The following is a 57,671-nucleotide window of genomic DNA, read 5'->3' as shown; positions in this document are numbered from 1 at the left end:
TACACCGTTCAGTTCTAAACCTTATTGATATGACATACTTCTAAAACAGTGCAACAAACTTAGTGATGATTATGAGTGTTCTAAACCTTATTGATATGACATACTTCTAAAACTAACTTTGGGAAAACTTTGTTGTAAAGATTGTTCTAAACCTTATTGATATGACATACTTCTAAAACTGATCCACAAGGAAAAGCAGGAGGAGGTGAGTTCTAAACCTTATTGATATGACATACTTCTAAAACTTTTAATGCAGCTTTTTGAGACTTTTTATAGTTCTAAACCTTATTGATATGACATACTTCTAAAACGTTTATTGATGGCATAGGAATTCACGCTAAGTTCTAAACCTTATTGATATGACATACTTCTAAAACCGTTGTTTTCTCATCAAATTCTAATAAAATATGCTATATACAAGATTTAAATGTAAAACAAAAGCTCAGAATAACTAAGCTATTCTGAGCTTTTTATGTAAATGCCACATATAAATGGCCTTTAGGGATAAACTTGGCTAATGCCTTGTTTGATTTTAACTCAGTATGTCATATCAATAAGGTTTATCCGTCGGGAGCTACCCAACAAAATTAATTCTATTATAAAAAATTACCTATTGCAAGTTTTTTTATTATTTATTAATATATAATTAAAAAATAATAAAAATTTGGAGGCTTATATGAAAAACTACCATTTAGGTTTAGACATTGGAACATCATCAGTTGGTTTTGTTGCAATAGACGACAATAACAATATCATTCATAAACATGGCAAAAATATTATTGGTGCTCGTCTATTCAATGAAGGACAAACTGCAGAGGAAAGAAGAACCAAACGTGGCGCCCGTCGTCGATATAGTCGTCGTCGTTGGAGAATGCATTTATTAGATAATATTTTTGAACCATACTTAAACGCAGTTGATGAAAATTTTCTGCAAAGAATGCATGAATCAGATATGTCACCTAAAGATGAAAATAAAAAATACTATGGATCTTTATTATTTCCTGATATTACAGATAGTACATATTATGCTAGCAATCAAACAATTTACCACTTACGCAATCGTTTAATGAATAGCAACGAAAAGGCTGACATTCGTGAAATTTATTTAGCTTTAAAACATATCGTTAAATATCGTGGTAACTTCTTAGACAGTACTCCGGTTAGCTCTTTTGAAATATCTGACTTACATCTAGAAGATATTGTATACAAAGTAAACGAATTATACGAAAAATTATCTATTAATTTCAAAATCAATGTAGATAACGTCAATAAAATTAGTGCAATTTTGTTAGATAATAAGATTACAAATATTAATAAACAAAAGCAAATCATTAAATTGCTACAAGTTCATTCTGACATGCAAGATAAAACACTGCAAAAAGCAGTCGATAAGCTTAATAAAGATATCGCTACTGAAATCACCAAGCTAGTATTAGGATATAAAACTGACATTAAAAAATTATTGCATTTTGAAAATGACGACCAATTTAAACTTTGTCTGTCAGATGAAAATAGTGAAGATCAATTAGCTAGCGTTATGGAAGTTTTAAACGAAACTCAAGGCACTATTTTAACTGAACTTAAAACTTTATATTCGCGAGTTCGTTTGAACCAAATCATCCCTAACGGTAAATCACTATCACAATCTATGATTGATAAATACAATCAACATAAAGAACAACTACGCATTTTAAAAGATAGCGTGTTAAACGTTTTGCCTAGTAATAGTGATTTAAAAAGAAATATAAAAATCTTATACGCCATGTATGTTGGTAACTTCGATTCAGAAGAATTTAAAAATAATTTAAAAGCAGTTGAAGATTGTCTATCAAATAGTATTAATGATAGTAATGCCAAAACAGAGATTAAAAGATTATTTAAAAATGAACGTCATGTCATTTCTAAAACTGCTTTTTATAATGCTTTGTTAAGCTTGATTGGTAACCCGGTTTTATACGATAGCCTAAAAAAAATTGTCAATAATAATTTAGATGGCATGGATATAAAATACTTTAAAGATGCTATAAAACAATATCTGAATGATGATAAAAGCTCTAAATTAAGTAAACTAATCTTCAACATGGAATCGAAAGTAACTAAAAATAGTAAGTATGTTAATTCATCAGACATGCAGGCTATTCTTGATAATCCCATTAGTCATCCTTGGGGTAATAATGAAGCAATGAAAGCAACAATTGAAAATATTCGTCAAGACATCAACAATAATGATTATTTACCTAAACAACGTACTAATGAAAATGGTAACTTGCCTCATCAAGTCCATCAACTTGAAATGGATAAAATTATTGATAAGCAAAAGCAATATTATCCATTTTTAGCTGAATTGAATCCTAATCAAAAACGTCAGCATATTGCTAAATATAAGCTGGACGAGCTTGTAACTTTTAGAGTTCCATACTATGTTGGTCCAATGATTACACCTGAAGATCAAACTAAAACTTCTGGTGCTAACTTCGCATGGATGAAACGTAAGGCAGCCGGTGAAATAACGCCTTGGAATTTTGATGAAAAAGTTGACCGTACTAAAACCGCTAACGCTTTCATTAAGCGTATGACGGTCAAAGACAGTTATTTACTAAGTGAAGATGTGCTACCAGACAACAGTTTAATCTACCAAGAATTCAAGGTATTAAATGAACTGAACATGGTTAAAGTAAATAGTCATCGCTTAACCACGGCACAAAAACAAGCTATTTTTAATGACTTATTTAAGCAACATAAAAACATCACAATTAAAAGATTACAAACCTATTTAATGAGTGCATTTCACTATCCATCGACTCCAAACATTACTGGTTTAGCCGATGAAAAGCATTTTAACAATAGCCTTAGCACATATGTTGACTTTAAAAACATTTTAAATCCAGATGTTTTCGAAAATGAAAAAATTAAAAACGATTTAGAAAAAATCGTGGAATGGTCGACTGTTTTTGAAGATCGCAACATTTTCGCAGACAAATTGAAAGAATTAGATTGGCTTACCGATGAACAACGCAAACAATTCGTCAATAAACGTTATAGTGGTTGGGGGCGCCTATCTAAACGACTTTTAACAGAAATTGTGAATGAAAATGGAGAACGTATTATTGATACACTTTGGAATAGCCAAGTTAATTTTATGCAAGCAGTTTCCAATCCATCAATAAAAAAACAAATTGATAAAATCAATGGTAAACAATTGAAATCTTTGGGAATGGAAAGCATTTTAGATAATGCCTTTACTTCACCACAAAATAAAAAAGCTATCCGTCAAACCATCAAGGTGGTTGAAGATATCGAACGTGCCATGGACGGTCAAAAGCCTAGTTCGGTATCTATTGAATTCACACGTTCACCAAAAGATAGTAGCGAAATATCTAAAACTAGATTTAAGAACATTGATAATTTATTCAAGAGTCTAGCAAGTGAAGTTAGCAAGCAATTAAAAGACGAGTTAAAAGATACTAAAAAACGTATGGGTAAATTGACCGATCAATACTACTTATACTTTACACAATTAGGTAAAGATATCTATACTGGTGAGCCTATTAATATTGACGATGTGCCTAATTATCATATTGATCACATTATCCCACGCGCTTTCGTTAAAGATAATTCATTAAGTAACCGAGTGTTAACTAATCATAAAACTAACGAAGACAAGGGTAACAACACGCCCTTACAAGGTTTAAATATCAGCGAAAATGTAAAACAAAGCTGGCATAAGTTAGCTAAAATGGAATTAATCCCTAAACGTAAATTAACCAATCTTTGTACCACATTAGACAACGTTAATAAATATGCTCGACGTGGATTTATTCAACGTCAGCTAGTTGAAACTAGTCAAGTTATTAAGCTGGTAGCTAACATTTTAGGTGATAGATATAACGGTGATACTAAGATAATTGAAGTTAAAGCCAAAATGAATTCAGAAATACGTAAAACCTTTAACCTATATAAAGTGCGTGCGGTAAATGACTATCATCATGCTTTAGATGCTTATCTCACCGCAGCCATAGGTCGTTATCTATATCAACGTTATCCAAAATTACGTAACTATTTCGTTTATGATGAACATAAACAAATGGACATTGACGACTTAAAGGATTTAAAAACTTTTGATTTTCTACATGAGATTACTAATGGAAAGAAATCAGAAATTCGTGACAATGTTAAAGAAGAAGTGATTTTAAACCGTGATAGTTTAATTGAAAAGCTAAATGATATTTACAAATATAAATTCATGTTAGTAAACCATGAAGTCACTACTCGCAAGGGAGCTTTATTTGATGCATCATTATACTCACCTAAGGCTGGTAAAAAACACTTAATCCCATTAAAGAACAGTAGAAACCCTAGTGTATATGGTGGCCATAGCGGTGAAAAGTCCGCTTATATGGCATTAATTGAAATGACTGATAAGCAGCAAAATAAAACTTATAAGTTCATTGGAATTCCAATGCGATACGCTAACAAGTTAAAGCGTTTAAGCAATACAGATGAGCAAGCTTACAATGAGATTTTGAATAATATTGCTAAACAAAACATCAGTAAGCAAACCATAGCTTTCAGAGTTCTGTTGAATAAAGTTATGTACCGTCAATTAATTGTTGATGGCGACGTAAAATATACTTTGGGCAGTGCCGCCTATAAGTACAATGCTAAGCAACTAGTTTTATCTGTTGATTCCATGAAAACTTTAGGTGATAAAGATTTCATCAGTAGTCTTAGTGAAGATGAGCTAAGTCAGAGATACATTAATGTTTATAAAGATATTTTAGAAAAACTAAATAAGTATATGCCAATTTATGACACTAACAATTTCAGAAATAAGCTCAATGAAGGATTAGAAAAGTTTGTTAAACTACCTAATTATGATAAAAAGACAAACAGCAAAGTTGCAAAGGGTAAATATATGATATTAATCAATATATTAGAATCATTGCATAATAATCCAACGAATATAAAGTTAAATGAACTAGGGATGAGTACTCCGCTAGGTAAAATGCAAATTAAGACAGGAATCCCAGTATCACCAAATGCACGTATATACTATCAATCTCCTACTGGTATCTTTTCACACTATGTAGTAGTTAAAGATTTATAAATATTAAAGGATTGATTCTTAAGAATCAATCTTTTTTACTAAGGAGGAATGTTTATGGGGTGGCGAAGTGTCATTATCTCGCAACACGCTAAACTATCATACTCAGCACATTCAATGATTGTACAAACTATTGAAGGAATTAATACCATTCCAATTGAAGATATTTACCTATTAGTAGTACAAACTACACAAGCGGTCATCACTACTGAATTAATTAATAGCCTAAACAAAAACCACGTTAAAATAATTTTTACTGACGAAAGCCATAGTCCTGCTTGTGAAACCGTAGAATATTATCCTAATAATCGGAGCTTAGACACCCTCGAATGTCAATATAATTGGCCCCAAGCACGAATGGAATTGCTGTGGACCAAAATTGTTAACCGCAAAATTATGAACCAAATTAAAGTTTTAAAAATGTACAACCATGATACTCAAAAACTATCAGACGAGTTAGACCAATTAGAATTAAATGATGTGACAAATCGTGAAGCGGTGGTCGCAAGAAAATATTTTGAACAATTATTTGGTAAAGAATTTAAACGTCGTGATTTTTCACCCATGAATAACGCCTTAAACTATGGATATTCCATTTTACTGTCCAATTTTAATCGTGAAATTGTAATGAAAGGTTACTTAACGTATCTAGGCATTCATCATCATAGTGAAGAAAATGCTTTTAATTTAAGCTCAGACCTAATGGAACCGTTTAGACCAATTGTGGACTTATGGTTGAACAGCAAACAGTTTAATGACTTTACTCCAGATATTAAGTTTGGGCTAGTTGAACTGTTGAATATTGAAATTATATATAACGGTGAAGTTACTATATTAAAGAATGCAATTGAAAAATATACTGATGACTGCTTAAATTTCCTTACTAATGGCAAGCCTACAAAAATAGAGGTGGATTTTATAAATGAGGTACCGAATAATGCGCTTAATGATAATGTTTGATTTACCAGTCGATACAAGTAAGCATCGCCGCGATTACCGTAACTTTCATAAAAAACTAATTAATGAAGGTTTTATCATGGTTCAATATTCTGTTTATTCTAGGGTTTGTGTCACTAAAAAATCGGCTAACTTTTTAGAAAAAAGAGTTGCAGATTTTGCTCCAACTCAAGGCACTGTTCAAAGCTTTATGCTGACTGAAAAGCAATATAACGACATGCATTTTATAACCGGCAAACCAGTTAAAGATGTTCGAAACTCGTCAGAAAGGACAATTATACTGTGAAAATATCTTATTTAACACATGATGCTGTTGATGTTCATAATGGGGAAGTAACGGTTTTAGGCACTAATAATCAAACTACTTATTTAGACATCATTAATAGTATGAATGACTATCAAGAAAATTTAATTATATGCAATGACAACTATGATAAATTGTCTGTTAATGATGCTATTGATTGGGTTGGGGATGTCATGAGTAATAAAGTCAATTTTACAGCCTATATCAATCAATTTATAAAAAAATTTGTTAAAGGTTTAACTGAAGATGAAATTAATCAGCTGCATGCAGTTAACGATAAAATATACTGTACAGTCCAAGAACAATTATTCATGGCAGATTTGCCCTTAAAAGTAACGTTTAGCAATGATTTGATCAACATTTTTAAGTACGCAAAAATTCATATAGATGGCTCAAACTTTAGCAATCCTTATGATATAATAAGGGTATTGATTAAACTACATCTAGAATGTAACGATAAAAAAGTTTTAGGACTAACTAATGTAGCTCATTATCTTAATCCTAAACAAATCCAAGATTTAGTTAACTTATGTAATAATGCAGGTGTTGCTGTATTTATTGTTGAGTTTATGAGTCTTAATCAACGTCATTTATTTGAAAAATGTAATTTTCATTACATTGACGAAGATTTTATTGATTGGCATTATTAAAATCAAATGAGAAAACAACGGTTTTAGAAGTATGTCATATCAATAAGGTTTATAACTTTTGTTAAAAACATTGCCAGAAGATGCTAGTTTTAGAAGTATGTCATATCAATAAGGTTTATAACGAATGGCCATTATTTTGATGTTGCTAAAGAGTTTTAGAAGTATGTCATATCAATAAGGTTTATAACTAGAAATGCTTGATAATTGCGCAAAAAGAAGTTTTAGAAGTATGTCATATCAATAAGGTTTATAACCTGTACAAAGTCTTAGAGCCTAACCTTTGGGTTTTAGAAGTATGTCATATCAATAAGGTTTATAACAACAACCGCCAATCTATAATCCAAACAAGTGTTTTAGAAGTATGTCATATCAATAAGGTTTATAACAGCTAAACTAAAGAGTGCTACTGATAATGGGTTTTAGAAGTATGTCATATCAATAAGGTTTATAACCTTGTGCCAACTGAATTAGTGGCAGTCGCTGTTTTAGAAGTATGTCATATCAATAAGGTTTATAACCAACAAAGTTCAGCTTTATAGCAACATGCTGTTTTAGAAGTATGTCATATCAATAAGGTTTATAACATATCTACATTCTAAAGCAATACTTAATGCGTTTTAGAAGTATGTCATATCAATAAGGTTTATAACACCCAGATACTGCCGAAGGTGGTGCCGAACGTTTTAGAAGTATGTCATATCAATAAGGTTTATAACAGTTTCAAAGAATGCATGATGACTATGGCTGTTTTAGAAGTATGTCATATCAATAAGGTTTAGAACCCGAAAATGAGAGAAAATGGAGTGATTTTTGTTTTAGAAGTATGTCATATCAATAAGGTTTAGAACCACAATATTCAAAACAATCATACTTAATTGGTTTTAGAAGTATGTCATATCAATAAGGTTTAGAACTGGTATGCTAAATGACTTAGGCTTAATTTAGTTTTAAAGTATGTCATATCAATAAGGTAGCTATCCTGCAATATTTTCAGATCATCACCGGAGGTGCGAGCATGCTAAAAAGTATTGACAAAAATTTATGCATACGGATAATTGCGCTGTTTGTTAATTTTTTATCCGTTACTTTATTTATGTTTAAAATGATCCCTATTTTCAGTAGAATAATGTATGGCATAATCAGCTTATTGTTAATCGCTTTATATATTTTCTATTTGATATATCTTGCTCGTTGCATCTACACAAAAATGCATATAAATTCTAAACAGATGATATTTTTAGGAGCCTGTATAATTTTTATGATGCAGTTGTTCTAAAGCTAAAAAAGTGACACCTAACATTTATTAGGTGCCACTTTTTTAATTATTAAGTTAATCCATACCCATTTAAAGTCATAGATAGTAAAATATAGACACAAAGCAAATATTTAAGCGAGGCGATTATTTGATTGAGCGTACTCAAATTAATGAATACATCGAAAAAACATTTCATGTGAAAGCTGAAAAACGTTTCACTAAATTTCCTGACTATGATGTATTTAGACGTTTAGATAATCATAAGTGGTTTGGTATCGTGATGGATATTAAAGAAAGTAAAATGGGGTTAGCTGGATCAAAGCAGATTAACTTAATTAATTTAAAACTAGAACCCGAGTTAATTGGCATTTTACTGGGAAAAGATGCATACTTTCCCGCTTATCATATGAATAAAGAGCATTGGATTAGCATTAATCTAAATGCTGATGAAATGACCATGGGGGAACTAAAGCCCTTGATTGATGCTAGTTATCAATTAGCTGAATAATAAAAAGACATTCAAGAATACAGAATGTCTTTTCTTATACCTAAAGTTGAATTATAAGTATTTTTATATTTGATTAATAATATTTTATTTAAAAAAATCACATAAAAGCATTGACATTGAGCGATTATTTCTATAAAGTGTTTATATACGCAAAAAGTTAACATACTGCTTGCGTAACTAAAAATCACATAGAAAAAGAGCGTTGATAAATAATTACTACCAATAATTATTTATCAGCTAACAAGTAAGACAACTACTTGCTCACCGTTTAACGCCCTAAATGCACAACAGATAATTCTGCTAATGCTTGATTATTATATGACATTTACGGTGTTATTTCAATATATTACATAATATAAGGTGTACAAGTCCATTCTTGTGCACCTTTTTCTATCTAAATAGGGGATAGAATAATGACTAATACACAATTTTATAAACAGTATCACGTTTTTGAAGAAGCCGGCTTAAGACCAAATGAAGTTTCTATTTTGACACACTTGTATGATCGTATGAATTTAAGTATTCAAAATAACAACTTTTATGACAAAAAATATAATAGTTATTACGTAATTTATACTCGTGAGGAAATGGCGCAACGAATTCATTTGAGTTTATCTACAATCACTCGTGTGTGTAAACGCCTGGTTAAGTTAGGGTGGCTAGTTTTGAAGTCTCAATTTAACGCCCCCAATCGAGTGTTCCTACCACATTTTATTTTACCCAAATCGCATGAGCGTCATAATGAGCAGCCTAAAACGTCAAAATGCACTTCTAATCAGACTGAACTTAATCATACTAATCAATTTACAAATGATACAGATGACACTGGCGAGCTGACTAACAAAATATCAACCGACAAGTTCAATGCTTTAGGCGATAGTTTAATCACTCAAGGTGGTCTATCTAAACACGTGGTCGAAGTTTTAAAAGTCTACGCATTTGGTGATTGTAAGACTTTATACGACTATGCTGGATTGATTTTTAAGGCCAAAAGCTTTGTTTATAACGAAGCTAAAGAATGTCCCAATGGTTATCGAGCGTTACGTTTTGAATTGAACGAGACACTCAATCAGCAACTACCCAACAAACTCAAAAGTATTATCATTAGTGCTAATCAAAAAGCGCACAATGTAAAAGGTTACATCATGCGCGCTTTAACCAACTTTTTTGAAGAAAACTCTAACGAATATTTAGTGCACTGTTATGGTAAAAATAACATTATGTTTAAGGACATTTAAGATGCTAGAATTAAAATAAATTATTGATATTTTTCCCAGGAATTAAATCAACATCTTCAACGTCAACAATTTTATTCATATCAAAACCTTGCATATCATATTTAAAAGCATCACTTTGCATATATTTAGTATTAAGTTCGTGCAAGTTGTTTTGGTTAGATGAAACTAAGGCAAATACTCGACACTTTCCACTGGATTTATTTTCACCAAACACTTTTTCAACGTGAATACCAAACTCAGGAAGACTAACTAAGTGCTTATCCCAATGATTTTCTAAATATTCGTTTGCGGCAGCTTGATTTATCAATGTATATATTCTTAATTGTTTCATATATGGTTTCTCCGTTAATTTTATTTTTTACTCCATTTTAAATATACAAACATTTAAAATGAAATTCAATATTGAAGTAATTGAACATTTGTGACTCTTCGGTTAATATAAAATTCTTTAACTGAATTAAAGGCCGAACAAGCTTTTGGCCACACTGCGTAAAATGCTAAGTGAGTAATCATACTGCAATCACGAGATGATAGTTCGTTCGTATGTGAACATACTTGTCCAAACAACACATCATCATTTAATTCGGCAAATTTAGGAGCTAAATCGCCTAACATTTTGCAACCAGCATCTTGTTTTTTATTTTAACTACTCCTTTATTTGTGAATTAGCTTTAGCATATTTCTCATCTGAAACTGGTGATAGCCACTCTGGTTTTCCAGCAGTTATTGCAATATGAGTAAACCAACTATCTTTAGTTGCGCCATGCCAATGTTTCACTCCATCGTGAGTTACAACTACATCACCTGGTTTTAGTAGCTGAGCCGCTTTTCCTAGTTCTTGATAAATACCTTTGCCTGCTGTAACTAACAAAATTTGACAACCATCATGATGTATATGCCAATTATTACGACATTTTGGTTCAAAAGTTACGTTGCCAACGCCTACATTGATATCATCTGCCGGAGCAACTAACCCTTTAAGATAACTTTGACCAGTAAAAAATTGATCATAAGCTACGTTTTTATCACCAATGGGGAAAACATTATTTTTAACTACACTGTCTTTTTGCATATTAATCGTCTCCTTGATTAAATCTGTTAAGGTATGATTCGAAGTCTTCATTAATTTGGAAATTAATTCTGCCATCATACCAATCAATTTTATGTTTAACTACTTTCAAATTATCCTGTATTTCTTTAATCTGTTGTTCACTACGCTCTTTAACTTGGGATAATAACTTTTTACGTTCATGCATGGTAGAATCACCTTGACTACGTAATTCTACGTATCTACTCATTTCACACATCGTCATGCCAGTATTTTTAAGACACAGTAAAAAGCCTAACCATTTAATATCTTCATCAGTATAGTAACGCCTTTGATGTCTATCTCTTTTGGGCATAATTAATTTCTGATTTTCATAATAGCGTAGGGTATATGAAGTTAATCCTACTTTTTTTGCGAATTCGCCAATAGTATACTTTTCCATGGAAACCTTTCCTCTATCAATTGATATTTCATATCATAATACTTAGAGTCAACTCTAAGTCAATATATTTATAGAAATAAAAAATGAGGCTTACAAAGCCTCACTAACAATTATTAATCGTTTTATTTAAATGCTTTGAAAATTATTTTGGCGAGTCTAACCACCCAAATACCACAGATAATCAGATTGAAAAAGGCAAACATTACCGATAAAAATAATAAATAGGGGGATTGGAAGTATTTGTACATAACTCCCAATACTAGACTAATTATTAGGAAAACGAAAAATAAGATGTTTAAATTTCTTTCTGACATAAGAATGCGCCTCCATCAGTAAGCAAGCTTTGAATTGATTCGATTATACAACTTATAGAGTAAAAAACAATCCACTACTTAGTATTTTCTTTAATTTAAAATTAACTACTAAAAAATCCTTACAAATTAGTAATTGTAAGGAAATTGTTTAAGCTTTTACTGGTAGTGTAACGGCTGATTTTTCTAACAGCTGACCTTGCATAGTGTGTATTAATTCGTTGTACCAAAATCCATCATGTAGTGGTAATTTAGCATCAAGTGCATACACTGTAAGGGTGTAATAATGCGTTTTATCTGGAGGAGTTGGACCAACATATCCAGCACTGATGGGATTATCACGCTTATTTAGCATACCACCAGCTAAACTATTATAACCACGTGTCCATTTAAATGGATTATTACGTCCAGCATCTTCAGGAATATTGGTACAATCCGCTGGAATATTAGCGGCTACCCAATGAATCCACTCAAAGCCACATACTGGAATTGAATCTAAATCAGTCAACGTAAATGCCAAGTATTTGGCGTTTTCTGGAACATCTGTAATATTAATTGGAAATGAAATAAATGGTGATCCATCAGTTTGATTAACCGCTGATGTATGTTTAGTATATTTATCATCTAAATATCCATTAGTCATAGTTGGCACATTAATTTTCATATGAAGACATCCTTTGCATTTCTTGTATTCTTGATGTTAACACTAAACTTTTGAATGAGCGAATAATTGCCTTATTAACGGAACGTAATCGCTACTTCGGATAATATATGTTATGTAAAGTAGAATAATAATTATAATCCCCTACCAAAAAAGCCACTTAGTTATAAACTAAGTGGCTTTTATTTAACTTTCATATTTATTAACAATGTCTTTTATACCTAAACCAATTCTTTTAACTACATCAGTAACTAAAGCATTCCCCATGAAGAACATTCTCATTCTGTCAGAAACTTCTTTAATTTCACCATCGACTAGCTTATATTTAGTCCAATCATCAGGAAATGATTGCATTCTTTCAGCTTCAATCGGTGTAAGTAATCTATATCTATCATTAATTTTTAACCAATGTGTAGATCTGTTTACTGTACCTTCAGAAGTTAACATTGTTCTACCAGGAAGATTTAAATCTTCATACGGAGACATTCCACCTTCACTATAGGTATATTTATGCCCATTAGCACTAATTCTTTCAATTTTTTTAGAACCTCTTAAGTATTTAAACTTATTAATTTTATTTTCATCAGTAACATAATACTTATCGTCTACTTCATCTTCAGGTTGGACAATATCCTTTAATGGCGTTGGACGTTCCTCTCCTAAAGCTTGAGTATCAATAGTATAGTATTTTCCATGTCGCATTACACCAGTATTAAAAACTTTACCAGAAAATTCATCAGAAACTTCAACTATATCATCTGGTAGTTCATAAAATGCTTTTCTATCCTTATAGGATTCACGTTTAATTGGAAATTGTTTAGCGAATAAACCGGTCTTAAAGATATATTCATCATAAGTATCATCATTATCCATAAAGGTATTTTCATAATGCTCATCTAATTGTTTAGCATATGGTAAATCATTTCTAAAAACAAATAAATAAACTCTTCTTCTACGCTGTGCTCCACCATAGTCTGCAGCATTAATAACTCGCCATTCAAGTGAATAGTTAAGTTTATTAAGAGCAGACAACATAATAGAGAAATCTCTTCCCCTTTGCTTAGATGGTGCTTTCAAAAGTCTATCAACGTTTTCAAATAACATATATTTAGGATTAATATTTTGAGCAGCTCTAATTATTTGCCAAAACAATACCCCTTTTTTACCTTGGATTCCTAATTCTTTCTTTTTAGATCTAGCAACTGAATAGTCTTGACAAGGAAATCCTCCAACAATCATATCAGCATCCATAGATTTAAACTTTTCATCTGAAATGTCGTTAATATCGATTCCTATGTTTTCTGAATCTTTATAGTGATAATTATAAACTTCAAAAGCATCTTGGCTTTTTCGTGAAGGTTCAAATTGATTTGCCCATTTAGTCTTAAAAAAGTCTGAATCTGCATGATCAAATCCGACTCTAAAACCACCTACACCAGCAAAAAGCTCTAACACTTTTAGTGATTTTGTCATTTTTGCACCTTCCATTCCTAGTTAAATATTAATTACTATTATATAATAATTACGAAAAAAGATCAAATTTATTTATATACTGCTGGGGTGATTAGATTGAAGTTCAAGAGTAAAGAAGATGTACATAATAGAGCTATAAAGATACTCAATAAACCCCAAAAAGAGCTTATTGAAGAACTTAATATGCACATAAAAGGCAATAAAAATGCCATGGGCGATGTATTTGAAAAATGGTTTGGCAAGGAAAAGGACTCTGCTAGTAAACCAGATCTAGGAGTAGTTGAGTTAAAAGCAACCCCTTTTAAAAAGTTAAAAAAGACTAAAAATGGCAAAGTTCAATATAGTGCTAAAGAAAGACTGGTGCTTAATATTATTAATTACTTTGATTTAGTAAAAGAAGATTTTGAGCATAGTCATTTTATGTCTAAAAACAATACGTTAGAAATTGCCTTTTACGAATATCTTAGCAACATTCCAAAAAGCGAATGGTTCTTTAAATATGTAATTATATATCAAATGCAAAAGTCTCCTGTAGATTATGAAATAATCAAAAAAGACTGGGAGACAATTCAAGCATACGTCAGAAACGGTAAGGCTGAAGATTTAAATGAAGGTCTAACTAATTACTTAGCTGCATGTACTAAAGGAAAAAACCACAAATCATTACGAGAACAACCATACTCTACCAACATGGCAAAACAAAGAGCTTTTTCATTTAAAGCCAGTTTTATGACACGATTATTGAGAGACTATGTTATCGGAAATAAGAAAAATCAAGCAATAATTAAAAGCTCATCCGATATACAAGGTAAAACTTTAGATCAACTGATATATGAAAGATTAAGTCCATTTATTGGTAAGAGTACAAACCAACTCAAAGATCATTTTGGAATAACTAACAAAGCTAAGAACATTAATAACGTACTAGCAAGAAGAATGCTAGGTTTAAAAGATTCTAAAAATAATATCAATGGAATCGATGAATTTGAAAAAGCATCAATTATACCTAAGACAATCCAAGTAAATCCAAATAAGAAGAACAGAGAGAGTATGTCTCTACCACCATTTAAGTTTAAAGAACTAGTAAATCAAACTTGGGGCAATGACAGTTGTGACTTATACAACTATCTTAACGAAAGTAAATTTTTATTTATAGTTTTTCAACAAATGAGTAATGGTGACAACATATTCAAAGGTGCCCTTTTGCATCACATTTCTGAAAATATTTTAAACAATGATATTATGAAAGTTTGGATAGATACAAAAAATAAAATAAAACAAGGTGTAGAATTAAACTATAAAAAGAACGGTACAGTATCTAATAATTTTATTAAATTAAACAATCAATCAGTAATTCATGTAAGACCACACGCTGCAAAATCTAGTTATATAGAAAGTACAAATAGCAATCAATTACCCACTCCAGCTAAATGGAAAAACAAGCCAAGCAACTATTCCGATGACTATATGACAAATCAGTCTTTTTGGATTAACAATTCATATATTTTAAATGTAATCAAAAAGCTAATAGATTAAATTTTTAGAAGGTATAATTTGAGAAAAGATTTAAAGCTAAGATATAGTTTGAAAACTGATCAAAAAACTAGTAAAAGAATGTCTAGTGTAAAGCTAAAACGAGGCCCTTTAGAAAATATTTTAGCGAAAGCTTTATGGAATCAAAATATTAGATATCGTAGAAATTATAAAGAACTGCCCGGTTCACCAGATATCGCTATCACTAAATACAAAATCGCTGTATTCGTTGACGGCGAATTTTGGCATGGATTTAATTGGGAACAAAAGAAAAAACGTTTAAAGCATAATCGTGATTATTGGATAAATAAGATTGAGACCAACATTGAGCGAGATAAAAAGAAAGACACGGAGTTAAGAAAACTAGGATGGCTACCTATACATTTTTGGGGTAATACAGTCAAAAATGACACTGAATACTGTGTAGAACTAATTAATTTTTATATTAGGGGCCGAAAAAATGAATAACCATAAGCTAAAATATGGTATAATATAGTCCGACATTGCTATGTTATCACATATAAAAAGACATTAACTTTCATTAGTTGATGTCTTTTTTAGTATCTAAAATTTTTATATTTGACTTTATACAATTGTTTAGCTAAAGCTTTGGTCTTGTAATAGTGTGCGCAACCACCAATTTGGGAACCTTGCATTGTAGTAAGTACTGGTCGCCCACTAAAAGTATGCACATTAAACCAGTTGCCTTCACCATTGCTCTGCCAGCTAATAAGCATCATCCATGGATGAACTTTATACATACTGTGACGGCTAATACTCATAGTAGCATGCGGTTTACTTAAATGTTTTGTTATAAGTTTGTCATTCCATCTATGCAAGAATTGCCATGACCATTTTTGATTATTTATTTTATAGGCAAATGCATGTTTAGTAAATTTAAGTGATAAATAACGGTAATAACTGTTATGACAATAGCTATACCACGTCCCGCGAAAAGCATTGGGAATTGTATTACTAGCGTAAGCATTAGAATAGTTTGTAAATAACATTGATAAACATATTCCAGTACATATCAAGGTAACTCGAATTAATTTTTTCAACATATATCATCTACCTATTACGAAATAAAAAAGCCCTATATAGTGATATAGGGCTTCTTTCAATCAAACCGTTGTGTAGATTAAGGGCATCAACGGATTTTACTTATTTTGATTGATTTTAACTAGCCCGATTATGAGCGCAATTGCTGCAACAACGAAAATAATTATTTGTAGCAGTAATTCTAAGATGCTTAAAAACTTAATAAGTAGAGGACTCCCTTCTTTGATAACTGACGCAAAATAAATATGCACCACTTTTCACTAAAAGTAGTCTCGACTCTTAATAGCCCTTATTCGTGAGTATACACGCATTATTTTATAAATAAAAACATTCCGCTTAAACAAAATTTAAGATAAACGCTTGAATTTCTTTATAATTAAGATAAAATTACATTTAAATTAAAAAAACATTATAAAGATGCTAATTCTAAGGCAGGTGTTCATTATGATTAAAACCCAAGCACTAACATTTACATATGAATCATTTATTAAATCCCCTGGTATCAAAGGGGCTTGGCACGACTTTTTCCATCGTCAAACTAATACCATTGAAGCGCTAAAAAGTAATCAAATTACTATCAATGATGGCGAAATGGTTGGTTTAGTGGGACCCAATGGTGCTGGAAAAACCACGTTTATTAAGTTGCTAACCGGAATTTTAACTCCTACCACTGGTAGTGTAATCGTCGATGATCGTCACCCAGCTTACCGTGAAGCTAAATACCTACAAAAGGTTGGCATTTTATTTGGCCAAAAATCACAACTTAGCTGGGATTTACCCGCTATTGATACATTAAACATGTTGGCATATATCTACAAATTGCCACGTTCTCGATATCTTAAACGTTTAAATACCCTAGTCGATATGCTGGACGCTAATCAATTTATTAATCAACCAGTTCGGAAATTATCATTAGGTCAACGTGTTCGTTGCGAATTGATTTGTGCATTAATTCATGAACCTAAATATTTATTCTTAGACGAACCAACGTTAGGCCTTGATTTACTAACTCAACAACACATCTATAAGTTCCTCCGTGCTGAAAACAGACAACGGCATACCACCATCTTAATCACTTCACACTATTTAAAAGACATTGAAATGCTATCTGATAAACTTTTAATTTTAGTTGATGGTAAATTTGTTTATCAAGGCAATACTAATCAATTACCAGTTCACCCTAGTGATAGTGATACTTTTGAATGTACCTATTTAACGGAAAATGGGCAAACAAAACAAGTCCAATTAGATGCTGGAGAATTAAATGAATTTATGCAAAAAACTGCCACTCACAATATTGTAAATATCAAACGAAATGGCAGTTCTCTTGAAGACTTTATTAAAAAACTATATTTGGAGAAAACTAATTTATGAAGTATTTAGTTATGGGGGTGAATGGTTTAGTCACTAAGTTCACCTACCGCAGTAATGAAATTACCAACCTAATTACGCAAATGCTGCAGATGACCATTAGCATTTGCATGTGGCTTAGTATCTACTACAGTAGTGGTAAATACACCATTAACCAGATGAATGCTCATCAAATGATACAATACTTGGTTATCACTAATTTAACTGCCATTTTATTTTCTACTAGTCCCATTTTTAGATTTGCTAATCAAGTCCAATCTGGACAATTAACGACCACCCTATTACGCCCTATTTCAATATATGGCGAACACATGGCATTTTATATTGGTACTCAATTTCCATATTTATGTATTAATTTCACTTTATTTATATTGCTAAGTAATCATGCCACTAACGCTTTAACATTTATTCTACTAGGCTATTTAATTTTAGCCTTTGTTATGTTCTTTTCCCTAATGCTAGTCATTGGTACACTTAGTTTTTGGCTAATTAACATGTGGCCATTGCGTTCAGCCATTAACGCCTGTTCTTTAATTTTAGGTGGATTGTATTTTCCACTATCTTTTCTAGGTCAAAAAACATTCCGATGGTTACAATTTAACCCTTTTTCGCTAGTGTCAGATGTTCCAGCTCGAGTCATAACGCATAAAATTAATGATTTATCACCGTATATCATTGCCGTTGTAATTTGGTTATTGTTAACAATGATCGTATATCAACGACTAATTAAAATCGGAATTAAAAAATATGAAGGGATTGGGATTTAAGTGAAACTCTTACGTTTAGCATGGCAATTGAGCCTACAAGAATTTTTAGCCTATAAAACAACCAGTATCCTGACCTTTATATTGGCCACCGCTTTCTTCTCGGTAGAAGTCATTACCGGATTCGTCTACTTTACAATGGGTAATCAACTAAATGGTTGGCATCAAACTGATTATTTATTATTAGTCACCACCATTAGCAATATTGTTTATCTTTACAATATATTCTTTATTATCGGTCATGAAAATTTAAGTAACAAGATTTTAACTGGTGCCTTAGATTATGATCTAATTCGACCAGTGAATTCTTATTGGTATCTAGTAATGAATCGAATTGACATTCCTAGCATAATTAATTTGGCAATTTCTGGAGGCTTTTCCGTTATCCTAATTAGACATGAAACACTGAACATTTATTCAATCGGCCTATATCTAATCGCAATTGGTTTAGGGGTTGGTTTTATATTCTTAATGAATCAAATCGCGATTTCTTTGAACTTCTGGATTGATGGTTTTTCAGCCCTCGGTGGCATTATTGAGAATGCCACTAATCTATTTAGTCGTCCAATGCCCATCTTTCCACAAGTTATTCAGATAATTTTCACATTTGTCTTCCCCATTTTATTAGTAACTAATTTACCAGTCATGGTCTTTAAAAATTCAAACGTAATCTTTTATTTAGGCTATTTAGCTATTTTAGAAATACTATTATTTATTGTTTCTAAATTGATGTGGAAGTATGGTAGCCAACATTATTTATCAGCAAATTGACAATTAGGTAGTTTGGATTAGACTAAAGCATCAAAGGGATGTGATATCATCACAGTAATTATCAGTGGCTTCGTTATTATATTAATAATGTTCGTTATTTTAATTAAAACTCAACATAAGCTGTTTTTCTTAACTATTTTTGCTTTCATTATCAGCTATGTAATCTTCATAAATGTATTTTGGCCATCAATGACCATTAATGCTCAACTGCATAATATTTTATATTCCAACTCCACAACTATTAACAAATATTGCAATGCCCACACAGCAAAGTATCTTTTAAAAAATAGACATCAGCGATTACAAAAAATGACTGATAATCAAGGGAGCGGCGATATTTGTTACTATTGCGGTCAATTTGGTCATCAATCAGTTGGTATCTATGGAATTATTAATGATAAAGGTTTAAATGCTTTATTACCGCAATATAAAATAACTAACATAAAAATATACTAAATCTACATTGTATACATTGTAAATTTTATATACTAAAAAAAGAGCTTCTTATTAAGAAGCTCTTTTTTTGATTAAATATTGTAATAATGCCCCTAACACCACTATTAATTCTAAAAATAGCATTGCGCTTCTAACATAATTTTGATGCATAACATCTTCACATATCATAAACATTAATAACGAAGTAAACAACAATAAGACCATTAAGGTAGATAACAAAATCGCCTTTTTATGATAAATCTTAATATTATTTTCATGAATAATATTTTTAAAATTGCTTACTCGATTTAAACTCAATGCAGTTAATACATATGTAATAGTAATTAAGGAAGCTTTAGCATACCAACTGAGGAAGATGAATAAAGTAATCAATAAAAAGAAAAATACCCACAAACGAATTGCTTTATTTACTTTGGTATTAAGTTCATCATGTTCTATAATATCGCTTAGGTTAATTTGATAGTAACGACATAATTTATACAATAAGTTCAGATTAGTATTAGTTGCATAATTATTTTCTAACCGTGTGATTGTTTGAGATGAACATTGCACAGCTTTAGCAGCTTCTGTAATTTTAATATTTTTAGACATTCGGATAAGCCGTAATTTATCATTCATTAATTTGATCAAATAAACCCACTCCGCTATATGAATTTGTTAAATTAAAGATAACACATTAACGATAATTTATAAATAAAAATAGGATAACTAAATTATAATGCTTTAGCTATCCTATCTATTTATTTATGAATGTAAAATAAAACTATTCTTCCATACAGCGCACTTGATGGTGGGTAAGCATAAATGCCAACCTTGTTGTTAGCAATATTTAAGAACTTAGCTTGATTATGAACTAGTCTTTTAAAATAATTCAAATAATTTAATGAATGAAGATTTAATAATTTAAATTGATAATTACAATAAGCGTTACTATTAGAATCAATTATTCTATAAGAATAGTTATCGGAACCAACATTAGTACAAATAGCATTTTGATAATTTTCAGATAATGTATCATTTCCTGTATCACCATCTACAAAATGTCTAGCTATTATATATGCTCCATTCTGCAAGTTAGAATCATATTTATAATTGTTTGAATTTAGCATTTTTTTGTACATATTAGACATACTATTTTGAAATATAGTTCCATAGTTTAAAACCCATGCGCTACATACCATATTAATATTTTTATTTAATCTATAGAAAACATAATATCTCTTATCAATTTTATTATAAACTTTTTCCATTTCGTTAGTATTATATGGAATTCCAAACAAATATTTAGAATTGTTACCATAATAAAATCTAGTTTTAAAATCTTGTGAATAAAAAGAATCAGTATCAGTTAAATATAAATTTGTAAGTGGTATTTTTTTTCTCCAAACAAGTTTATATTTATTTTTTCTAAGATTAGAGTTATCAATACTTATCCCATACCTGTACATTGTTTCATTTTTAAAACTATTCAAATGATTTTTATTAGCAATCGATGCATAAACATTTAAATCTAAAAACAATAAAGCAATAATAAAAACGAACAAAGTTCTTATAATTTTCAAATAATCACTTCTTAGAAACTATATTTTCTTAATTAATAATCGATTTGCTGGAATGTATTCACCATTACTCAATTGAACACAATAAGATGAGTTAATTTCTAGTATAGATAAAACATCTAATACTGTATCTGAAGCATAAAATGACATTTTATTTTCTAATCTAGGATTACTGTAGCTATAAATACCATCCTTAGCTATAACTTGAATCTTTCTCACATAATCAGTAGGCAAATAGTACAATGGAGAAAGTAAGCCAGATTCACCAGAAACATATCCTTGACTGCCAGTCATTATGTCTCCATTATAATCAATTCTAGTAACTTTATAACGCTTATTACCAAAGCTATCGTAAGCAACATCATTAACTTTGAAAAGAGGGTAACCTGTTATTTCATAGTTACTAAAACTTGTTAATGTATTAGCTGGAGAAAAATCAGTAGAATTATACATTTTAAGAGATTTAGAAGCAAAAACTTTCATGTTAATAAGAGAGTCTTTATTTATAAAGTTATTCAATCCACTATTTAATTCTACAGAATTATTATTAACTACTGATCTATGTTGACCGTATATATTTTTCTTTTCGTTATTCAACAAAGTTCTTATATCTTCAGCATTCTTACATTTCTCAACAATATCATGAAATCCATTAGCTAAACGGTTAAGAACACTAGATTGATTTTGTTTGTCCAAATCAGATATCATAGTATCTTCGTTAATTTCATTTCTAACAGTCTGTACATACTCATTCAACTTACTTATGGCATCAGATTTTTGCTCATTAAGTGGTTTTCCCATAGTATGACCGTCACCAATGGAAAGTTGACCGTTAGCAGATATACCATGAATTTCCTCTGGCGTTTTGGAACTACTGATATTTTCAAAAATAGATTCCGACATTTTTTTAACTTTTATACATTGTTTCTTCTTTTCATCATTAGTAAGAGTAATATCTTCATTAATGATTTTGCTAACATTACTTAATGCTTGCTCTATACCGTATCTAGCTTCTTTTTGTTGTTCAACAAAACTCTTTCCTGATTTATGCTGATTTCTTATCAAAACCTGAAAGTCAGAAACAACTTTATTTATATCTTCTGGAGTTTCTGACTCATTTAATAGGTTATTAAATGATTTTAGAACTTTGTTAACCTGATCAAATTGCATTTGTTTTTCAATATTAGTTAAAGTCATATCACTATTAATTTCATAGCTAACACTTTTTACTGCTCTATTTATAAAACTTTCTGCATTTGATTTTTGATCACTTATACTTTCACCAGGTTCATGTTGATTATTTATAGTAACTTTACCTAGTTCACAAAGTTTATTTATTTCATCAGTTGTAAAAACATTATAAATTTTACTTATATATGAATTTAAAGTTATATCTACAGACTCATATTGTTGCTGCTTTTCTATACTAGTTAATGTTGTATCTTCTTTTATTATTTCCTTAACTTTAGCAGACTCTTTGTTTAAAATTTGTATAGAATCATTCTGTTTTTCTTTTGTAGATGGAACTACGTTGAATATTACTGTCTTTTTGAATATTTGTTCAAGATTACCATCATCACCTGCACCATTAGAGTAATCAGAGAAAGAATAAGTAACATTATATTTACCAACGTTGCTAGTATCTACAGAACCTGATATATTCATTTCTCTAGTACTAACCGAAGAACCATCACTTCTGTAAGCATTGATAATTCCGTAGTCTAAACTCCATGAGCTTCCCTTTTCCAAAGTAACTTCTGGATAAACATTAAAAATTGTCCTATTAATTGGAAATTTAATATAAGTATCAGACATTGTATTGCCATCATATCCATAAGCAAGAGATTTACCAGTATAAATTCTCTCTCCCTTAGGATTTTCTCTAGTTCCACCATTAATGGCTATCCAAAAATGATTAGAAGAGTTTTCAAATCCAGCCGTTAGAAGACCATTCTGTTCTGAACTGACAATAAATTTAAAATCACTTCCTAAAGTTATTTGATTTATACTTCTGAGACCATTCAACATATTTAGCATATTGGCATCTGAACCATTTATTCTAAACCCGGATAAATCAAGAGACTCAAGTGAAGAGGCATCTGCAAACATATTTTCTACATTACAATTTTTTACGGACCAACCCTTTAAATTTAAATTTCTTAGCCCAGTACCATAAAACATAGAATAAGCATTTCTTAAATTACTTACGTTCCATTGAGATAAGTCCATTGAATCTAAGTTTTTAGTAAAACTAAACATTTCAGACATATCTACGACATTCATTGTATTAAATGAAGAAACTCCTGGATCATTGTAAATAGATTTAGATTTATTAAACATCTTAGACATGTTAGTTACTCTGGATGTATCAAAACCTGACACATCTAAGCTAAGTAAGTTATTTGTTTCATTAAACATACCAGACATATCGCTAACTAGAGAGGTTGAAAAATTGGATACATTAATACTTTTAAGCTTTGTATCACCATCGAACATTGACTTCATATTTAATACACTAGAAGTATTAAAATTAGATAAATCCAAGCTCATAAGTTGATCATTATCACTAAACATATATGACATATTAGTTACATTAGAAGTATCAAAATTCGAAATATCAATTTCGCTAAAATTAGTACCATGAAACATACCAGACATGTTTTTTACGTTGTATGTGTTAAAATTAGATAAATCGATTTTGTCCAATTTTTTTGCATTCTTAAACATATCAGACATATTTTCTACAAATGATGTATCCCAATTCAAAATATCTATATTCGATAAATTAAAACAGTCTTTAAAAATTCCGCTTAAGTTTTTAACGTTTGAAGTACTCCAATCAGAAGTACCTTTAACACTGGATAACTTATGATCACCAGAAAACATGTAACTTAAATCTTCGACATCAGATATATCTAATAATTCTAAATTTTCTATTTCAGTCAAATTAGGCAAATTAGAAAAAATTCCAACAGATATGCTAGAAAATTTAATAGGACCATCGAAAACAATCCTCTTTATGTAGTTTCTACCACTCCAAGGTGTAATGTTTTTAAGATTGTTTAAATTATCAGTTTTTAACTGTACGTTTTTAAAATTACCTTCTGAAAAATGAAGAGTTCCTTCTTCATCAACGTGCCATGAACTAGTTCCAAAAAAACCACTAGTTGCACCCAATTCAACAACATCGGCAGAAGCAAAGCCTTTTTTGTTTAGGTTTTTTTCAGGTTCTTCTTGTGAAACTTTTTTTAAATCCAAATCTGAAAAATCGTTATTTTTCATAAATTCTCCTCCTCAATTATAAAAATGTTATTTTATAATAATCAATAAGGGCATATTCCTCGTATACTCATAGTTACATTTTAACAATAAAACTTCATTATTACTACTGTTACGGATATTAATTTATAAACTATAAAAAAATTTAAAAACATGCTTTATTGATAGTTAATTATATTATTATAAAAACATTAAAAATTAATTAACTACGCTACAAAAACAATAAATGTAGATGAAAAACTAAATTAAAAATATAATTTCCCAACAAATAAATCTACATTCAATAAATATATTTATTGAATGTAGATTTATTTTTATTAAAAGTCAAAAGTATCAGAAAAGTAAATATTTAAATAATAACTATTCTTTATTAATTTATGATTTTTAAAATTTAATTTTCATTTTTTTATAACTAAAATTCCATAAAAATAACATTAAAACTAATAAAATTAAAAATATAATCGTGAAATAAGGTCTAATTACAAATGCTTGATATAAACGAAATACAGATAAGCTTAAAAATATAATCAGAAGTATACCAATGATAATTCTACTAAAAACTTTACCTAGTTTACGTTGAATTGGGTTATCAATCTTATATTTTTTACTAATTTCCAAGAAAAACATTACATAGTTAAAGCAACCAATAGCATAAAAGAATTCTAACCAGTTATATAATGGATCATCCATAATCAGAATTATTGTCATAAGTATTAGCCCTAAGAAATTCACCCAAAATAAATTATCCGTTTTTTTAACTAAAGTATCATGTTGATAAAAATCACCTAACGAAACTTTATAATAACTAGTTAGTTTCAAAACATCTACAAATTGTGGATCAATATATCCTTTTTCAATTTTTTCAATTCTTTTACTAGAAATCTTCAATGCCTTAGCCACATCTGCGATTTCAATGCCTTTTTCTGAACGAATTTTATTAAGTTTTCGACCTAACGAGTTCAAAACATTTCCCTCACATTATACTGATTTATTTTTACTAAAAATATCATTAGTATATAACACTGCTGCAATGACTCTAATCAACCAAGCACATACCGTAATCAAAAGCATCAGTGATCCAACAAGTTGATTATTTGGATATACCGTATCGATTGTAGATCCGTTGTTGTTCAGATCTTTCCAAAAAATATAAGCAAACATTACCGCTGTCGTAACTGAGATAATAAAATGAATGGCGCTACCGATAATAGCTAAATAAGTGGCCGTTTTAGATTGAACAACTCGACGTGCCAAAATTAATGCGCTTAGAATAAGCACAATCAAGTCTATAATACCTATCAAGTTTAATAAAGTCCCAATCCCTGGAATACAACTCAATATTAAAAAGACATAATTAACAATAACTAGTTTGGGTGTCTTTCTGTAATCATCTGTTTGCATAATGCATAACCGCTTCCCCTTTAATTTATTGCCTCGATTATAACATTAAAAAAAGAAGCAGTGATATCACTGCTTCTTTTTTAATGAACTAAAGCTTTGTATTTAGCATTAGCAACACTTAAATTGTACTTGGCTTTATCTAGTTTTGATTTGTTGCTTTGAGAATGATGAGCTGAGTATTTCTTCTTTGCATTCATATATACTGAACGAGCATGATTTAAAGATTGTTTAGATGCATGAACGTGACTTTTGGCTGGAGCAATACCAGCATACTTATTACTCCAATCTACAATAGCAGCAGCCAAATCTTTTGATAATGATTCAAAATCTTGAACATTAGAATTATTGTAATCATTTTTCAACACTTTTTGAGTGCTACTATCAAATCTACTATAAAAATGATGATACAAGTATTTAACGGCATCGTAACTATGTGAACCACCATTATAAATTTCATAATCTTGTAAAAATTCTGAGAATGATGTATATCCCCTGTAAGCATTTAATCCGCTAGTTTTCATATAATTTATATCAGATATTCCATAGGCAACACTGTTGGATTTTTCAACAGCAATCATGCCGGCGTTAATATCATTATAAAATTGTTTAGCACTTATTTTCTTATTTACAGCGGCTTTAGCAATTACGCTCTCATTTAAGGATGGCAATACTTGGCTAAATCCCATTCCTAACATTAATCCACAAGAAACAATGGTTAAGCTTTTTTTGATTCTCATTAAAAGTCCTCCTATAAAATCATATGTAATTACTTAATAAGTATACACCTAATTTATATAATTATTTATTTATTTTTAATTAATCGTAGTCATCATAACTATTTTGATACCCCTGTGTATAAGAGTATGGAATAGTTTCGAAATGAATTTGCTTTAAGTCATCAATTGCAACACTAAAATGTTCAAATTGCTCGTTTAATTCGTCACTAGAAAGAAGATTTTCAGCATGTCCCCAATTAGAATCAGCATCATCAAATAACATAGCACAAATAGCTTCGTAAATATTTTGCTTAATGTTAGCCATTGTTGTGTTAGTAGTTAATTCAGAAGTGGCTGCATCTTCATAATATTGTTGATCATCAACGGTACTGTAGTTATCTGAATATAATAGCCCGTAGTTCTTGGCAACTTCATTAATGGCTTTGACATCATGACCGTTTTTAGACATAATGCTCCATTTGTCTGCATTGTATTTTTGTATAATATCATTAGCCATGTTCATGGCTTGGTCATCAACACTCAAATCAGCTGTATAACTAACGTTGTTGGATAATTTATGCCTTACCGAATTAATTAAATCAGCTGCATATTTAGACATTTCATATTGTTGAGCTTTAGTAACGTTGTTTAGATTAACTTTTTCTTTTAAATCATTAGTATTAGGACTGAACTTATTGATTTTATAACTCATTTGAGTAAATGCATTGTTAAAATTATTCTGCATAACTATTTTGCCATCTTGAAAGTAAAATGGAAATCCAGTTGGAATATTAATAGTATCCGATGCATTTTCAGTTGCTATAGGTTTTGAACCATAACCAAAACTAGAATTATCATTATATCTCATTGATCCAGCAGGCAAACTATTGTGTTGATTTTTGGTATGTATCACTACATGTTGTTTTTTATGCTTGGCATGATGACGTTTAGTAATTGTGACATGCTTAGTTAAATGTTTATGCGTATGAGCTTGTGCGTTCAAAGGTAACAATGAAACTGAAAACAATGAACTAATTAAGGCTCCATAAATAATATGTTTCTTCAAAAAATCACTCCTTAAAGTTATGCACATATAATAACACTTTTATGTAAATTAGAAAATTACGATATGGATTTACTTATAATCATAAAACAAAAATTATGTTGTGGTGATTATTATTTTATGTTAAAACAATTAACAAGGAGGAGTTCTTATAATGAAAAAAATTAAACAAAGCTTAGTTGTTATTTTTATGGCAATTACCATGATTTTTATTGGTGGTAGTGTTGTTAGTGCCAATAGTAGTTGGCATCATGGCGTACCAAACGTATTGAGAAATAAAACTTATTACTCTAGCAAGAATCCACAAAAATGTAATAAAACATTCCATTTTATCGAATTTACAGATAATAAATGTACGATAGACAGTATGTTCCATAACGGTGGAAACCATCCACTATTTTACAAAGTACAATATCAAAAAATAGGTAATAAATACTTATTACGAACTAAAACTTCAGTTGATAAAGTCGCTGATATTAAGATTAGTCTTAAGGGCAACAGCATCATCAAAACTCAAAAAATGAATAAAAAAGCATATTTTAGAATTGGTGATAAAAAAGGGTTAATGTATCAAAATGGTATTAAAGTAAGAAAACTACAAAAATCATTTGGTTGGTAATACCAATAATATAAAGGAGCACTTATGATAAAAAAATATATATTATCAGTGGCCGTCATTTTAGGATTGTTTTGTTTATTCAATCAAAATGCTAATGCTGCTAGTAAATGTACCGATGGTACCCCAAAAGTAATTAGAGGTTGTTGGATTACTAATAACTGGTCTAAGGATCATAAAAATAAAGCATACTACTCAGTAACTATTACCAAAAGTAGAATTACTGGCGAAGAACATGGTATTGGTATCATTAACGGCCGCAAAGTTTGTATGTCAGACCAAGCAGTTACTCAAGTTTCCAGAGCTAAATATAAAACTATTAAGAAGAATTATTTTGAAGTTATCAGTCGACAAAATTTAACCATTGCAAGTATGACTGCCTTTGTAAAATTAATTCATAAAAATGGTAAAGAATATATTTCGATTAGAAATAAGGGTGATAACCAAAAAGTGGCGTTAATGCATCGAACTAGTAAAAAATATATAGATAAATTAAATCATTATTATTTATAAAGTAAGTAAAAAAGGAACTGCATTAAATGCAGTTCTTTTTTTACTATTTAAACCAATGGGCTTTATCAGTATTGACAATATAGAAATGCGAACCGGATGCTCTATACTTTGAACTCTTAACTATCCAACCACCAGTAGACATAAAATATTGTGATACCTTGATATGCGAACCAATTTTGATGTGACCAATGTATTTAAACTTATTATTAGCTTCACAGTTAACAGCCGTTCCACGAAAAACTTTTACTGATTTAGTAGTAACTGCGGATTTATTGGCTAATTTTCGATATTCATAACCCGAAGCATTAGCATTGATATTAATTAGCATCATCGCTAATAAACACGTCAGCAAAGTTAAAACTATTTTATGATTTTTCATTATGCTTCCCCCCCTTTTTAAACAAATTATATTTATTATAACAATCATAGTTTATAAAAAAATGATTGTGTTAATATAACTTTTAATTTAACATTAAATATTAAGGAGGGAACAATATGTCAAAAATAAACTATAAGAAACTAGCTTTAGGTATTATTGCTATAATTATGTTTTTTACATATAGTGGCTCAGTAAGTCCAATACATGCTAAGAAGGCATCAAAGGTAACATTGCAAAACGGTCAGGGAAACAATTTTTCGATAGCATATAACTATAAAAAATATAAATCATATAATCGAGAAATTGCTGATAAATCAGATACTAGCAACTTATCCAATCATGAAATCTTTTTAAAGGGAATTACTTATTATAAAATGAGTGGAAAATATGGTATTAAAACTGCTGTAAATCTTAAACTACTTATGCGTAATAATGCTCAATCTGATTTTAATCAAAATATTTATTTCTTCGACACATCGCATGAAAACTATCTACTAGATTCTAAGGGGAACAAGTTACGTTTCGAATGGAAACGTAATAGTGCTTACAATAATATCGGCATTAGTGCTGAACAAGATGGTAATGTAACCTTTGTTTCTAATAAACGTTTGCCATTGAGCAATTTCAAAAACATGACTTTAAATTATTGGGTTAATGTAAACCAAATCAATGGACATAATTACTCAGCTAGAATTAAATACTAATTTAATATAAAATGATTTTAGCATTCTAAAAAAGTTGATAAAAAGCTGTATATATTAAGCATAATTATTGTTTAATATGTACAGCTTTTTTAGTCATTTATATCATTTCATTAATGCAAAAACTTAATAAAACACTTTATTTATACCAAACATAATTATGTAAAGTCCATACGAATACATTGGAAAAGAATATATAGTCGTCATGCTTGGATCATTATTCAAGGATAACGTAAGTATCAAAAATAGTATCGTTGCAATCGCAAAAATAGTCTTTACTTTCATGTTTTTAAAAACAACCATTAGTATTATGGAAAAAGCTATTAGACTAGCTGAGCTATTGATTGTAGCAATACTGATCAGCTTACTATGAGTATAATAAAAATTTTCGTCTAGCATAATAAATATAGGAAAAATACAAGTAAACATATAAAATACATTTATCATAATGATTAATGCATTTATTATTTTTGTTCTAATTTAAAAAACCTCCTACTAATTAATAAATACATGTAATAAAAAAGAGTCCTAAAAGGACTCTTTTCTATATTAATAATATTTTAAAATACTGCCATACCAGTATAACTATTAATTTGATCAACATCATAATGAGTTAAGTGAACTAAAGGTTTTTCACTTGTAAAAATACTGTATGCTTTATCATTTTCTTGTATGAATTGACCCACCAGCAAACGCATAGCAAATGATACTAAATATTTTTTACTTAATTTGTCACAATATTTTCTATTAAGTAATAATTTAGAAGGTGGAGTTAATCCCCATTTATTATCTTTAGCACGGTATGTACCCACTTTACTTTTTGACTTTTTAGAACTAACTAAATTAAAATCAACTAATTTGTTTTCACTATTTACATTCTTCATAGCTTGTTTAAAAGCACTAGCATATCTTTTATTACAATTTTTAGTCAGACTAAAGTCGAAACTTAACGGTTTCTTAGAACTGGCATTAGCTGAAGTAGATGTAAATAAGCTAAAAACTGTAACGACACTTAACGATAAAAGGACTGCAGAAAATATTTTTTTAATTTTTCCCATGAGTTCATTCTCCTCCAAAATATTATATAAGTTCGAACGTTTAATATAATAAACCTAATAATTAAATAAGTAAATGTAAAATTATTAATTATAGATATTTTTGGAAAATAAAACCTCATTAGAATTGCGTGTAAAAATAATATATAATAAACACTAAAATATTTGGAGGTGTAATATGTTTCACAAACTCAGTATTATAAAATTAGTAGTTGTTTCAATGTTTACTGCATGCTTTTTTGTATTTGTTCAAACTGGCTCGGCATCTGCCAACAATAACTATTTATCTAATAAAGAAATTGTTCATTTATTAGATAAGGCTGGCTACAGTAATGAAATTTCATATAAAGGAGCTGACAGATATAAATTAGGGATTACTGTCACGAAAAGAACAAATCAAAAAACTTTTCTTTATTCATCTCCTGGGGCAAGGGGAAGAGATAAATTCACACTAACTCCTAAAGGAAAATATGTACATATTCATGCTGTTTTGGGTTCAATGGAAGGTAATCATTTCAAGAGACATAGCCATGAATTTAGTAAATCGTTTGGTCCAGAGCATAAAGTTGTAAAAAGATTTTAATTATGTAAAAAAGCCTAAGCCACTTTGAGTGGTTTAGGTTTTTTAGATTTTTCAAATGTTAGTAAACATTTATCTATAATATTTTTCCAAATAAATTTATTTATTTGGAAATCATCAGAATAAATAAAAAATATACACAATAAGGACAAAAATATGAACTCAAAAATTTCAAGAATAACCGGCTATAAATTAAAGCATCACAAATTAATGTTAGAAGCAGACCCTTAGCTTAAGAGTATCTCAACATATTTAAAAAATTACGATGCTTATTCTTTAAAGATTAACAATCAAGACATTGGTATTATCGTGGTAATGAAGACAAATCCATTAACGATGGAAATAATGAATTTATCTATAGATGAACATTTTCGTAATAAGCACTATGGAACAAAATTGTTAAAGTTTGTAATTGATGAATTTCAGAATAAATGCAAATTTCTAGAAATATGCACTGGTTCTACAAGTTTTGAACAACTTTATTTATATCAAAAAATGGGATTTAGATGTACTACAGTTGAACGTGATTTCTTTAATAAAAAGTGCTTATATCCAAATGAAATTTTAGAAAATGGATTAATTTTAAAAGATAAAATACGATTGCAAATCATAAATTATTAAATATGCGTGTCATCATCAAATAAATATTTAACCCAATATTTTATATTTTTTCAATAAATTATACCCAAAAGAAATAATACTTATCGCACCTATATGCATAAAAGAAAAAAACAACTCCGTATTAAATACCAGCAGGTAAAGTACACTTATCAAAGTAATAAAATTAACTATTTCCTTTACTGTAAATAAAATTAGATTATCGTTCTTTAAAAATATGCAAAAGCACTGTAATAACATGAATAAAAGTATTAAAAATAGCGAGTTTACAATTCTATGTTGAATATTATTCGTGGGCATAAAATTAGCCAACGAAAAGAAAAGATAATAGGAAGTTATTAAGTTTATGTAGACAACAATTATTTTTAATATAAAATTCATTGGTTCCCTTCTAACTATAATTATTTTGTAAAATCATCACAAGTCATATAATTTACGTATGTGTGAATTGTATCATCCATTGAAACTTTTTCCAAAGAAACATATTTAATATACTATAATCCCATTTGACAGTATATTCTCTTTATTCCGAATAGTTAGAATATCAAGATTGTTTAGATTATTTAAACTTTTAAGAATCTTCAGATTTATAGGTGTCCTGGGCAAGTTCCAAAAGAATGTTAAAAAGTTTTTGAATACAAATGGATTGATTTGGACGTTATTGGCAAGCATAATTTTAATAGTAGTAGCATCTATGTTTTATTCGTTAGCGGAAAACGTCAATTTTGGTGAAGCAATCTGGTGGTCAATAACTACTACCACTACCGTAGGATATGGAGATATATCGCCTCAAACACCTTGGGGGAAATTTGCAGCCATTATATTAATGTTTACAGGTATAGGGATTATTGGAATGCTAACTAGCGCTATAACCTCATACTTTGAAAATGAAGATGATGAAAGAGAATATGATAGCATTAACAAACGGCTTGATAAAATAGATAAAGATAATCAAAAAATATTAGCAGAAATAAACTCATTAAAGCATAACGTAAACGAATAGGTACGCATTCATATCAACATATCTGAAAAATTATTATATGCTGAAACATAAGAAAAAGGACCAGTCACTCATTTGAGTTACTAGTCTTTTTTGTTTCGATTTAAACATAAACCTAATACTACACCTAATGGCAGTCCCAGAGAAACTCCAGTAGCCGGGTCTTTGAAAAGCAACCCCATTGCAGGACCAAATGTAATACCTATGCCGATTCCAATAGCTAAACCATCATTGTTTTCTCTTTTTTTATTTCCCATCAATTTTTTCTCCTAAATTATTTATAATAATATAATTGATTGATAACAAAAAGTAAAGGACTTCAATTGCAGTTAAAAGGTTTGGACTTATAAAAATTGTTTTTTTATATTAAGTATCATACAATCAGATTAAATAAGTAATGTCTTACAAATCAATAAAATAATTTTATCAAAAAATCAAGGAGTTAATTTAATATGAAAGGTTCAAAACTATTTATATACTTATTAATAATGCTTTTTGCAACAGGCTTGTTATCGGAATTTATATCATCGTATTTTTACAATTATCATTTCTATATTCATTTAGCATTTACACTTATTCAATGTATGTTGTCGATAATAATCGTAGCTAAATTTAGAAAATAGTAAAAGCACTCAAGGTGAGTGCTTTTTTGTATATATAATTTTTCATTGCATTTATCTATCTAACTAATTTTTACAAAAGCTTTTCTTCCAGTGCTTTAGTTAGTACATCAGAGAAATTAATACCCTGTTTTTTCCCTATCTCTACTAGATATTCAGGTAAAGACACATTTTTTCTAACAGTCTTAGCAGTAGATCTGCGATATTTATTTATATCAATATCTACGACCGTTATAATATCATTTTTGGCTACTTTAATATCTTTAATTGGTGTAAATTTAGGATATTCGATACAATCAATTAAGTTAATGCCAATTAAATCACGAGCCATGTATAAACTTTCCTCTACTGTTTCACCTTGAGTCCATGATCCACCGTTAATATCTGGAACTTCAACCGAATATCCGCCTTCTAATTCTGGATGCAGAATAACTGGATAAACTAAGAAGTTATCACTTTTATTAATCATTAGCTTCTCTCTCCTTAATTATTTTTAATATATATTCATCAATTGCAAATTTACAAATGAATTTTTTAACTGTAGAACGTCTAATAATGTATATTTTTTAATCCTTATTTTTCTCGTCCCAATTTTTGTTATCATTTTTGCATTATTATGACAACTCCATTCAAATCACCCTTTTAAAAACAATTATTAATGAAATAATAGATATTATGAAAGCTATAACAGAAATAATCAGTGCTAACATTTGTTTTTTCATCTAATATATTGAAGAAGTAAGATTAAGATATTTTATATACCTTAGTTTTATTGTCTAAAGCCATTTTTATTTAAAATTCTTCAAATTTTCACCTCTCTTTTATAATACTAACTCTTTTCTATAAATTTATACTTTTTTAGTTAAATAAGTTGTCTGTTTTGATATGTATATAAGATGATGTTAAAATTAAGCTAGCTTAGATAAATAATATACGCAAGAAAAGTGATGATTAAATTGATAAGTAAGAGTAAAAGACAAATTATTGATTTTTTTACAAAATATGAATGGTTTATATATCCTATATGGTGCTTATTAGCATTCTTTCTAAGTCCAATTTCAAGTATTATTTTTATATGTATAACATAGTATATAATATTATGGATTGTATATTTAAGTTCAATAAATAAAAATGATAAATTATTTTTCTTCAATTATTAAAACATTTAAATATTATTGTCACAGCGCTGAATATATTGGATGGTGATAAAATGAACAACCAATTAATAAAAAATATCCTATCACTAGTAATTACGTTCTTAGTTGTTTTCTTCTCTGTATTATTAGGTATTCAACATAATATTTCATCGATTATAATTGCTATTGCCGACATAATTATATTGTTTATTGTGGAAAATTTACTAAATATCATATTTAAAAAATAAAAAGTACCTACTAGCTATGTTAACAGCTAGATAGGTACTTTTTATTTTGATATTCAATAAGCATAAATTAATTATTATTAATAACTTGGCTTAAATACAATTATTCAGAAAATGTCAATTTGTAAATTGTGTTTTTTAAATATATTAACTTATTTTTTAACAAAGTTATGTTACCATAATGATTAATAAATGAAAGAAGGTTTGTACAACTTGAAAAAAAAACTCTATTTTTAGTATTTTGTCTTTTTACTTTTTGCAAATTATAATATCATTGTTCTTTGCTATTACATTTTCAATAGTATTCAGAGATAATGAAGCGTTATCTGTTGCATCTAGATACATCTTTTCTTTAGGTTTATTAATCTTAATTAACAAACTTTGGTTAAAACAAAAGGTAATTTTCGGAATAAACAATATTTCAATCAAAGATAAATCTTCATCATACATCTTAACCTTCATTTGCAAATACTATTACACAAATAATAGATGCAACTGCATTTGGCTGTATAGTTTCCGCAATATACATTAGAACTAAAAATATATTTTTAGTTATGTTTATACACTTTTTTACAGATTTTTCTGTGTTTATTTTAAACACTATTTTTGATAATAACTATGCATTATATACTCTAGATGTTTTATTTGTATTATTTACATTTTTACTCCTTAGATCTAAGAATAAAGTTAATGCCCTAGTTAACAATCATATAAATTAATTTAGAAAGACGGTTGCATTTTGATTGCAATTGTCTTTTTATATAAAAATAAATAGTGTAGTAGCAAAAAAATTATTTGGTTTATTAAGTTATTTTTTAATTTTTTAGTACTATAAGTATAATCTATGATAAATAGAATTTTGATTTAATAATAATTGAACATAAAAAGGATCGGATATATATGAAAAAGAAGATTGTGATTATAATAATTGTGTTAATAACAACAGCAATACTATTTCTTATTATTAAAAATCCCGATACAGAAAACGTATTTATAGATACAAAATTTAATCAGATAAAAAATAAAGACCAACAGTTAAAGAAAGTATGTAAGAACAATAATTTATTTAATTATATTAGAAAAAATAGTAAAGACAGTCTAAGCAACATAACTGATAATCAAGGTGGAGGAAATGTTTTGTATTATGTTGCTTCTTTGAATAAGAGAGAAATTGGCATTTATGGAATAAGAGAAAAAAATAATAATATTAGAATAACTAGGATAACTGACTATAGTAAAGACCAATCTAAGTAAATATTATTTAGCATAAATTCCCATTTAGCTTTTTTTATTTTGATCTAATGACACTCCCATAGAAATTTCCAGAGCTAAGCCTGTAGATAAAAAAATCATTTCATTTGTACAAATATAAATAATGTAACCCACTATCAGACCTAGAATCAATCCAATACTTAAGCCACTATGTCCAGTATCGCCCTTCTTTCCCAACATTCTTTCGCTCCTCAATTAATTTAGATAGTTCTTCAATATCTTCATTAGTTACCAACTTACGAATGAAGATATTGACAAGTGATCGTTTGTTTAAATATTGCCTGCTTAAACGCTCCACTAGCCGTAATTTTGTTAAAAAGCAGGCTACAAAAGACGATTTTGAAGAGCTAAAAGAAATAATCAAGATTATAGAAAAAGAAATATAAAAATAAAATTTAAAAACTATAATACTATTTATTCAACTTATCAGTATATATTCAGAAATAATATTTAAAGCGCGTTATAATATTTTAAATTGATAAAAATACAGTCTGGAGATGTATACTATTTTATTGATGATTACTTATGCTTTAATATTAACTTTTATTCTAGCTTTATTCAAAAGTATACTTAGACCCATATATATAACTTTATTTATAGTTATATTGGTTATACTAACTGCTTTAGTAACTGCTTTAATATACTCGTGAATAAAAACCTTCCTCTTATTTTTAATTAAGAGGAAGATTTTTATTATTCCCTCCACCATAGTCTAATAGACAAATTAGTATGAGAACATATGCTGTCAAATGAAGAACAATTAACAGGATGACTACTTCTTAATCCGTGGCACTTCTTGTTTCAATTCATTTAGCATCCATACTCAATCTGATGGTATTCAAAATCACTATTAATAAAGTTTCTTGCAGCTTTAAATGGGTGTGACCAGTAATAATGAGATGTATTGTTTGGTCCGTTGAAATCGTTACATTGAACATGAACTCCAGCATTATAGTGATGTCCGTTCTCCTGTCCTGGATAATATGTGAAAATATTAAAAGGGCTAGTATTCCCATTAGAAATTTCTATGTCTCTCTTAGTTTGTTATTTAAGTTTCCATGTATTGAAGCGTCAGCTTTTACGTTTTGAATTTTATTTGAAGTAAGATTTATTTCTCCTATATAAGCTCCTAATTTGCTTTTATACACAATAGTTGTATTATTGCTGTCCACCTTTACACTATATGAATCATTTTGTGTTTTCGTATTATATACAGATGATGAAACCGTAGCAACACTAATATCTAGATTTTCGTTAAATAGTAGATATTATTATCAATATGATAACTACACCTATCTTCATCTATTGAGACGTTTTTTAACCATTTCCAGTCAGTAGAATCTAATGAGTCCTTTAATTTTTTATCTAATTTTACATATCCGCAAGCATAGATTCTAACTTAGCTTTCTTACTCATATCAACACTTTCATCCTCTTTAAACTCATATCCATCTTGTGCCCATTCTGGCAATTCTTCATGGATGTGTTTTTTACCATCATTGAACTTAGTAGCTTTAACAGTTGGTTTAACTACTACTGGTTTAGTTTCCAATCCAAAAGCAACCGTAAAGTAAGCCTTCAAAGCATTGGTTACATACCCTGCATAGTTACTTTGTGGTAGTTTAACCGCATAGGAAAAGATATGATCTAGCTGTTGTGCTAGTCCATTGATGATATTTTGATTACTTTCAAATTGAGCGACTGGTTGTTTCACTAAACGGTTAGCTTTGGCAACGCTATTTCTAGCGTTTAAAATTAGACGGACTACCTGCTTACATTTTTCCACGTTGTTCTTACAGAACTTTTGAATAGCTTGAATGCTGGTGAAAGTTAAGCCAACTTTTTGTTTGGTAGCTTTAGCCCACTGTTGTACACGATCCACGACAGGTGTTGTTTGTACATCATTGCCTGTATTAACTGTATTACTATGTAGATTTTGATTTATTTTTTGATTAAAGTTTACTTTTTGGGATTCTGCAGGTTTATTATCTAAACTTGCAGAAGTATCAACTATTTCTGTTTCCATCAATGCTGGAGCAATGAAAATACGCGTAGCTCGATTAAAGCTTCTTTTTTTAACAATCAAACTTAAATACTCTAATTTTTTAAGAATTTTAACGACTGTATTTTTACCTACATTCAAGATGTCCATAAGTTCCTTAACCGGATATACTACATAGTATGCCTGTTTTTGACTATCATAAAAACTTCGACGTTGCATTGATGATTTCATGCGATCCAAGATTAAAGATAATGTTATTTTTTCGTCTGAGTTAAGATCTTTATTCTTTAAGATGTTAACGTTTAGCTGTACAAATTGATTCATATTTCTATCTCCCCTATTTATAGATAGAAAAAAGGCAACAAGATTTCGACTTGCTGCCTTCAAAATATTATGTAATATATTGAAAAATCTCTTATTATCTACTATAATGGTAGTTGAATAGTTAGTAACAGATGTCACTAACATTAACTAAATAGTAAATGATAAGAGCGTAAGGCGAGCAAGTAGTATGGTACTTGTAAGCTGATTAATAATTATTACCAGTAATTATTAATCAACGCTCTTTTTTCTTTGCTATGTATTTTATTTTTTAAGCGTTGGGCCAAATTGGTTCAGCGCTTTTTGTTTATGCATTAATCCTATTACTTAATTTCGGCAAAGTCAATACGTTTTGGCAAGCGGCACTACAGCACTACAGCACTACATAGTGCCAGCACTACAGCACTACAGCACTACATAGTGCCAGCACTACAGCACTACTTTTTTTGATTTTTAATCCTTTTAAATCAACGTTTCTAGCACCACCTAAGTTTATTTTATTAGCACTACAGCACTACAGCACTACATAGTGCCAGCACTACAGCACTATGGCACTACAGCACTATGGCACTACAGCACTATGGCACTACAGCACTACAAAAAATAATTTTTTATTGTTATAATATTAACTAAAGATATTAGTGATTTTATTAAAAAAGGGGTTAATTTTATGACTCAAGTTATTACTTTTGGAAATTTTAAGGGTGGCGTAGGAAAAACATCCAATGCTACATTAGTTGGTTATGAATTAAGTAAAATGAATAAAAAAGTTTTAATTGCTGATTTGGATCCGCAAGGAAATGCTACGAATATTTTATTAAATACTAAAGCCAACATTGACGGCAAAGTTAGTCACGTTGATAATTCTTTAATGGTGTCAATTGAAAATGAAGATTTATCTCAATCGTTAGTAAATATTAAAGATAATTTAGATTTATTAGCATCAGCACCGGATTTTTCATTATTTCCTCGATACATGGAAAAATACACAGATTATAATGAACGAGTACGTGCTTTTAATGAACTGTTAGTAAAAATAAAGAGTAACTACGATTATGTAATTATTGATACCCCCCCTACTATTTCATTAATTACTGATTCAGCTTTATATGCGAGTGATTATTGTTTAGTAATCATGCAAACACATGAGCATTCATTTGAAGGTGCTAAAGCCTACATTGAATATATTCAAACGCAAGTTATCGATACATATAAAGCTCCACGTCTAGATGTAATTGGAATTTTAGCAGTATTGATGCAAGCGTCAGCTCCAGTGGATGAAGTAGCGATGCAAGCTGCTTTTGATGAATTTGGCGATAGCAATATTTTCTCTACCAAAATTCATTACATGCAACGTATCAAACGTTTTGGATTAACTGGAATTACTAGTGATACGATGTTTGATCGTCGAGTATTTGCTATCTATGATAAGGTAGTGAAAGAATTAATCGAAAGAATTGGAGTGATGGAAAATGAGTAGTTTAGTAAGGTCTAATCGCGACATTAAACCTAAAAATCAAGCTAGTATCAATGATTTTAATAAAAAAGCTGATGCTAAAAAAGATAAGAATAATCCTAAAAATAAGAATGTTACTTCAGTTACTTTTAATACGAACTTGAAGATTAACAACCATATTCGCAATAAGTTACAAGCCATTGCTTTAACTGGTTTAGCAGAAAATCAAAAAGATGCAATTGAAATTGCACTGGCAGCGTATTTAGAAAGTTTAACTAAAAATGAACGTGAAGCAATCAACCTACAAGCTAATACCTTAGAAGCACGTGATGTAAGTAAAAAGAATAAATAAAAAGCTTAGAAATTTATTTCTAAGCTTTTTTCTTCTATAATATAGCTACTTAAATTGTGGAGGGATTAATCATGGACTTTACTTACGAACCAGGAACCTTTTATAAGAAAATAGATAATCAACTAGTGGCCGAAGTTACTTTTACAGTAGATGATGGAATTGTTTCAATTAATCATACTTTAGTAAATGATGCTTATCGTGGTCAAGGGATTGCCAAACAATTAATGTTAAAGGTTGTGCAGTACGCACAGGATAATCATTTTAAAATATTACCAGTGTGTTCATACGCAATTAAATTTTTTGAACATACTGATAAATACAATGACTTACTTAAATAATTATGAAGGGCATTTTAATTAATGTCCTTTTATTATGCTAATTTGAATACTAAATATGCATAATCTACAAATAAACAAAGTATAGAAAAGGTACTAAATATACAATGTATACATTGTATATTTAACCATCGTTATTTTAAGGCATTTTATAAGTTTGTATACAAAATAAACATTTTATATCGTATACACTTGATAGAGTTTACAAATAAGCATATCATATAGGTATAAATACAAATGGAGTGTGATCGCATTGGGAAAAACATATGTAGTCGGAAATTTTAAAGGTGGCGTAGGTAAGACTAAAACGGTTACCATGCTATCTTATATTTCAGCGGTTAGAAAAAATCGTAAAACTTTAGTAATTGATTTAGATCCCCAAGGAAATGCTACCAGTGTGTTAGCTAAAACTGGAAATCTAACTAGCATTGATAAAACGATTACTAACGGATTTATCGAAGGTAACTTAGAGAATCAAATTACCCCTATTTTGCCCAATCTGGATTTAATTGCCGCTAATACTCAATTTAAAGATTTACCAAAAATATTAATGAAGAAATTCCCTGATGATAACACAAAACAAATTAGTTATTTAAGAACTTTAATTGAACCCCTTAAAGCTAAATATGATGCCATTTATTTGGATGTTCCACCTACCATTAGTGACTTTTCTGATAATGCCATGGTGTCAGCTGATTACTGTATCATTATTTTGCAAACGCAAGAACTTAGTTTAGATGGTGCCAAAACATACATTAACTACATGCAATATTTAATTGACAATTATGATATTAATATTGATATTCTGGGTATTTTACCTTGTATGTTACGTCCTGGTGGCCGTGTTGATGAAAAAATATTAGATGATGCTCGTGATATGTATGGCGATAATGTGTTACATACGATTGTAAAGCATCAAGAACGTTTGAAAGCATATGATTCTGAAGGTATTACGCTCAATACGACTTATACCGGTCAACCTGATCAATGGGATAAACGTGCCCATGACTTGTTTGACGATGTTTTAACTGAGCTAGATGCCCATGAACAACAATTAAATTAAGAGGTAGTTTGTATGACTGAAGAAAATAATAAATTGCAACCGATTTTAAAACATAAATCTAAGTTAAAAGAAAAACAAGTTAACATTTCTGGAAATAATGACTTTGGGAGTATTAGTGATGTGTTGGCTGATGATAGCAATAATAATGCAAATGCTAAGTCTAAAAAAACACCTATCAATACTACTCAACGAGTTAGTAACGAAACTGTTGAAAAATTAAAACTATTATATTTCTTTTTCCCCAAAGAAACTGGTCATGTCCACACTTCATTTAATGATATTTTAAATGATCTAATGGATGACTATATTAATAATAAATTAACCGATCGTCAGCGTGATATGTTTAATCAAATGTTGAATAATATTCAATAATTGTATATAAAGTGTTGGAAAATGTTTTGCAAAAAAGGAATCAAAATTTTTAATTTTGATTCCTTTTTTTTAATGAATAAAATGACTAATCAACCCAGTATCAATCATTACGAAAATACCAATAGCGATGTAGATTAAGCGAGTTAATGTTTCACCGCAAGTGTTAAATACTTTCTTTATGATGGGCAGTTTACCGAAAAAGTATGCGATTGAAATACTAATAAAGGTAAGGATAACGAAGTAAATTGCTGTTATAAATACAGCATGAGTTTGCATAGTAGCTAACACTGGTAAATATGCTGCAATGTTGTCCGCTCCACAACTTACTACATACATTAACATGACCGATAAAATACCAATTTTAGATTTAGCATGCATTTCTTCATCGGCATCACCTTCTCCTTTAATACCAAAAAAGATGGGAACTAATCCTAAAAAACCAATCGACCAGTCTGGCACAATGGATTGAATAAATTGACCGGCCAAAGCACTAACCATTAAGATTATTAACATGCCAAGTTCATAACCAAGCAAAGTATCTTTAAATTTATATTTTTGTAGTAAAACGAGTAATACTATAAAAAAGTCTAAATTTACACCGACAAAAAGGGTAGTAACTAGCGCAAAGTTAGGCATAGTGATTTAACCTCCTTAAGTTGTTATGTAAATTATAACATATGTGTTTAAGCTCATATATAAAAAGCACCTTATTAATTTAAATATTAATAAAGTGTTTTTGAGTTTTAATATAAAGTATACTTGGTAAATTATGTATACATTAATATACTTATAAGTTTAGAAAATGCTATTAAATCAACAATTATACTTTGTATACATGTATACAAAGTATAAAATGTGTATTAAATATACTATTTCATCACTCTCAATAAGCTAACAAAATCAAAGGCAGCGTAATTAGAAACGTCCATAAATTCTAATAGTTTGCTGTTATCAAAAAATTTAACGTTGATCAATTCAGACTGAATAGTTTTTTTACTTTTTACAGAACTAGCTTTACTAATTAACCACTTAAATAGTAAACGTGGATTTTCAATAATATTTTTATTAAAACTATCAACGCTATTAAAATCTAAATAGGCTTGTGTAATTGCTAGTTTTAAATTTTGATAAATGTCATTGGTTTCGTGATAGTTACCATTATCTATACAAATTTCAGTTGGTTGACCATTTTCATTTTCGGTAAAAAACTCAGCCGTCATCATATGATTATCTAATTTGAAAACCGGCACATATTTATATTTGGTATCTAAGGTTGCACTAACGTAATTTAACGCTTTTTGAATATATTGCATTTGAGCTAAATTCATTATCATGTTGATTCCTCCTGTAATAGCTATTCACATTATAACGATAATTGTAAAAAGAATTACAATAATTTGTTTGTACATATAAATTAAATTTATTTTTAATTTAAAAAGCTGATGTATCAATGTTTTGAAGATTTTAAAAAGATATAATTAAAATAAAATTAGAAAAAGTGTTGATTTTTAATATTATTCATGTTTTAATGATTACAACTTAAACGAAAGGGAGCACGTAATTATGAATAATCAATTTATTAAATTAAATCAATATTATGGCTATTATTACTTATAAGGTACGATCGTATTAATGATGCGAGCGTACACATGCGTTCGCATCTAAGTAATAAAGTCATTTTTGATTTAATTAACTAGATGTGAAATTCATCTAGTTAATTGATTATTAATAAGCGGGTTCTTTTTGACGGAACTTAAATATTATTAACGACCAGCTAGGTGATTTATCATCTAGCTGGTTTTTTGTTTAGAAAGGAATTTTTATATGAATAATTTTATCGATGGACACACAATTTTAATTGGTTTAATGGCTTACCCAATTCGCCACTCAATGTCACCTACTATGCACAATGCTGCTTTTCAAAAACTTAACTTAAACTTTGTTTATCTAGCATTTGATGTTGATGCTCCGCAATTGGCAGATGGTGTAAAGGCAATTCGAACCTTAGAAATGCGTGGCTCAAACGTTTCAATGCCTAATAAACAAAAGATTATTCAATACTTAGATAAATTAGACATTACATCTGAATTAAACCAAGCGGTTAACACCGTAGTAAATGATAACGGAGTATTAACTGGTTACACTACCGATGGCGTTGGCTTTATCAACGACTTAAAGAAAAAAGGACATTCCGTTAAAGATCAAACCGTTTTAGTCACTGGTGCTGGTGGCGCTGGAACACCAATTGCCATTCAATCAGCTTTGGAAGGTGCTAAAGAAATCCTCATCTTTAATCAACACGATGAACACTGGAATAATGCACAACGCAACGCCGAAGTTATTAATCAAAAAACAGCCAGCCAAGCTAAAGTTTTTGATTTATCAGATACTGACGCTTTCAAAACAGCCTTACAAACTTGTGACATTTATTGTGATGCGACTGGCGTTGGTATGGGTAAGCTAGCGGATATGAGTTTAGTCGAAGATCCTAGCTGGTTTAAACCAGACATGGTAGTTTTTGATACCGTATATGCTCCTAGAACTACTAAATTAATGCAAGTTGCTCAACAAGCAGGCGTTAAATTTGTTTATAACGGTTTAGGTATGATGGTTGAACAAGGTGCCGCTGCTTTTAAACTTTGGACTGGCCAAGACATGCCAATTGAATTCGTTAAACAACAACTTTTAGCAAAGGATGCACAAGATGACTAACCCAATTAAAATCAAACAAATTTCGATAGGAACTGATTTACCTAAAATAGCAGTGCCCATTACCGGCGCTGATGCAGAAACCGTTTTGTTACAAGCTAACTAAATTAAATGTTTAAAGCCAGATTTAATAGAGTGGCGAATTGACTGTCTTACAACAATGCCATCATTATCTGATTTACTGCAAATATTAAATGAGCTAACTACACTAGTTGATCCAATTCCGATTATATGTACTTTTCGCACGATGCAAGAAGGTGGTCAGCAACCGTTATCAGAAACACAGTATTTAGAACTATTAAATGGTTTAGCTGCAGATGATAATGTTGCCATTTTAGATGTAGAAATTAATCACAACATTGTAGCTTTACAACAAGTTGTGCATAAACTACACGACCATCAAGCTATTGCATTGAGTAGTTTTCATAGCTTTGAAACTACCCCAGAACAGGTATTTATGCAAAACACTTTAAAACGAATGCAACGAATTGATGCTGATATTTTTAAATTAGCTGTAATGCCAAACACCAAAATGGACGTTATAAAATTAATGGAATTTACGCAAGTTGCATCTATTAGATATTCTAATCCAATCGTTACTATGTCGATGGGTAAATTAGGACAGTTAAGTCGAATAGCTGGTATAGTTACCAACTCGGCAATTACATTTGCTAGCATGGATAAACAAAGTGCTTCAGCACCCGGACAAATGCATATTGAACAGTTAAAAAACATTTTTAAAGTAATTAAATAAGTTAAAAGGATGTGATATTTATGGATAAAATGCAAAATCGTTTAAAAATAGGGTTGTTTATGAATTACCTAGTGCATGGCTTTGCCTTGATTATTTTAACGCAAAACCTATTAGCTTTATCGGCTAATTGGCACAGCAGTTTAGCAACCGCATCATTTGTTTTATCAGGAATTGGAATTGGGCGATTGATTGCCTACCTAATTATGGGCATGATTTCAGATAAATTTGGTCGAAAAACAACTTTGCTGATTGGAATGCTTAGCTACTTAATCTTCTTTATAGCCACACCGTTTAATCATCAAATCGGTTTAGCCTACTTACTATCAATCGTAGCAGGAATTTCGAATTCAGCCTTAGATTCAGCAACTTACCCATTATTCACTGAATTTAATGCTAAAAGTAGTTCTAACAATATTTTACTAAAGGCTTTCATATCTATTGGTGAATTTATCTTACCGTTAATGGTTATTTTCTTAAAAGATAATCAAATGTGGTTTGGATTTTCATTCATGTTACCAGCAATTATTTTAGGCTTGAACATTTTAAACCTAATGACCGTTAAGTTTCCTAAAGCTAATAAACAACAAAACACCAATGAAACATCTAAATTAAAACTTAGTGGCATAGGCAAGGTTATGGCTACTGGAGCGTTATTAACTTACGGATACACTTCCATGGCGGTAATGATTTGGTTCACCCAATGGATTACTATTTTTGCTAATAGTGTTGGCTTTAATGATTGGACCGCACACTTTTTATTATCACTTTACAGCATTGGATCTATAACTGGAGTAATTAGTAGTTTTATCATTATGAAAAAGTTCAATGTACGTAATCATTGGTTCCTAGGTATGAACATGTTAGCAACTTTAGCAATTGCGACGATTGCATTTAGCCATATTTCAACTGTTTCATTAATTGCCGTATTCCTATTTGGTTTTAGTGCCTCAGGTGGTGCAATGCAAATTGCTTTGACTATTTTACTCAGTATCTTTCCTAAACATAAGGGCTTATTTACTGGAGTTTACTTCATTTTTGGTAGTTTAGCCTCATTTACAGTTCCAATTATTAGTGGATTTTTAACTAAATTCGGTTCAGCTCATATTTTAAATGCTGATATTTTAGTGGCTATCGTAGGTTTAATTTCCGCAATTATTATTTTTGAAACTGTTCCACAAACAACTTCATTAGATCAACCACGCCAACAAATTAATCAAATTGATGCACAAATTGCTAAATTATTAGAAAAACGTTTTCAAGTGGTAGAAGAAGTATACCAAATTAAACAAACGCAACAGTTAGCTACTAAAGATGAAAATCGTGAACATTTGGTTTTACAGCGCATTAAGGATTTAACTCGTAGTCCACATTTGAAACAGTACAATCAAAACATTTTCCAAAATATTATGGATAATTCTAAACAATACCAAGAACTATTAAAAACGAATGGTAAGGAGTAGATAAAATGAATTTTTTAACTGCAGGAGAATCACACGGACCAGAACTGAGCGGAATTTTGACGGATGTTCCGGCTGGAATGAAGTTAGATATTGATGAAATTAATGATGCTTTAGCACAACGTCAAGGTGGTTACGGTCGTGGTAATCGCCAAAAAATTGAACATGATGAAGTCATTATTACAGGTGGCGTGAGACATCAAAAAACGTTAGGTTCACCAATTGCCTTAACGATTAAAAATCGCGACCATGTACACTGGGCTGCTATTATGAGTCCCACCGAACCAGAAAACGCGCAAAATACATTACGCCAAGTCACACGCCCACGTCCGGGACACGCCGATTTAGTAGGTGGTATGAAATATGGTCACCGTGATTTAAGAAATGTTTTAGAACGTTCTTCAGCACGTGAGACAGCCATGCGAGTAGCTATCGGAAATATTTGTAAGCAACTATTAGAACAGCTAGATATTTCATTAGTTGGATATGTAGAGGCAATTGGTGGGGTACAGGCAGATTTAAATAAGCCTACTGATGTTAAAACCATTAGTACTGCAATCGTCAAAAACGATTTGCGAATCGTTGATAATGATCAAGTTGAAAAAATTCATGAACTAATTGATACCACTAAGCGTAATGGAGACACTTTAGGTGGTGTGATTCGTGTCGTTGCCAATAATGTACCTGCCGGTTTAGGTAGTTACGTGAGTTGGGATACTAAGCTAGATGCTAAATTAGCAGCAGCGGTAATGGGAGTAAATGCCATGAAAGGAGTAGAAATTGGCGATGGCTTTAAAGATGCACAAAACCCTGGTAGTAAAGTCATGGATGAAATTAACTGGCAACAATCCGCTGGCTTTAGTAGAGATTCAGATCATTTAGGTGGTTTTGAAGGAGGCATGACGAATGGTATGCCTGTAATTGTAAAAGCGGCTATGAAGCCAATTCCAACTTTGTACAAAGCCCTACAAAGTGCTGACATCAATACTAAAGAAGTTAAAAAAGCCAATGTAGAACGTTCAGATACTACGGCCATTGTACCTGCTGCCATTGTGATTGAAAGTGTGGTGGCTATCGAGTTAGCTAAGGTTATTACCGATACTTTTGATGGCAGTAACATGGCACGTTTAAAACAACAATTAGCAAATTACCGTGATGAATTAAAAACATTTTAGTGGAGGGAGCCATTTATGATGACAGGAGTTAACGGCACATTGTTAGTGCCAGGTGATAAAAGCATTTCACATCGTAGCATTATTTTAGGTGCAATGTGTCAAGGGCAAACTACTATAGATAATTTTTTAGATTCAGCGGACTGTAATACGACCATTGAAGCCTTTAAAGCGATGGGCGTAGCTATTCAAAAAAATGCTCAGCAGGTCATAATTAATAGTACTGGTAAATTAAAAGCACCTGCTAAGCCCTTGAACATGGGTAATTCTGGAACGACGACCCGTTTAATGATGGGATTATTATCGGAACAGCCCTTTGATACGCAGCTAGTGGGAGATGCGTCACTATCGAAAAGACCAATGCTTAGAGTGGCACAACCTTTACAACAAATGGGCGCAAAAATTAATACCAGTGTAAACGGGACTTTACCAGTTAAAATTACTGGACAACAATTACATGGCATGGAATACACCATGCCAGTAGCAAGTGCACAAGTTAAAAGTGCCATTATGTTAGCGGCTTTAAACTCCACCGGTGACACTGCAATTACGGAACCCACTCCATCGCGTGATCATACTGAACGTATGCTTAAAATGTTCAGTCCGGATAGCATTGAAAAACATGCACAAGTAATTCAAATTAAGCCTAATTGTAAAATGATTCCCCAACATTTAACTATTCCGGGAGATATTTCTTCCGCAGCTTTTTGGATCGTAGCAGCTACCATCTTACCTAATTCGCACATTACCCTTAAAAAGGTGGGAATTAATCCTACTCGAATGGGTTTAGTTAACGTTATGAAACGCATGGGAGCTGATATTTCAATTATTAATCAATCTAATACAGCTGAACCCATTGCTGACATAGTAGTTAAGTCGGCATCATTACAACCGGTAGCATTAGATGCAAAAGAAGTGCCAGCTTTAATTGATGAAGCACCATTGTTAGCATTGCTAGCAGCTCGAGCTAATGGAGTTAGCAAGTTACAACATTTATCAGAATTACGTTTTAAAGAATCAGATCGTATTAGAGTAATCGTACAAGAATTTCAAAAAATGGGCATTTCAATTAAAGAATTATCAGATGGATTTGAAATAGATGGTAGTAAAGCATGGCGGTTACAAAGTAATCAACTTGATAGTCATCAAGACCATCGAATCGCCATGACGCTTAAAATTGCTAGTCAATTTTTTGATACCGAAATTGGCATTAAAGATGCGGATTGTGTCAATATTTCATACCCAACATTCTTTAATGATTTAAAACAGTTAAGGAGTTGATGGGATGCAAGTATTTATAAATGGATTAGGTTTGATTGGTGGTTCCATAGCTAAAATTATGCAGCAGAGTACGGTTAATACAACCATTACTGGTTTTGATGTTAATGCTCAAAATGTAGATATTTTACATCAAGCAGGCGTTATCACACCGGTGGAAAGTTTTGCACAAGGCGCGCAAAATGCTGATGTTATCGTATTAGCCGCTTCAGTTAACGTTATTAAGCAGAATTTAGTGACGTTAGCCACTTTACCACTTCGTTCAAATGTATTAGTTACCGATGTAGGTAGCAGTAAAGTTAGTATTATGCAAACAGTTAAAGAATTGAAAAATTTAAACTTTAACTTTTTAGGTGGTCATCCAATGGCTGGTTCTCACTTAAGTGGTAGTGAATATAGCAAAGTAGACTTGTTTCAACATCATCAATATTTTTTAGTAAACGAAAATGCAACTGATGATCAAGTGAACCGATTTAAGCAGTTAATGCAACCAGCAATGGTTAATTTTCAAAGTTTAAAAGCTAATCAACATGATGAGTTAGTGAGTTTAGTGAGCCATTTACCCCATGCTTTGGTGTTCAATATGATGAACAGTATTAATAATTTAGCTAAGGCTGAAGCAGTGGATTTGAGTTTAGCTGGCGGTGGTTTGTTTGACACAACTAGAATTGCCATGGGGAATCCACAAATGTGGACTGATATCCTTTTAAATAATTCTACAAAATTAGTTAATCAAATTAGTACATACCAAAAGTCACTAGAACATTTTAAACAAGCAATCGAAAATCAAGATGCTACACAATTAATGCAAGAAATTAAGCAAGCAAATCTAGCACGACGTCGAATGGAGGAATAGATAATGCAAGTGATTTTAATTGGATTCATGGGAAGTGGGAAAAGTTCTACATCTGCTAGTTTAGCTAAAAAAATGCAATGTCCTGTATATGATTTAGATGCAGTCATTGAAGAACGGATACAAATGCCGATAGCGAAATATTTTAAGCAACATGGAGAAGCAGCATTTAGAAAAGTAGAATGTGATACATTAGCTGAAACCATGCAGTTAGATGGTATTTTGTCTACCGGTGGCGGAACCCCACTTAGTCCCAGTAGTTTTGATTTGATTAAGCACAGTGACTGTAAAACAATATACTTAGATGCAAGTAATGACACAATTGAAACCCGTATTAAAAAAGATAAACATAATAACCGTCCATTAGTTGAAAAGCTAGGCTTTGATGGATTAATGAATTTAAAGTTGCAACGACATCCGACTTATCAAGCATTAGCTGATTACACAATAAAAGTCGATGACTTATCAGTAACAGAAGTCGTTAATAAAATTATTGAAATTATCAAAGAGAAATAACCGTTCAAAAGTGAAAGCTTGGACGGTTGTTTTGTATACTTAGTATTCTTAATCTACAATGTATACAAAGTAGATTAAGGGTATTAAGCATATTTTTATTGAATTAATATATTTAATATCTAATTATTACATATTTAAGACTTATATCTGTATTATTTACTTAATTATTCTATACTATTATTTGATAGCTTATATAACTATTAATTTACTAAAAAGAGGTAGTTGCTTTATGCTTAGATTTAGTAAGTTTAGAGGATTAATTATTTTGTCTATGTTTGCTTTATTTTTTACATGTTGTACGTTTAAAGTAAACGCTGATGTAAAAGATGCAAATAATGTACATTCTAAAAGTTTTACTAAGCATTTTAATAGATTTAACAAATTGGCCAGCAAACTTTTAAAACAGGGATATGTTTATTGTATTGATAAGAAAGCCTTTTTTGGTAAAAATACTTATCCTGTGATTTCTTATAGTGATAGGGATAAAAAAATCGTAGTTGATAAAAAAATTAGGTTTAAGATTAAACACATTTGGTCTTATAAAAATGGCATTTCAGTTAATGTAGTATCTAAGAATAAAAAATATTACTCGTTGGTAAATTTTCCAACGGGGATATATGATGTTTACTCTAGAGACAAAAAATTGGCACCAATAGTTACGTTTGCCAACAAAATTTTTTACAAAAAAGTAAAAAATAATCACTATAACTTAGAAAAATTAAATAGTATGGCTAATAATGTAAAGTCTGATAAAAAACGAAAATTGGCTAAACAGTTTGTTAAACAGTTCGATTATTTCCTATTAGCTAAAGGCGACTTAAATACAGTTCCCTATTTCTTTATCGGTAATTTAAATTAGATAACCTACAAATAAATACAAACCTGCTGTATATGTTAATTAAATACAGTAGGCTTTTTTGTATATTATGCATTCTAAATCTACAATGTATACAAAGTCGATTAAGTATATCAATTCCAATAATGAGGCATTAAGCAGTTTAATTTGTAAGTGATTAAGGGGTTTAAACTAACCAAAATTTCCACTTCGTTATGTTGACGAAGCTGCATCATTAGTTCCCGACATACCCCACATGGCGGAATAATTTGGCCGTTCTTTACAGCAACAACTTTATCAAAACTGCTTTCACCATTAGTTAACATAGTCCCTAAAGCATTTCTTTCGGCACACATACCAATCGAACAGGCTGTATCGATTGAAATGCCAGTATATAGGTTATTCTTTTTAGTATGAACACATGCGGACACACTACCAGCATAGACACTTGTAGAAACTTCGCGTGCAATATTGCATTTTACAGCTTTGTCATACATATTTTGCCAAATGTTTTCCATATTTTAACCTCACAGCTTAATTTTTCAACCACTACCAGTATGTAATAAAAAAGCAGATAGCTTAACTATCTGCTGAATAATATCTATTTCAAATTATTTTTAGCATTGCGTAGATATTTTTTGAAAGTGTAAAAATCATCTTTTTTAGGAATGAAGTAGTTATGTAGATTCTTTTGAGCATAACCTACCAAGGCACCGATGGCCAATAAAGCAATTACTAAAATCAAAGTTAGCAATGGACGTGATGTAATTAAATTAATAAAACCGGCACCAATGATAATTCCAATAATAAGTGCAAATAATTGTGCCATGCCTGAAATATTACTGCCATCGTCAGCTACAGATTGATTTAATTCATTCGCTTCGTTGATCAAATCGTCAATGTCATTCGCATTGAAGGCTTTAGCTTGCATATAACTATTGAAATCATTAGGTGTTACATACAAATCTTCATTGCTATAGCTTTCGTATTTATCATTAAGTTCCGTATTATCTTTATCAGCCTTAATGAAAAATTCATAGCATTGCAAAAAGCGATTGCTTAAACGATTATACTTATCTTCACTAATGAAACGTTTACCAATTTTTTGGGTATTAACTAGATACATTTTAGTGAAGGGAATTTTCATTCCTTCTTCAGTAATTTTACGTGAAAAAATATTTTTGTCTTTTTCGTTACTCATGATTGAACACGCTCCTTTAATAGATTTAGACACCTTCTATTATAGTATAAAAGAGCAATGATATTAATATATCAGTTTATATAATCGTTTTTAAACGTGTTTCTTAAACCAATCTTTACTTAAAATACCATATTTTACAGAATCCCAGTATTTTCCATCCCAATATCGAACCTGAGGAATTCGAGCTTCTTGATGTAAACCAACTTTTTCTGCTAGTTTCATCATACTTATATTTCCAGACCATGTAGTTAATCCAATATGTGGTAAATCAGTTAGCTTAAATAATTCATTTATCCATTGTGATAAAGCAATTTTACCAATTCCTTGGTGCCAAAATTTTTCATCATATATACAAATGCCTACGTCTAACCAACGTTTTAATTTTCCATCTTCATAATACGCTGATACGGAACCGATAATTTGATTATTGAAATAAATAGCTTTAAAAAAAGGATTGTCTAAATGCTTTTGTGCAGTTTCACCAGTGATGTAATACTCTTTACGAGGTAACTTGTCCTTAAAATATGGTCCATTAAATTTAGTCCATTTAGCATTAACGTCTGAAAAAGCAATATTCCAAAAACTTTCCAATTCATCATGATGTAGTTCTTTTAATAATAATTTCAATTGTTTACCTCATTTCTTAATGATGATTTTTTAATTTAATCCTTGCATTATATTTTTCATTTCTATATAATCTACAACTGCTCATTGTTTTAAATTGAGTAAATTTTATAGGAGACGAAATATAATGCTTATTTAATGAAAAATAAAGTATCAAGTAGTACGTTGCTAGCCATATTGGCTGTTGGAGTTATGACATTCAGTGGGGTAACTGTTGAAACCTCTATGAACATAACATTTCCTACTTTAATGTCGGAGTTTAACATTGGTTTGGGAGTTGTTCAATGGATAACAACCATTTATTTATTGGTATTATCCAGTGTTATTCCTATCTCTAAATTTCTAAAAAGTAGATTTAAAACTCAGCATTTGTTTATAATTGCTAATTTGCTGTTTTTAATTGGTTTGCTTTTAGATGCTTTCTCACCATCTTTTTATATCTTGTTGTTAGGAAGAGTCATTCAAGGAATTGGAACAGGAATAGCATTACCATTAATGTTCAACATAATTTTAGAGAATGTACCTAAAGAAAAGTTAGGTCTTATGATGGGGATAGGCTCTTTAATTACGGCAGCTGCTTCTGCCATAGGACCAGCTTTTGGAGGAGCAATTGTTACAGCATTAGGCTGGCGATATATATTTGTTATATTAATGCCGGTGTTGTTAATATCATTGTTAATCGGAATGTTTTCGATTCCTAAATTAATACAACATGATTTAGAAAATTCACGATTTGACTTAAGAAGTTTCATATTAATTATTTTAACTTTTGCAGGTTTAATCGTTGGTATTAGCAATATTAGTGCATACCCTATAATTAGCTATATGATTTATTTACCAATAATAATTGGAGTAATTGCTTTGATTTTATTTGTTAAAATTCAAAATAGTTCAGAAAATCCAATTTTAAATGTAAGCATCCTAAAAAATATATCTTATGCTAAATATGTAATTGCATTCTTTATTAATCAGTTAATTATTTTAGGGTTAGCGTTTATCGTTCCAAACTATGTACAAATTATTAATAAGAGCAATTCTAGTGTTGCCGGATTCATATTGTTGCCAGGAGCCATTTTAGGTGCAATAATTTCCCCAATTTCTGGTATCTTATTAGATCGATTTGGAGCTAAGAAACCAATCCTATCAGGAATTACACTAATGATAATTCCATTATTGCTGATTACTGTTTTTTCAGTTAACTTAAGCAACTATTGGTTCTTAATTGCATATACATTCATAATGATTGGTGTTGGTATGTCATATGGTAACATTATGACGCAAGGTTTATCGTATTTAAAACCTAGTTTATCAGCAGATGGAAATGCAATTTTAACCACCGTACAACAATTTGCTGGAGCTATTGGGACTGCCATTGTATCTACTATAGTAACTAAAGTAGGTCAATTGAATGTTTCAGATAACGGAACCTTTGGATATACCTTTGCTTTAGCATTTTTAATGGCCTTAAGTTTAATTCAATTTGCAATTATTTATTCTACTAAAAACAAAAAAATTAATTCATAATAAACTAAAAGCACTTAGAGTATAGTTCTAAGTGCTTTTTAATGTTCAAAATTTTTTCAAAACTTTGTTATAATATCTGTATAATTAATCCACAGAAAGAAGCGAAATTATGAAAGATAGTCAGTATCCGATTCATGAGCGGCTACCGTTTGCTAGTTTATTAACCATGGCGGCAGGATCATTAGATGCATATTCGTATTTAGCACATGGGCAAGTTTTTGCTGGTTTGCAAACAGGAAATCTAATTTTATTTGGTATTCATTTAGGGCGACTAGAATTTGCCAATGCCTTTCACTATGTATTATCGATTTTGGCTTTCTTTGTGGGAACCATTTTAATTCGCATCTTGCAGTATCGATTTGCTGACATGCCCACACCAGTATATCGTCAACGCTGGATTTTAACCGGAGCGATTATCTTTTTAATGATTGGGTGGGTCGCTAGTTATGTGGCGCCTAGTATTGTCGTGATTATGTTTTTATCAATGGCTGCCGCTGCGGAGCTACAAGAGTTTCGTAAATTAAAAGGAGCCGCATTTACACCGTTAATGATGACTGGAAACTTACGCAAGTTAGCAGAAGCCTCTTTTGATTCAATCTTTTATAAAAAAGTATTAGCTTATCAACGGGTTAAAGATACTACGATTATTTTAATAAGTTTTGCAGTTGGGGCATTGTTATCTGGCCTAGCGGTGTTATGGTTACATGTGAATGCAATTGTGTTGCCAATCTTAATCTTAATTAGTTCCATCGTAGTATTAAACCACGGATATAATAATTAATACGAACTCCTAAGTTTATCGAATAACTTAGGGGTTTTATTTTGCCATTTGACATATTCTCCGACTAATATTAAAATATCATTAAAATTTAATTATAAATTCATTGAGAATTTATATTGAACGATATGGAGTGGATGTATAATGACAAAGTTAATTGATCAGATTAATAATAATCTTAAAAACGCAAAAGAAAATTCAATTTTGCAATTTAATAAAGAAATTTCACAGATAGAAGATTTAATTCCGTTGACCTTAGGTGAACCCGATTTTAATACTCCTGATCATATTAAGGCAGCCGCTATTGCTGCCATCAATAACAACGAAAGTCATTATAGCAATCCACGTGGAATCATGCCCCTTAGACAAGCGGTTGGTAAGTTTTTAGCTGATAAATACGATTTACATTATGATGCCGAAACACAAATTATCACCACCGCTGGAGTAACGGAGGGAATTTACGATACGCTAGCTACGATTTTAAACCCTGGTGACAATGTAATTATTCCATCACCAACTTTCCCAATGTACCAAGATGATGTCGCTATTAATGGTGCAAATGCTGTAGCGGTGGATACTTCTGCAGACGGATTTATTTTAACCCCGGATAAATTAGAAGCAACGTTGACTGCTTTAGATGGTAAAGCTAAGGCGGTAATTATTAACACCCCAGGCAATCCCACTGGAGTAGCGTACACCGCTGAACAATTAGAAGCTTTAGCTAAGGTTATCGAGCAACATAATTTATTCTGTATTAGTGATGAAATTTACAGTGAATTAACTTACGATCAAAAGCATGTTTCCATTGCTAAATTCATCCCAGAAAACACCATCTTACTAAATGGAATGTCCAAGTCGCATGCCATGACTGGTTGGCGAGTAGGTTTTATCTTGGGACCGGCTGATTTAATTGATCGAATTAACGTAGTGCATCAATTTGCTGTGACCTGTGTTACCGACAACGCCCAATTTGCCGCTTTAGAAGGACTACAAAATGGGCCTGATGATGGCTTGAAAATGAAAGAGAAATACATCGTCCGTCGTGATATTTTACGTGATGGATTACAAGCGGCCGGTTTTGAAAGCCCACAACCAGGTGGAGCCTTCTACATTTTCGCTAAAATTCCTGCTCAATTTAATCAAGATGATTTCGAATTTGCTCGTGAATTAGCTTTTAAAGCTAAAGTTGGAGTTATTCCAGGAAGTAGTTTTGGTAAAGGTGGCGAAGGTTACATCCGTTTAAGCTATGCTGCTAGTAAAGAAAATATTGAACATGTTGTGGAACGCATTAAAGCGTTTGTCGCTAATAACTAAAAAAAGATATAGCTGAAGATGTACCGCCTTAAAAAAGTTAGACATAATATCTAATTTTTTAAGGCGGTTTTTTTATGTCAAAATATTCAACTAAA

At 30.4% G+C, this 57,671-nt stretch carries 63 protein-coding genes and 2 CRISPR repeat arrays (1 of these 65 running past the window's edge); of the genes, 37 read left to right on the top strand and 26 right to left on the bottom strand.

From position 1 onward, the window contains the following. Nucleotides 1-377: a CRISPR direct-repeat array (repeat unit 36 nt; unit sequence GTTCTAAACCTTATTGATATGACATACTTCTAAAAC); it reaches 451 nt to the left of the window's first position. A gap of 299 nt (nt 378-676) precedes the next feature. From cas9 to K5Q11_RS02745, 6 genes are all read left to right on the top strand, one after another. Beyond that, entirely contained in the window at nt 677-5,107 is a 4,431-nt protein-coding gene (gene cas9, locus K5Q11_RS02770) for a type II CRISPR RNA-guided endonuclease Cas9 (RefSeq protein WP_220751152.1), read from the top strand. A 54-nt stretch (nt 5,108-5,161) separates the two neighbouring features. Further along, on the top strand, nt 5,162-6,064 hold the full coding sequence (cas1, locus tag K5Q11_RS02765; protein ID WP_220751151.1) for a type II CRISPR-associated endonuclease Cas1: 903 nt from the start codon (nt 5,162-5,164) through the stop codon (nt 6,062-6,064). Further along, entirely contained in the window at nt 6,042-6,347 is a 306-nt protein-coding gene (gene cas2, locus K5Q11_RS02760; protein ID WP_220751150.1) for a CRISPR-associated endonuclease Cas2, read from the top strand. The genes cas1 and cas2 overlap by 23 nt, the downstream gene beginning before the upstream one ends. Then, nucleotides 6,344-7,015 (top strand): type II-A CRISPR-associated protein Csn2, encoded by a 672-nt coding sequence (csn2, locus tag K5Q11_RS02755; RefSeq protein ID WP_220751149.1) that lies wholly within the window; start codon nt 6,344-6,346, stop codon nt 7,013-7,015. Before cas2 ends, csn2 begins: the two co-directional genes overlap by 4 nt. 20 nt (nt 7,016-7,035) lie before the next feature. Then, nucleotides 7,036-7,929: a CRISPR direct-repeat array (repeat unit 36 nt; unit sequence GTTTTAGAAGTATGTCATATCAATAAGGTTTAGAAC). A 489-nt stretch (nt 7,930-8,418) separates the two neighbouring features. Beyond that, a complete protein-coding gene (locus tag K5Q11_RS02750) occupies nt 8,419-8,778 on the top strand; it encodes an MmcQ/YjbR family DNA-binding protein (RefSeq protein ID WP_251067900.1) in 360 nt (119 codons plus the stop codon). Nucleotides 8,779-9,191: 413 nt separating this feature from the next. Beyond that, nucleotides 9,192-10,016, top strand: a complete 825-nt coding sequence (locus K5Q11_RS02745; protein ID WP_220751148.1) for a replication initiator protein A — start codon at nt 9,192-9,194, stop codon at nt 10,014-10,016. A gap of 10 nt (nt 10,017-10,026) precedes the next feature. Here the strand turns inward: K5Q11_RS02745 and K5Q11_RS02740 are convergent, their stop codons facing one another. From K5Q11_RS02740 to dcm, 6 genes are all read right to left on the bottom strand, one after another. After that, a complete protein-coding gene (locus K5Q11_RS02740; protein ID WP_220751147.1) occupies nt 10,027-10,347 on the bottom strand; it encodes a hypothetical protein in 321 nt (106 codons plus the stop codon). Between the two features lie 65 nt (nt 10,348-10,412). Continuing rightward, nucleotides 10,413-10,631, bottom strand: coding sequence for a hypothetical protein (locus K5Q11_RS02735; RefSeq protein WP_220751146.1), 219 nt, complete (start codon nt 10,629-10,631; stop codon nt 10,413-10,415). A gap of 31 nt (nt 10,632-10,662) precedes the next feature. After that, nucleotides 10,663-11,088, bottom strand: coding sequence for a cupin domain-containing protein (locus tag K5Q11_RS02730; RefSeq protein WP_220751145.1), 426 nt, complete (start codon nt 11,086-11,088; stop codon nt 10,663-10,665). A gap of 1 nt (nt 11,089) precedes the next feature. After that, on the bottom strand, nt 11,090-11,506 hold the full coding sequence (locus K5Q11_RS02725; RefSeq protein ID WP_220751144.1) for a MerR family transcriptional regulator: 417 nt from the start codon (nt 11,504-11,506) through the stop codon (nt 11,090-11,092). A gap of 462 nt (nt 11,507-11,968) precedes the next feature. Further along, nucleotides 11,969-12,481, bottom strand: coding sequence for a YbhB/YbcL family Raf kinase inhibitor-like protein (locus K5Q11_RS02720; RefSeq protein WP_220751143.1), 513 nt, complete (start codon nt 12,479-12,481; stop codon nt 11,969-11,971). Between the two features lie 183 nt (nt 12,482-12,664). Further along, on the bottom strand, nt 12,665-13,951 hold the full coding sequence (gene dcm / locus K5Q11_RS02715; RefSeq protein WP_220751142.1) for a DNA (cytosine-5-)-methyltransferase: 1,287 nt from the start codon (nt 13,949-13,951) through the stop codon (nt 12,665-12,667). A 96-nt stretch (nt 13,952-14,047) separates the two neighbouring features. Between dcm and K5Q11_RS02710 the strand changes: the two genes are divergently transcribed. Then, a complete protein-coding gene (locus K5Q11_RS02710; protein ID WP_220751141.1) occupies nt 14,048-15,487 on the top strand; it encodes a Sau3AI family type II restriction endonuclease in 1,440 nt (479 codons plus the stop codon). Nucleotides 15,488-15,505: 18 nt separating this feature from the next. After that, a complete protein-coding gene (locus K5Q11_RS02705; protein WP_285289885.1) occupies nt 15,506-15,952 on the top strand; it encodes a very short patch repair endonuclease in 447 nt (148 codons plus the stop codon). A gap of 89 nt (nt 15,953-16,041) precedes the next feature. Here the strand turns inward: K5Q11_RS02705 and K5Q11_RS02700 are convergent, their stop codons facing one another. Further along, nucleotides 16,042-16,548: a hypothetical protein gene (locus K5Q11_RS02700; RefSeq protein ID WP_220751140.1), complete on the bottom strand. Its 507-nt coding sequence runs from the start codon at nt 16,546-16,548 to the stop codon at nt 16,042-16,044. Nucleotides 16,549-16,990: 442 nt separating this feature from the next. Here K5Q11_RS02700 and K5Q11_RS02695 point away from each other — a divergent pair, with 442 nt between their 5' ends. From K5Q11_RS02695 to K5Q11_RS02680, 4 genes are all read left to right on the top strand, one after another. Next, nucleotides 16,991-17,920 carry an ABC transporter ATP-binding protein gene (locus tag K5Q11_RS02695; RefSeq protein WP_220751139.1) on the top strand — a complete coding sequence of 310 codons (930 nt, stop codon included), beginning with the start codon at nt 16,991-16,993 and terminating at the stop codon, nt 17,918-17,920. Continuing rightward, on the top strand, nt 17,917-18,684 hold the full coding sequence (locus K5Q11_RS02690) for an ABC-2 family transporter protein (protein WP_220751138.1): 768 nt from the start codon (nt 17,917-17,919) through the stop codon (nt 18,682-18,684). The genes K5Q11_RS02695 and K5Q11_RS02690 overlap by 4 nt, the downstream gene beginning before the upstream one ends. Beyond that, a complete protein-coding gene (locus K5Q11_RS02685) occupies nt 18,685-19,452 on the top strand; it encodes an ABC-2 family transporter protein (protein WP_220751137.1) in 768 nt (255 codons plus the stop codon). Nucleotides 19,453-19,539: 87 nt separating this feature from the next. Then, nucleotides 19,540-19,908 carry a hypothetical protein gene (locus K5Q11_RS02680; RefSeq protein ID WP_220751136.1) on the top strand — a complete coding sequence of 123 codons (369 nt, stop codon included), beginning with the start codon at nt 19,540-19,542 and terminating at the stop codon, nt 19,906-19,908. A gap of 51 nt (nt 19,909-19,959) precedes the next feature. On the opposite strand, the gene K5Q11_RS02675 is transcribed toward K5Q11_RS02680, so the two are convergent. From K5Q11_RS02675 to K5Q11_RS02645, 7 genes are all read right to left on the bottom strand, one after another. Then, on the bottom strand, nt 19,960-20,526 hold the full coding sequence (locus tag K5Q11_RS02675; protein WP_220751135.1) for a helix-turn-helix domain-containing protein: 567 nt from the start codon (nt 20,524-20,526) through the stop codon (nt 19,960-19,962). A 122-nt stretch (nt 20,527-20,648) separates the two neighbouring features. Further along, a complete protein-coding gene (locus K5Q11_RS02670) occupies nt 20,649-21,470 on the bottom strand; it encodes a hypothetical protein (protein ID WP_220751134.1) in 822 nt (273 codons plus the stop codon). Between the two features lie 18 nt (nt 21,471-21,488). Next, a complete protein-coding gene (locus K5Q11_RS02665) occupies nt 21,489-24,749 on the bottom strand; it encodes a BspA family leucine-rich repeat surface protein (RefSeq protein WP_220751133.1) in 3,261 nt (1,086 codons plus the stop codon). 381 nt (nt 24,750-25,130) lie between these two features. Continuing rightward, on the bottom strand, nt 25,131-25,709 hold the full coding sequence (locus K5Q11_RS02660) for a helix-turn-helix domain-containing protein (protein WP_220751132.1): 579 nt from the start codon (nt 25,707-25,709) through the stop codon (nt 25,131-25,133). Between the two features lie 15 nt (nt 25,710-25,724). Further along, nucleotides 25,725-26,030 carry a hypothetical protein gene (locus tag K5Q11_RS02655; RefSeq protein WP_220751131.1) on the bottom strand — a complete coding sequence of 102 codons (306 nt, stop codon included), beginning with the start codon at nt 26,028-26,030 and terminating at the stop codon, nt 25,725-25,727. A gap of 197 nt (nt 26,031-26,227) precedes the next feature. After that, entirely contained in the window at nt 26,228-26,884 is a 657-nt protein-coding gene (locus K5Q11_RS02650) for a hypothetical protein (protein ID WP_220728517.1), read from the bottom strand. A gap of 79 nt (nt 26,885-26,963) precedes the next feature. Further along, on the bottom strand, nt 26,964-27,929 hold the full coding sequence (locus K5Q11_RS02645; RefSeq protein ID WP_220728516.1) for an SEC10/PgrA surface exclusion domain-containing protein: 966 nt from the start codon (nt 27,927-27,929) through the stop codon (nt 26,964-26,966). Nucleotides 27,930-28,080: 151 nt separating this feature from the next. Here K5Q11_RS02645 and K5Q11_RS02640 point away from each other — a divergent pair, with 151 nt between their 5' ends. Next, complete coding sequence (locus K5Q11_RS02640) at nt 28,081-28,545, top strand: hypothetical protein (RefSeq protein ID WP_220751130.1); 465 nt, start codon at nt 28,081-28,083, stop codon at nt 28,543-28,545. Between the two features lie 24 nt (nt 28,546-28,569). After that, nucleotides 28,570-29,055, top strand: a complete 486-nt coding sequence (locus K5Q11_RS02635; RefSeq protein WP_220751129.1) for a hypothetical protein — start codon at nt 28,570-28,572, stop codon at nt 29,053-29,055. A 43-nt stretch (nt 29,056-29,098) separates the two neighbouring features. Here K5Q11_RS02635 and K5Q11_RS02630 read toward each other — a convergent pair whose 3' ends face one another. Beyond that, entirely contained in the window at nt 29,099-29,434 is a 336-nt protein-coding gene (locus K5Q11_RS02630; protein ID WP_220751128.1) for a hypothetical protein, read from the bottom strand. A gap of 116 nt (nt 29,435-29,550) precedes the next feature. Here K5Q11_RS02630 and K5Q11_RS02625 point away from each other — a divergent pair, with 116 nt between their 5' ends. Beyond that, the gene (locus K5Q11_RS02625) at nt 29,551-30,138 is read left to right on the top strand and encodes a hypothetical protein (RefSeq protein ID WP_220728513.1); all 588 of its coding nucleotides are present in this window, start codon (nt 29,551-29,553) and stop codon (nt 30,136-30,138) included. A gap of 557 nt (nt 30,139-30,695) precedes the next feature. Here the strand turns inward: K5Q11_RS02625 and K5Q11_RS02620 are convergent. After that, nucleotides 30,696-31,193, bottom strand: coding sequence for a hypothetical protein (locus K5Q11_RS02620; RefSeq protein ID WP_220751127.1), 498 nt, complete (start codon nt 31,191-31,193; stop codon nt 30,696-30,698). A gap of 175 nt (nt 31,194-31,368) precedes the next feature. On the opposite strand from K5Q11_RS02620, the gene K5Q11_RS02615 reads away from it, so the two are divergent. From K5Q11_RS02615 to K5Q11_RS02605, 3 genes are all read left to right on the top strand, one after another. Next, complete coding sequence (locus tag K5Q11_RS02615) at nt 31,369-31,773, top strand: hypothetical protein (protein WP_220751126.1); 405 nt, start codon at nt 31,369-31,371, stop codon at nt 31,771-31,773. 237 nt (nt 31,774-32,010) lie between these two features. Next, nucleotides 32,011-32,391, top strand: a complete 381-nt coding sequence (locus K5Q11_RS02610) for a GNAT family N-acetyltransferase (RefSeq protein WP_220751162.1) — start codon at nt 32,011-32,013, stop codon at nt 32,389-32,391. 493 nt (nt 32,392-32,884) lie between these two features. Next, nucleotides 32,885-33,391 carry an ion channel gene (locus K5Q11_RS02605; protein ID WP_308442857.1) on the top strand — a complete coding sequence of 169 codons (507 nt, stop codon included), beginning with the start codon at nt 32,885-32,887 and terminating at the stop codon, nt 33,389-33,391. Between the two features lie 80 nt (nt 33,392-33,471). Here K5Q11_RS02605 and K5Q11_RS02600 read toward each other — a convergent pair whose 3' ends face one another. The 3 genes from K5Q11_RS02600 to K5Q11_RS02590 form a co-directional block, all read right to left on the bottom strand. Next, a complete protein-coding gene (locus K5Q11_RS02600) occupies nt 33,472-33,645 on the bottom strand; it encodes a glycine zipper domain-containing protein (protein ID WP_220728507.1) in 174 nt (57 codons plus the stop codon). Between the two features lie 436 nt (nt 33,646-34,081). Continuing rightward, nucleotides 34,082-34,477: a type II toxin-antitoxin system HicB family antitoxin gene (locus tag K5Q11_RS02595; RefSeq protein WP_220751125.1), complete on the bottom strand. Its 396-nt coding sequence runs from the start codon at nt 34,475-34,477 to the stop codon at nt 34,082-34,084. A gap of 1,161 nt (nt 34,478-35,638) precedes the next feature. After that, on the bottom strand, nt 35,639-35,857 hold the full coding sequence (locus tag K5Q11_RS02590) for a hypothetical protein (protein WP_220751124.1): 219 nt from the start codon (nt 35,855-35,857) through the stop codon (nt 35,639-35,641). A 5-nt stretch (nt 35,858-35,862) separates the two neighbouring features. On the opposite strand from K5Q11_RS02590, the gene K5Q11_RS07565 reads away from it, so the two are divergent. Together K5Q11_RS07565 and K5Q11_RS02580 are read left to right on the top strand one after the other, a co-directional pair. Then, a complete protein-coding gene (locus tag K5Q11_RS07565) occupies nt 35,863-36,108 on the top strand; it encodes a CPBP family glutamic-type intramembrane protease (RefSeq protein ID WP_220751161.1) in 246 nt (81 codons plus the stop codon). Nucleotides 36,109-36,289: 181 nt separating this feature from the next. Further along, entirely contained in the window at nt 36,290-36,643 is a 354-nt protein-coding gene (locus tag K5Q11_RS02580) for a hypothetical protein (protein WP_220751123.1), read from the top strand. 24 nt (nt 36,644-36,667) lie between these two features. Here the strand turns inward: K5Q11_RS02580 and K5Q11_RS02575 are convergent, their stop codons facing one another. Continuing rightward, the gene (locus K5Q11_RS02575) at nt 36,668-36,841 is read right to left on the bottom strand and encodes a hypothetical protein (RefSeq protein ID WP_220751122.1); all 174 of its coding nucleotides are present in this window, start codon (nt 36,839-36,841) and stop codon (nt 36,668-36,670) included. Between the two features lie 62 nt (nt 36,842-36,903). Between K5Q11_RS02575 and K5Q11_RS02570 the strand changes: the two genes are divergently transcribed. Continuing rightward, a complete protein-coding gene (locus K5Q11_RS02570) occupies nt 36,904-37,047 on the top strand; it encodes a hypothetical protein (protein ID WP_220751121.1) in 144 nt (47 codons plus the stop codon). Nucleotides 37,048-38,032: 985 nt separating this feature from the next. Here the strand turns inward: K5Q11_RS02570 and K5Q11_RS02565 are convergent. Next, complete coding sequence (locus tag K5Q11_RS02565) at nt 38,033-38,986, bottom strand: replication initiator protein A (RefSeq protein WP_220751120.1); 954 nt, start codon at nt 38,984-38,986, stop codon at nt 38,033-38,035. Nucleotides 38,987-39,653: 667 nt separating this feature from the next. Here K5Q11_RS02565 and K5Q11_RS02560 point away from each other — a divergent pair. The 5 genes from K5Q11_RS02560 (at nt 39,654) to K5Q11_RS02540 (ending at nt 42,561) form a co-directional block, all read left to right on the top strand. After that, nucleotides 39,654-40,463 (top strand): ParA family protein, encoded by an 810-nt coding sequence (locus tag K5Q11_RS02560; protein ID WP_220751119.1) that lies wholly within the window; start codon nt 39,654-39,656, stop codon nt 40,461-40,463. Beyond that, nucleotides 40,456-40,791: a DUF5388 domain-containing protein gene (locus tag K5Q11_RS02555; protein ID WP_220728482.1), complete on the top strand. Its 336-nt coding sequence runs from the start codon at nt 40,456-40,458 to the stop codon at nt 40,789-40,791. Before K5Q11_RS02560 ends, K5Q11_RS02555 begins: the two co-directional genes overlap by 8 nt. Nucleotides 40,792-40,862: 71 nt before the next feature. Then, nucleotides 40,863-41,129, top strand: coding sequence for a GNAT family N-acetyltransferase (locus tag K5Q11_RS02550; RefSeq protein ID WP_220751118.1), 267 nt, complete (start codon nt 40,863-40,865; stop codon nt 41,127-41,129). Nucleotides 41,130-41,379: 250 nt separating this feature from the next. Further along, complete coding sequence (locus K5Q11_RS02545; RefSeq protein ID WP_220728480.1) at nt 41,380-42,189, top strand: ParA family protein; 810 nt, start codon at nt 41,380-41,382, stop codon at nt 42,187-42,189. Between the two features lie 12 nt (nt 42,190-42,201). After that, the gene (locus K5Q11_RS02540; RefSeq protein ID WP_220728479.1) at nt 42,202-42,561 is read left to right on the top strand and encodes an LtrC; all 360 of its coding nucleotides are present in this window, start codon (nt 42,202-42,204) and stop codon (nt 42,559-42,561) included. Between the two features lie 69 nt (nt 42,562-42,630). Here K5Q11_RS02540 and K5Q11_RS02535 read toward each other — a convergent pair whose 3' ends face one another. Further along, nucleotides 42,631-43,197 carry a cadmium resistance transporter gene (locus K5Q11_RS02535; RefSeq protein ID WP_220751117.1) on the bottom strand — a complete coding sequence of 189 codons (567 nt, stop codon included), beginning with the start codon at nt 43,195-43,197 and terminating at the stop codon, nt 42,631-42,633. 233 nt (nt 43,198-43,430) lie between these two features. Continuing rightward, the gene (locus K5Q11_RS02530; protein ID WP_220751116.1) at nt 43,431-43,895 is read right to left on the bottom strand and encodes a hypothetical protein; all 465 of its coding nucleotides are present in this window, start codon (nt 43,893-43,895) and stop codon (nt 43,431-43,433) included. A 490-nt stretch (nt 43,896-44,385) separates the two neighbouring features. On the opposite strand from K5Q11_RS02530, the gene aroE reads away from it, so the two are divergent. The 8 genes from aroE (at nt 44,386) to K5Q11_RS02490 (ending at nt 52,159) form a co-directional block, all read left to right on the top strand. Further along, entirely contained in the window at nt 44,386-45,273 is an 888-nt protein-coding gene (gene aroE, locus K5Q11_RS02525) for a shikimate dehydrogenase (RefSeq protein WP_220751115.1), read from the top strand. A 103-nt stretch (nt 45,274-45,376) separates the two neighbouring features. After that, nucleotides 45,377-46,024 carry a type I 3-dehydroquinate dehydratase gene (gene aroD / locus K5Q11_RS02520; protein ID WP_308442915.1) on the top strand — a complete coding sequence of 216 codons (648 nt, stop codon included), beginning with the start codon at nt 45,377-45,379 and terminating at the stop codon, nt 46,022-46,024. A gap of 20 nt (nt 46,025-46,044) precedes the next feature. Continuing rightward, the gene (locus K5Q11_RS02515; protein ID WP_220751114.1) at nt 46,045-47,484 is read left to right on the top strand and encodes an MFS transporter; all 1,440 of its coding nucleotides are present in this window, start codon (nt 46,045-46,047) and stop codon (nt 47,482-47,484) included. Nucleotides 47,485-47,489: 5 nt separating this feature from the next. Further along, entirely contained in the window at nt 47,490-48,656 is a 1,167-nt protein-coding gene (aroC, locus tag K5Q11_RS02510; RefSeq protein WP_220751113.1) for a chorismate synthase, read from the top strand. 15 nt (nt 48,657-48,671) lie between these two features. Next, nucleotides 48,672-49,934, top strand: coding sequence for a 3-phosphoshikimate 1-carboxyvinyltransferase (gene aroA, locus K5Q11_RS02505; RefSeq protein WP_220751112.1), 1,263 nt, complete (start codon nt 48,672-48,674; stop codon nt 49,932-49,934). Between the two features lie 4 nt (nt 49,935-49,938). Then, a complete protein-coding gene (locus tag K5Q11_RS02500; protein WP_220751111.1) occupies nt 49,939-50,787 on the top strand; it encodes a prephenate dehydrogenase in 849 nt (282 codons plus the stop codon). A 3-nt stretch (nt 50,788-50,790) separates the two neighbouring features. Continuing rightward, nucleotides 50,791-51,300 (top strand): shikimate kinase, encoded by a 510-nt coding sequence (locus tag K5Q11_RS02495; protein WP_220751110.1) that lies wholly within the window; start codon nt 50,791-50,793, stop codon nt 51,298-51,300. A gap of 229 nt (nt 51,301-51,529) precedes the next feature. After that, nucleotides 51,530-52,159, top strand: a complete 630-nt coding sequence (locus tag K5Q11_RS02490) for a hypothetical protein (protein ID WP_220751109.1) — start codon at nt 51,530-51,532, stop codon at nt 52,157-52,159. A 110-nt stretch (nt 52,160-52,269) separates the two neighbouring features. Here the strand turns inward: K5Q11_RS02490 and K5Q11_RS02485 are convergent, their stop codons facing one another. From K5Q11_RS02485 to K5Q11_RS02475, 3 genes are all read right to left on the bottom strand, one after another. Further along, nucleotides 52,270-52,653 (bottom strand): cytidine deaminase family protein, encoded by a 384-nt coding sequence (locus K5Q11_RS02485; RefSeq protein ID WP_220751108.1) that lies wholly within the window; start codon nt 52,651-52,653, stop codon nt 52,270-52,272. 83 nt (nt 52,654-52,736) lie between these two features. Next, nucleotides 52,737-53,336: a hypothetical protein gene (locus tag K5Q11_RS02480; protein ID WP_220751107.1), complete on the bottom strand. Its 600-nt coding sequence runs from the start codon at nt 53,334-53,336 to the stop codon at nt 52,737-52,739. A 90-nt stretch (nt 53,337-53,426) separates the two neighbouring features. After that, nucleotides 53,427-53,963, bottom strand: a complete 537-nt coding sequence (locus tag K5Q11_RS02475) for a GNAT family N-acetyltransferase (RefSeq protein WP_220751106.1) — start codon at nt 53,961-53,963, stop codon at nt 53,427-53,429. A 135-nt stretch (nt 53,964-54,098) separates the two neighbouring features. Between K5Q11_RS02475 and K5Q11_RS02470 the strand changes: the two genes are divergently transcribed. The 3 genes from K5Q11_RS02470 (at nt 54,099) to K5Q11_RS02460 (ending at nt 57,576) form a co-directional block, all read left to right on the top strand. After that, nucleotides 54,099-55,484 carry an MFS transporter gene (locus tag K5Q11_RS02470; RefSeq protein WP_220751105.1) on the top strand — a complete coding sequence of 462 codons (1,386 nt, stop codon included), beginning with the start codon at nt 54,099-54,101 and terminating at the stop codon, nt 55,482-55,484. 109 nt (nt 55,485-55,593) lie between these two features. Continuing rightward, nucleotides 55,594-56,265: a YoaK family protein gene (locus K5Q11_RS02465; protein ID WP_220751104.1), complete on the top strand. Its 672-nt coding sequence runs from the start codon at nt 55,594-55,596 to the stop codon at nt 56,263-56,265. Between the two features lie 141 nt (nt 56,266-56,406). Continuing rightward, the gene (locus K5Q11_RS02460) at nt 56,407-57,576 is read left to right on the top strand and encodes an aminotransferase class I/II-fold pyridoxal phosphate-dependent enzyme (RefSeq protein WP_220751103.1); all 1,170 of its coding nucleotides are present in this window, start codon (nt 56,407-56,409) and stop codon (nt 57,574-57,576) included. The last annotated feature ends 95 nt before the right edge of the window (nt 57,577-57,671 follow it).

This window comes from Apilactobacillus xinyiensis, assembly GCF_019656235.1.
GTDB lineage: Bacteria > Bacillota > Bacilli > Lactobacillales > Lactobacillaceae > Apilactobacillus > Apilactobacillus xinyiensis.
Note: the sequence above shows the minus strand (reverse complement) of the source record. Positions and strands in the feature narration are given on the sequence as shown.

Coding starts and splice junctions, on each gene's coding strand:
- K5Q11_RS02630 (WP_220751128.1), bottom strand. CDS start 29,434: ATGAAAAATCATAAAATAGTTTTAACTTTGCTGACGTGTTTATTAGCG.
- K5Q11_RS02485 (WP_220751108.1), bottom strand. CDS start 52,653: ATGGAAAACATTTGGCAAAATATGTATGACAAAGCTGTAAAATGCAAT.
- cas1 (WP_220751151.1), top strand. CDS start 5,162: ATGGGGTGGCGAAGTGTCATTATCTCGCAACACGCTAAACTATCATAC.
- K5Q11_RS02530 (WP_220751116.1), bottom strand. CDS start 43,895: ATGATAATGAATTTAGCTCAAATGCAATATATTCAAAAAGCGTTAAAT.
- aroC (WP_220751113.1), top strand. CDS start 47,490: ATGAATTTTTTAACTGCAGGAGAATCACACGGACCAGAACTGAGCGGA.
- K5Q11_RS02730 (WP_220751145.1), bottom strand. CDS start 11,088: ATGCAAAAAGACAGTGTAGTTAAAAATAATGTTTTCCCCATTGGTGAT.
- K5Q11_RS02495 (WP_220751110.1), top strand. CDS start 50,791: ATGCAAGTGATTTTAATTGGATTCATGGGAAGTGGGAAAAGTTCTACA.
- K5Q11_RS02675 (WP_220751135.1), bottom strand. CDS start 20,526: ATGAATGATAAATTACGGCTTATCCGAATGTCTAAAAATATTAAAATT.
- K5Q11_RS02470 (WP_220751105.1), top strand. CDS start 54,099: ATGAAAAATAAAGTATCAAGTAGTACGTTGCTAGCCATATTGGCTGTT.
- K5Q11_RS02550 (WP_220751118.1), top strand. CDS start 40,863: ATGGACTTTACTTACGAACCAGGAACCTTTTATAAGAAAATAGATAAT.
- dcm (WP_220751142.1), bottom strand. CDS start 13,951: ATGACAAAATCACTAAAAGTGTTAGAGCTTTTTGCTGGTGTAGGTGGT.
- K5Q11_RS02575 (WP_220751122.1), bottom strand. CDS start 36,841: ATGTTGGGAAAGAAGGGCGATACTGGACATAGTGGCTTAAGTATTGGA.
- aroE (WP_220751115.1), top strand. CDS start 44,386: ATGAATAATTTTATCGATGGACACACAATTTTAATTGGTTTAATGGCT.
- K5Q11_RS02665 (WP_220751133.1), bottom strand. CDS start 24,749: ATGAAAAATAACGATTTTTCAGATTTGGATTTAAAAAAAGTTTCACAA.
- K5Q11_RS02695 (WP_220751139.1), top strand. CDS start 16,991: ATGATTAAAACCCAAGCACTAACATTTACATATGAATCATTTATTAAA.
- K5Q11_RS02620 (WP_220751127.1), bottom strand. CDS start 31,193: ATGGGAAAAATTAAAAAAATATTTTCTGCAGTCCTTTTATCGTTAAGT.
- K5Q11_RS02745 (WP_220751148.1), top strand. CDS start 9,192: ATGACTAATACACAATTTTATAAACAGTATCACGTTTTTGAAGAAGCC.
- K5Q11_RS02465 (WP_220751104.1), top strand. CDS start 55,594: ATGAAAGATAGTCAGTATCCGATTCATGAGCGGCTACCGTTTGCTAGT.
- K5Q11_RS02500 (WP_220751111.1), top strand. CDS start 49,939: ATGCAAGTATTTATAAATGGATTAGGTTTGATTGGTGGTTCCATAGCT.
- K5Q11_RS02460 (WP_220751103.1), top strand. CDS start 56,407: ATGACAAAGTTAATTGATCAGATTAATAATAATCTTAAAAACGCAAAA.
- K5Q11_RS02725 (WP_220751144.1), bottom strand. CDS start 11,506: ATGGAAAAGTATACTATTGGCGAATTCGCAAAAAAAGTAGGATTAACT.
- K5Q11_RS02700 (WP_220751140.1), bottom strand. CDS start 16,548: ATGTTGAAAAAATTAATTCGAGTTACCTTGATATGTACTGGAATATGT.
- K5Q11_RS02615 (WP_220751126.1), top strand. CDS start 31,369: ATGTTTCACAAACTCAGTATTATAAAATTAGTAGTTGTTTCAATGTTT.
- K5Q11_RS02580 (WP_220751123.1), top strand. CDS start 36,290: ATGAAAAAGAAGATTGTGATTATAATAATTGTGTTAATAACAACAGCA.
- K5Q11_RS02560 (WP_220751119.1), top strand. CDS start 39,654: ATGACTCAAGTTATTACTTTTGGAAATTTTAAGGGTGGCGTAGGAAAA.
- K5Q11_RS02565 (WP_220751120.1), bottom strand. CDS start 38,986: ATGAATCAATTTGTACAGCTAAACGTTAACATCTTAAAGAATAAAGAT.
- K5Q11_RS02555 (WP_220728482.1), top strand. CDS start 40,456: ATGAGTAGTTTAGTAAGGTCTAATCGCGACATTAAACCTAAAAATCAA.
- K5Q11_RS02735 (WP_220751146.1), bottom strand. CDS start 10,631: ATGTTAGGCGATTTAGCTCCTAAATTTGCCGAATTAAATGATGATGTG.
- K5Q11_RS02635 (WP_220751129.1), top strand. CDS start 28,570: ATGATAAAAAAATATATATTATCAGTGGCCGTCATTTTAGGATTGTTT.
- K5Q11_RS02680 (WP_220751136.1), top strand. CDS start 19,540: ATGTTCGTTATTTTAATTAAAACTCAACATAAGCTGTTTTTCTTAACT.
- K5Q11_RS02625 (WP_220728513.1), top strand. CDS start 29,551: ATGTCAAAAATAAACTATAAGAAACTAGCTTTAGGTATTATTGCTATA.
- K5Q11_RS02650 (WP_220728517.1), bottom strand. CDS start 26,884: ATGAGAATCAAAAAAAGCTTAACCATTGTTTCTTGTGGATTAATGTTA.
- K5Q11_RS02540 (WP_220728479.1), top strand. CDS start 42,202: ATGACTGAAGAAAATAATAAATTGCAACCGATTTTAAAACATAAATCT.
- K5Q11_RS02595 (WP_220751125.1), bottom strand. CDS start 34,477: ATGATTAATAAAAGTGATAACTTCTTAGTTTATCCAGTTATTCTGCAT.
- K5Q11_RS02490 (WP_220751109.1), top strand. CDS start 51,530: ATGCTTAGATTTAGTAAGTTTAGAGGATTAATTATTTTGTCTATGTTT.
- K5Q11_RS02600 (WP_220728507.1), bottom strand. CDS start 33,645: ATGGGAAATAAAAAAAGAGAAAACAATGATGGTTTAGCTATTGGAATC.
- K5Q11_RS02570 (WP_220751121.1), top strand. CDS start 36,904: ATGAAGATATTGACAAGTGATCGTTTGTTTAAATATTGCCTGCTTAAA.
- K5Q11_RS02480 (WP_220751107.1), bottom strand. CDS start 53,336: ATGAGTAACGAAAAAGACAAAAATATTTTTTCACGTAAAATTACTGAA.
- K5Q11_RS02720 (WP_220751143.1), bottom strand. CDS start 12,481: ATGAAAATTAATGTGCCAACTATGACTAATGGATATTTAGATGATAAA.
- K5Q11_RS02515 (WP_220751114.1), top strand. CDS start 46,045: ATGGATAAAATGCAAAATCGTTTAAAAATAGGGTTGTTTATGAATTAC.
- K5Q11_RS02535 (WP_220751117.1), bottom strand. CDS start 43,197: ATGCCTAACTTTGCGCTAGTTACTACCCTTTTTGTCGGTGTAAATTTA.
- aroA (WP_220751112.1), top strand. CDS start 48,672: ATGATGACAGGAGTTAACGGCACATTGTTAGTGCCAGGTGATAAAAGC.
- K5Q11_RS02690 (WP_220751138.1), top strand. CDS start 17,917: ATGAAGTATTTAGTTATGGGGGTGAATGGTTTAGTCACTAAGTTCACC.
- K5Q11_RS02640 (WP_220751130.1), top strand. CDS start 28,081: ATGAAAAAAATTAAACAAAGCTTAGTTGTTATTTTTATGGCAATTACC.
- K5Q11_RS02740 (WP_220751147.1), bottom strand. CDS start 10,347: ATGAAACAATTAAGAATATATACATTGATAAATCAAGCTGCCGCAAAC.
- cas2 (WP_220751150.1), top strand. CDS start 6,042: ATGCGCTTAATGATAATGTTTGATTTACCAGTCGATACAAGTAAGCAT.
- cas9 (WP_220751152.1), top strand. CDS start 677: ATGAAAAACTACCATTTAGGTTTAGACATTGGAACATCATCAGTTGGT.